The organism is Sinorhizobium sp. BJ1 (assembly GCF_002531555.1).
Taxonomy (GTDB): Bacteria; Pseudomonadota; Alphaproteobacteria; order Rhizobiales; family Rhizobiaceae; genus Sinorhizobium; species Sinorhizobium fredii_B.
This window is the reverse complement of the sequence record NZ_NWTH01000004.1, coordinates 1-56154: the sequence shown is the minus strand read 5'-3', so window position 1 is coordinate 56154 and position 56154 is coordinate 1. Positions and strand designations below refer to the sequence as shown.

Genomic DNA, 56154 nt, shown 5'->3' with positions numbered 1-56154 from the left:
GGTATCGAGGCCGAGTTCTGCGGCCGCGGTCGCCGTGAGATTCCCGACGGCGTGCTCCACCGGCAGCGTCTCCTCAGGCAAACCGCCGCGCTCGAGAAGGTCCTGAAGCCCGATCCGTTCCAGATAGTCCTGCTGCCAGCCGCGCTCCTTGTGGGCGAGATAGTTCCATTTCGCCGTCAGCGTGCAGCGCGACCGCGCCGCGCTCCCCGTCGCCCGCCAGGACATAAAGTCCGCAAGATCGAAGAAATAGCCTGCCTTCTCCCATTGACGCGGCAGGTTTCGCTTCAGCCACATCAGCTTCGGCATCTCCATCTCCGGCGACATCACCCGGCCGGAATGATCGAGGACCGGATGGTCGGTAGCCGTACAGAAGTCCGCCTCCGCCAGCGCCCGGTGGTCGAGCCAGACGATCGTATCCCAGCGCGGCTCGCCCCGGCGGTTGATCGAGAGCGGCGCGCCGTTACGGTCGCGCACCACCAGCGAACAGGTGGCATCGAAGCCGATTGCCGCGATGCTCTGAGCGCCTATTTCCGCCTTCTCGCGCGCCGCCCGCACCGCTTCGCAGACGGCCGCCCAGATATCCTCCGAATCGTGCTCGGCGTGGTTCTCCTCGGGCCGATTCATGGCAATGGACTGGTCCGCCCGAGCCAGAAGCGCACCCTTCCGGTCGAAGATGCCGGCACGGGCGCTGCCGGTTCCGATATCGACCGCGACGACATATTCGCGCATCAGTGGATGACCTTGTCCCGAGATGATAATTGGATTTCAGCGTGCCAGAGCAGCAGCGGCCGGGCCGCTCCACCCTGCTCTCCCTATTGACGGACAAACTGTATCAATTCGTCCATGTCGTCAAACAGCACGTCGGGCCCGAGACTGGCGAGCACCTGCCGGTGCCGCTCGTTCCGGGCATGGCTGGCGCCCGCGAAGGCAAAGACCCGCATGCCCGCCGCCTTGGCCGCCTCGATACCGGCCGGACTGTCCTCGACCACGATGCAGTCGGCCGGGACATAGCCCATTTCAGCACTCGCATGCAGGAAGAGATCGGGCGCCGGCTTGCCGCGCGCCACCATGGTGGCGCTGAAGATATGCGGCTCGAAGAGATCGATGAGACCTGTCACCGTCAGCGACAGACGAATACGCTCCGGCTGGCTTGAAGAAGCGACGCAGCTGGCCCCATCAAGCTGCTCGACCGCCTGGCGTATGCCGGGAACCGCCCTCAGCTCCTGTCGGAACCGCGCATAGAGCCGCATCCTCATCGCTTCGAGAAATGCGTTGTCGGTCGCAAGCCCGTATTCGTCATGCAGGATTGCCGACATGCTCTGGAGGCTGCGGCCGAGGAAGCGCTCGCTCGCCTCCTCCGTCGTCATCGAAACGCCGGCCGCATTCAGAGACTCGACCAGCACGCCGAGCGAGATCGGTTCGCTATCCACAAGCACGCCGTCGCAGTCGAAAATGACCAGTCTGGAGGCGTGCTCCGCCATCGCTCTATTCCTCGAGTTTGCCGTCCAGATAAAGTTGCAGCGTGGCGCGCGTACCCTTTTCCCACAGTGTTTTCAAGGCATGGGCGAAGCGACGGCGGAATAGATCGGACTGCGCAACCTCCCCGAAAATGTCGGAAAGCGCGAGGAAGGCCATCGGATCGTCCTTGGCCGCAAGTGCCGCCGCATGCAGTCGGTCGGCGCTCGCATCGTTGAACACGATATCCTTGCCGCTGTCGGAATTGCCGGCGAAGTAGCGGCACCAGAGCGCCGAGACCAGCGATAGTCCGGTGACGTCCTCGCCGCGACGCAGGCGATCGGCCGCCGACGGCAGGATGAATTTCGGCTGCCGGTTCGAACCGTCCTGCGCCAGCCGCGCGATCGTATCGCCGATCTTCGGATTGGCGAAGCGCGTCTCGATGAGCTTGTAGTAGTCCTTGAGGTCCGTATTCGGCACCGGCGGAATGACCGGGATGATTTCCTCGTGCTCGAGCTTTGCCAGGAAGGCGCGGAGCAGCGGCTCCTCCATCGCCTCGTGCACGAAATGGATGTCGAGCAGTGCCGCCGGATAGGCGATCGCCGCATGGCCGCCGTTGAGGATGCGGATCTTCATGTGTTCGTAGGGTGCGACATCGGGTACGAACTGCACGCCGACTTCCTCAAGCGCGGGGCGACCTTGAGGGAAATTGTCCTCCAGCACCCATTGCTTGAACTCCTCGCAAAAGACCGGCCATGCGTCCTCGATGCCGTAGTCCGAAGCGACGATACCGATCTCGCGGGGCCCCGTCGCCGGCGTGATGCGATCGACCATGCCGTTCGGAAAGGCGACATTGGCATCGATCCAGTCGGCGAAAGCCGGGTCCGACAGCCGTGCCAGGCCAGAAACGGCCGCATGGGTCACTTCGCCATTGCCGGGAATATTGTCGCAGGACATGACGGTGAAGGGCGGTATGCCCCGCGCCCTGCGCTCGGCGAGGCCCGCCAGGATGAGACCGAAGACCGTCTTCGGCGATGTGGGGTTCCGGGCATCCTCGACAATCGCCGGGTGGGCCGGATTGAACTCGCCCGAGGCCGGGTCGATGAAATAGCCGCCCTCGGTAATGGTCAGCGAAACGATCCGAATATGCTGGCTCGCCAGTTGCGCCACGATGGCCGGAACATCGCCCGGCTTGAGATAGGCGATCATCGCACCGGTGACATGCGCGCCGGTGCGGTTGTTGTCTTGCTCGACCACGGTGGTCAGGAAGTCCTGCGCCTCGAGCTTGGCGCGCATCGCCTCGTCCGATGGAAGGACGCCTGCGCCGATGATCGCCCAATCATGATCGCGTCCCAGATTGAAGAGATCGTCGAGATAGACGGCCTGATGGGCGCGATGAAAGTTGCCGACGCCGAAATGGACGATGCCGGCGCGCAGGCCGTGCCGATCATACTTCGGAACGCCAGCCTTGGCCTTGATGGCGTCGAGTGTGGCAAGCGAGAGTTTGGTCGTCATCCTATCGTTCCTTTCGAGAACGTCCTTCGACGTATCTCAGCTCATCCATTGGCCGCCGTCGACGTTATAGGTCTGCGCCACGACGTAGTCGCTTTCCGACGAGGCGAGGAAGATCGCCATGCCGGTCAAATCCTCGGCAGTGCCCATACGGCCATAGGGAACGGCCTCGCCGACGAGCCGCTTCTTTTCGCCGAGCGGTCGGTTTTCGTACTTTGCGAAGAGCGCATCTACGCCGTCCCAGTGCTCGCCCTCGACGACGCCGGGAGCGATCGCGTTCACGTTGATGCGGTGCTTGATAAGGTCGAGCCCGGCGGACTGGGTGAGGCTGATGACCGCCGCCTTGGTGGCGCAGTAAACGGCAACCAGGGCCTCACCACGCCGACCCGCCTGGCTTGCCATATTGATGATCTTGCCGCCCCTGCCCTGTGCGATCATCTGCTTGGCTGCCGCCTGCAGCGTGAAGAGCGCGCCGGATACATTGATCGAGAAGAGCCGCTCATAACTCGCACGCGTGATCTCGACGATCGGCGCGAGGTCGAAGAGCGCGGCATTGTTGACGAGGATGTCGAGGCCCCCGGCTTGCTGGACGGCGGCGGCGATCGCCGCATCGATCGACTCCTGCCGGGTGACATCCATCTCGACCGCATAGGCTGCCGACCCGATTTCCGAGGCCGTCTGCCTTGCCCTTTCCATATTGATGTCGGCTATCGCCACGGTGGCGCCTTCGCGCACGTAGGCTTCCGCAAAGGCGCGGCCGATTCCCCGCGCCGACCCGGTGATCAGCGCGCTCTTTCCTTCAAGACGTTTCATCGAATTGCCAGCCCCTTTTCGTCAAACTTGTGCAGCCGCTGCGGGTCCGGCGTCAGGAAGACCCGGTCGCCATGCGTGACGGCGAAGTCGCCGCTGACGCGCGCCGTCAGCGTGCCGATGCCATCGGCGTTCACATGCAGGAAGGTGTCGGAGCCGAGATGCTCTGCCACACCCACGGTGCCCTGCCAGGTGCCGTGGTCCTTCGAAAGCACCAGGTGTTCCGGCCGGATGCCGATCGTGTGGGCCTGATGGCCGGCCGCCTGGCCGCCGGAAATGAAGTTCATCTTCGGCGAGCCTATGAAGCCGGCGACGAAGAGATTGTCCGGCCGGTGATAAAGATCGAGCGGTGATCCCACCTGCTCGATGCGACCGCGGTTCAGGACGACGATCTTGTCAGCCATGGTCATCGCCTCCACCTGGTCGTGGGTGACGTAGACCATCGTCGTCTTTAGTTGCTGGTGAAGCTGGCTGATCTCGAGGCGCATGTTGACGCGCAGCGCCGCGTCAAGGTTCGAAAGCGGCTCGTCGAACAGGAAGGCCTCCGGCTGGCGGACGATCGCCCGGCCGATCGCGACGCGCTGGCGCTGGCCGCCGGAAAGCTGGCGCGGCTTGCGGTCGAGATAGTCGGTGAGGTTCAGCACACGGGCCGCATCCGTCACCTTCTTGTCGATCACCGCCTTGTCCTCGCCCGCCATCTTCAGCGGAAAGGCGATGTTGGCGCGCACGCTCATATGCGGATAGAGCGCGTAGGACTGGAACACCATGGAAAGGCCGCGCTTTGCCGGCGGCAGCTCCGTGGCGTTCTTGCCGTCGATGACGATCGCGCCGTCGCTGACGTCCTCGAGTCCGGCAATCAGTCTCAGCAGCGTTGACTTGCCGCAGCCGGAGGGGCCGACGAAGACGACGAACTCGCCGTCGTTGATATCGAGGTCGATCGATGGGATCACCGCGTGGGCGCCAAAGACCTTCGAGACGTTCTTGAGTGTAATGCTTCCCATGATCTTGCCCTTATTTGACCGCGCCGAAGGTGAGGCCGCGCACGAGCTGCTTCTGCGAGAACCAGCCGAGAATGAGGATGGGGGCGATCGCCATCGTCGAGGCAGCCGACAGCTTCGCGTAGAAGAGGCCTTCCGGGCTCGAATAGGAGGCGATGAAGGCAGTGAGCGGTGCCGCCTTTGCCGCGCTGAGATTCAAGGTCCAGAACGCCTCGTTCCAGGCCAGGATGATGTTGAGGAGCAGCGTCGAGGCGATGCCGGGGATCGCCATCGGCGTCAGCACATAGATGATCTCCTTGGAGAGCGAGGCGCCATCCATGCGCGCCGCTTCGAGGATCTCCCCCGGGATTTCCTTGAAATAGGTGTAGAGCATCCAGATGATGATCGGCAGGTTGATGAGCGTCAGCACGATCACCAATCCGGTGCGCGTGTCGAGCAGCCCCGTATTGCGGAATATCAGATACATCGGCACCAGCACGCCGACCGGCGGCATCATCTTGGTGGAGAGCATCCACATCAGCACGTCCTTGGTGCGCTTCGTCGGCGCGAAGGCCATCGCCCAGGCGGACGGAATGGCGATCACGAGGCCGAGCAGAGTCGAACCGAAGGAGACGACGACCGAATTCATGAAGTGCTTGAAGTAGTCCGAGCGGCTTTGAACTTCGTAGTAATTCTCCGTGGTCCAATCGAAGAACAGGAAGGCCGGCGGCGATGCGATCGCCTGCGCCTCCGTCTTGAAGCTCGTCAGGAATGTCCAGAGGATCGGAAAGAAGATCAGAATGCCGATCGTCCAGGCCACGACCGTGGTGACCAATTTGCGCTGGGTCGAGACATTGCGTGCCATGATTATCAAGCCTCCAGCGTCTTGCCGATCATGCGCATCAGGAAGAATGCGACGATGTTTGCGAGGATGACCGCGATGATGCCGCCGGCCGAGGCACCGCCCACGTCGAACTGCAGGAGCGCCTGGGCATAGACCAGGAAGGTGAGGTTCGTGCTCTGCGTGCCGGGGCCGCCATTGGTGGTGACGAGGATTTCCGCGAAGACCGAAAGCAGGAAGATCGTCTGGATGAGGATGACGACGGTGATCGCCCGCGAAAGATGCGGCAGGACAAGATAGATGAACCGGCTCAAGGCGCCGGCACCGTCCATCTGGGCCGCCTCCTTCTGCTCCTCGTCGAGCGACTGCAGTGCCGTCAGCAGGATGAGCGTTGCAAAGGGGAGCCACTGCCAGGCGACGATGAGGATGATCGAGAAGAGCGGCGCATTGGCGAGGAAGTCGAAGGGCTGCAGGCCGACGAGCTTGGCGAGCCAGGCGAAGAGCCCGTTGACCGGGTTCATGAACATGTTCTTCCAGACGAGCGCCGCGACCGTCGGCATGATCAGGAACGGCGCAATCACCAGAATCCGAACGATCCCCTGCCCGAACATCGGCTGGTCGAGCAGCAACGCAAGCCCGATGCCGCCGACGACCGTGATTAAGAGCACGCCAAGCACGATCGCCAGCGTGTTGAAGACGGCCTGGAAGAAGGCCGGATCGGTCAGAAAATAGGTGTAGTTGGTGAGGCCCGCGAACTCCTCCATTCCCGGCATCAGTAGATTGTAGCGCAGGAGCGAGAAATAGATCGTCAGCGCCAGCGGCACGATCATCCAGGCCAGAAGCAGAAGCACCGACGGTGCGATCATCAGCCGCGCGGCGGAGCGGGTATGCAAGGTCGCCATGGCGTCCCCCATGTGGTGTTGACGCTGTTCCAAGAAGAGGCACGCGCATCGTGCGTGCCGAGCGGGCCCAAGGCTAAAAAGTCAGAGCGGGACGCGGGCTGGGGCGGGGTTCGTCCCTACCCCGTCCCGCTCTGGAGGTGGCCGAGATGCCGGCCGTTTCCGGACGACATCCCGGCCCTTGGGAGCCTCACTTGATATAGCCGGCCTTGGTCATCTCGCGTGTCGCCAGCTGCTGCGCGCTGGCGAGCGCCTGATCGACGCTCATCTGACCGGCGAGCGCGGCCGAGAACACCTGGCCGACCGCCGTGCCCAGTCCCTGGAATTCCGGAATAGCCACGAACTGCACGCCGACATAGGGCACCGGCTTGACCGCCGGGTTCTTCGGGTCGGCCGCGTTGATCGAGTCGAGCGTCATCTTCGCAAACGGCGCCGCCTTCTGGTATTCCGGGTTCTCATAGAGCGAGGTGCGGGTGCCGGGAGGCACGTTCGCCCAGCCTTCCTTCTCGGCAACGAGCTTCAGATAGTCCTTGCCGGTCGCCCAGCCGATGAACTTCTGGGCCGCATCCGCCTTCTGCGAGCCGGCCGGGACCGCGAGGTTCCAGGCCCAGAGCCAGTTGCCGCGCTTGCCGAGGCCCGTGTCGGGGGCGAGCGCAAAGCCGACCTTGTCGGCAACCGTCGATTCATGCGGATTGGTGACGAAGGATGCCGCCACCGTCGCGTCGATCCACATGCCGCACTTGCCGGTCTGGAAGAGCGACAGGTTTTCGTTGAAGCCGTTCGACGAGGCGCCGGGCGGACCGGCATCGTTCATCAGCTTGACGTAGAAATCGAGCGCATTCTTCCATTCCGGCTGGTCGAACTGCGGCTTCCAGTTCTCATCGAACCAGCGCGCCCCGAAGGCGTTGGCGGTTGCCGTGAGGAAGGCCATGTTCTCGCCCCAGCCGGCCTTACCGCGCAGGCAGATGCCATAGATCTCATTGCTCTTGTCGGTGATCTTGCGCGCCGCATCCGCAATGAAATCCCAGGTCGGGGCGTCGGGCATGGTGAGCCCGGCCTTTTCGAACAGGTCCTTGCGATACATGACCATGGAGCTTTCGCCGTAGAACGGCGCAGCATAGAGCTTATCGTCGATCGTCAGACCGCTGCGGATCGCCGGCAAGAGGTCGTCGACATCGTAGTCGGGACCGAGCTTGTCGAGCGGCAGCAGCCAGCCCTGCTTGGCCCAGATCGGCACTTCATAGGTGCCGATCGTCATGATGTCGTACTGGCCACCCTTTGTCGCAATGTCGGTCGTGACGCGCTGGCGCAGCACGTTTTCCTCGAGCGTCACCCATTCGAGCTCAATGTCCGGATTCTTGGACGTAAAATCCTCCGCCAGCTTCTGCATCCGGATCATGTCGCCGTTGTTCACGGTCGCAATGGTCAGGGTCTCTGCTTGGGCCAGGCCTGCCAGAGCGACTGCCGAGCATGTGCCCAGCAGGAAAGTTCTCAAATTCATCGACTTCCTCCCAGAAGAAATTGAGCATTTGCCTTGCTCGTGAGCAATTACTCACCGTTCCGCGAAAAATGTCAATGCGCATTCGTCGCTGCGACGCAGCGGATGCGCTAACGCGCGGTTTTCACTTGCATTTTTTTGCTTAGGAAAAGGTCGCCAAAAGGCGGCGATCATGCGGGACGCGGCGCTCGTCCGGGCCGGCACGCCGCAATTCAGACGCTCAGGAGGTACTCGGCTGTGGTTTCGTCGGTGATGAGACCGTTGATGATCCGGCCCTTCAAGGCGGCGCGCAGGGCCTCGTATTTGCGGCTGCCCTTAGCGATGCCGATCACCGACGCCCGATCGCGAGGCGGCAGCGGTACGGAGGCCACGCGCTCATTGATACTGCCGGAGAGCAGCGCACCGTCATGATCGAACATCCAGCCGCAGATCTCGCCGGCCGCGCCCGCCGCCATCAGACGGGCCATTTCCTCCCGGGCCAGGAAGCCATCCTCGCAGAGGGGCGCGTCCGGCCCGAGCTCGCCCACGCCTACGAAGGCGGCATTGGCCTGCGCACCGAGCTCGAGGGCGATTTTTACCAGGCTTTGATTGTGCAGTACTTCCCGCTCCTCGGCCGAGGAGACGAGAACCGGCAGGGGCATCGGAAAATGGCGCGCGTTGATCGTGTCGGCCATGCTGAAGATCACGTTGTAATAAGCAGCCGAACCGTCGAGCCGGATATTGCCGGTGAGCGAGACGATACGATGCTGCGGGCAGTCCATGACCGGTAGCTGATCGATGGTCGCTTTCAGCGTCCGCCCCGTGCCGATCGCCAGCACGACCGGATCGGGCGATTTCAGCCAGCGCTCGATCTCGGCCGCACCGGCCTCGGCGATGCCGACCGTTGCAGAGCTCGCCCCCGGATCGCTCGGCACGACGTCAATGTAGGTCAGCTCGTATTTATTCTTCAGCCGCGCCGCCGTCTCTAGGCATGCGGCGATCGGGTGGTCGAGGCGCACCTTGATCAGCCGCTCGGCCATGGCGAGAGACACGAGGCGCTGCGCCGACTGCCGCGAAATCCCCATGATCGACGCAATCTCGTCCTGCGTCCGGCCGGCAACATAATAGAGCCAGCCCGCGCGGGCTGCATCGTCCAGCCTATTGTTGCTTTCCGCCTTGCGTGCCATCGATCGCCTCCTACGCTTTGATTTGCTGCCACTATTTGCCGTGCGCTGTCAAACGAGAGCGCGATAGAGTCGAGGTGCCTGCGGCAAGGTCCGGTCTTCCGGGCATTTGCGCCGGACGCGAAGGAAATTTTACCGTTTGATAAAAAAATAAAGCGTGTTACCGTTTTCTGATCCTGAGAAAACATTGGGAGCCAAAAATGGGAACGACGCAATCTGGGATACTCGGCGGGCGGTTGCCGCTTGCCGAGTATGAAACCAATTTCTCCGACCTTCATCCGCCGCTCGACAAGCACGAGGCGCTCGTCGCCGCGGATCGCTGTTATTTCTGTCACGACGCGCCCTGCATGACGGCCTGTCCCACCTCCATCGACATCCCGTTGTTCATCCGCCAGATTGCCACCGGCAATCCGATCGGCTCGGCGAAGACCATCTTCGACCAGAACATCCTCGGCGGCATGTGCGCCCGCGTCTGTCCCACCGAAACGCTCTGCGAACAGGCCTGCGTGCGCAACACCGCGGAGGAGCGGCCGGTCGAGATCGGCCGGCTGCAGCGTTACGCGACCGACATCGCGATGAGGGAGAACAAGCAGTTCTACGCGCGCTCCGCCCGATCCGGCCAAAAAGTGGCCGTCGTCGGCGCCGGTCCCGCGGGTCTTGCCTGCGCCCATCGCCTCGCCGTCAAAGGCCACGACGTGGTGATCTACGACGCACGCGAAAAATCCGGCGGCCTCAACGAATACGGCATCGCGGCCTATAAGACCGTAGATGATTTCGCGCAGAAGGAAGTCGACTATGTCCTCTCGATTGGCGGTATCGAGGTGCGGCATGGCCAGGTACTCGGCCGCGACTTCTCGCTCGCCGATCTGACCGAGCAATATGATGCCGTCTTCCTCGGCCTCGGCCTCGCCGGCGTCAATGCGCTCAGGATCGAAGGCGAGAATGCCGAAGGGGTCGAGGACGCGGTCGATTTCATCGCGGCCCTTCGCCAGTCGAAAACCAAGGCCGACATTCCGGTCGGCCGCCGCGTGGTGGTGCTCGGCGGCGGAATGACCGCGATCGACGCCGCCGTTCAGGCGAAGCTGCTCGGCGCAGAAGAAGTGACGATCTGCTATCGCCGCGGCAAGGAGCACATGAACGCCTCCGAGTTCGAGCAGGACCTCGCGGCATCGAAGGGCGTCACCATCCGCCACTGGCTGCAGCCGAAGCGCATTGCGGTGAAGGACGGCAAGGTCGCCGGCATCGAGCTCGAATACACCACCCTCGATGACGGCAAGCTGACGACGACCGGGGAAACCGGTATCATTTCCGCCGAGCAGATCTTCAAGGCGATCGGCCAGACTTTCCAGGCGTCCGGCCTCGGTGCCTTGCAGATGGAAAGCGGACGCATCGTCGTCGATCAAGAAGGCCGCACCTCGCTTGCCAATGTTTGGGCCGGCGGCGACTGCGTGCTCGGCGGAGAGGACCTGACGGTTTCCGCTGTCGCGATGGGACGCGATTCCGCCGAATCGATCAACCGGGCCTTCGCCGCGGACGCGCCGCTGGCGAGCGCCGTTGCTTGAAAGCAGATCGAGAGGACGAGAACAATGGCTGATCTTCGCAACAATTTTGTCGGCATCAAATCCCCGAACCCGTTCTGGCTCGCCTCGGCACCGCCGACGGACAAGGCCTACAACGTGGAGCGCGCCTTCAAGGCGGGCTGGGGCGGCGTCGTCTGGAAGACGCTCGGCGAGGAAGGACCGCCGGTCGTCAACGTCAATGGCCCGCGCTATGGCGCGATCTGGGGTGCGGACCGGCGCTTGCTCGGCTTGAACAATATCGAGCTCATCACCGACCGCGATCTCTATGTGAACCTGCGCGAGATGAAGCAGGTGAAGATGAACTGGCCGGACCGGGCACTGATCACCTCGATCATGGTGCCCTGCGAGGAAAACGCCTGGAAGGCGATCCTGCCGCTCGTAGAGGAAACCGGGGCCGACGGCATCGAGCTCAACTTCGGCTGTCCGCACGGCATGTCCGAGCGCGGCATGGGTTCCGCGGTCGGTCAGGTGCCGGAATATATCGAGATGGTGGTGCGCTGGTGCAAACAGTACACGCGCATGCCGGTGATCACCAAGCTGACGCCGAACATTACCGACATCCGCAAGCCGGCGCGTGCCGCCAAGGCCGGCGGCACCGACGCGGTGTCGCTGATCAACACGATCAACTCGATCACCGCGGTCAATCTCGACACCTTCTCGCCGGAGCCGTCGATCGATGGCCGCGGCAGCCACGGAGGCTATTGCGGACCGGCGGTCAAGCCGATCGCGCTCAACATGGTCGCCGAGATCGCCCGCGATCCGGAAACCTACGGCCTGCCGATCTCCGGTATCGGCGGCATCACCACCTGGCGCGATGCGGCCGAATTCCTGGCGCTCGGCGCCGGCAACGTGCAGGTCTGCACCGCAGCGATGACCTATGGCTTCAAGATCGTTCAGGAAATGATCTCCGGCCTCTCGGACTGGATGGACGCCAAGGGCCACAGGACGCTCGACGACATCTGCGGCCGCGCCGTGCCGAACGTTACCGACTGGCAGTATTTGAACCTCAACTACGTCGCCAAGGCCAAGATCGACCAGGATGCCTGCATCAAGTGCGGCCGCTGTCACATCGCCTGCGAGGACACCTCGCACCAGGCGATCACCCAGTTCGTCAACGGCGTGCGCCATTTCGAGGTGATCGAGGAGGAATGCGTCGGCTGCAACCTCTGCGTCAACGTCTGTCCGGTCGAAAACTGCATCACTCTGGAGCCGCTCGCCGCCGGCACGCTCGACAAGCGCACCGGCAAGCCGGTCGATCCGGACTACGCCAACTGGACGACCCATCCCAACAACCCGATGGCGCGCCAAGCCGCCGAGTAAAGCAAGGTCGACAGAACAGGAAGGCCGCCGGAATCCACCGGCGGCCTTCTGCTTCTTTCATGGCATCAGAACTCGATCACCACCTTGCCGAACGGACCGCGATCGAGATGCGCGAGAGCCTCGCGGAACTCGGTGAACGTGTAGCGCTTGTCGATGACCGGCTTCAGGCGCAAGCGATCGACGGCACCGACCAGGTCTTCGAGCGCCCGGCGGTGCCCGACGCTGATGCCCTGCAGCACCGGCGACTTGAGCAGCAACGGAGCAACCGCCCCGGAGACCTCGAAGCCTTCGAGTACGCCGATCACCGAAATTCGTCCGTCCGGGGCCACCGCCTTCAAGGACTGGCCGAGGCCGGCGCCACCGGCGATCTCGAGGATGTGGTCCGCGCCGTGGTCCTCGGTGAGCTCATAGACGCGTTCCACCCAATCTTCGCTCAGCCGGTTGATGCCGTGGTCGGCGCCAAGCGCGCGCGCCTTCTCGAGCTTTTCCGGGCTGCTCGAGGTTACGAGCACCTCGGCACCGACTGCCTTGGCAATCTGCAGGCCGAAGAGTGCGACGCCGCCAGTTCCCTGGACCACGACGCGGTCGCCGGGCTTCAGATGGCCCTTCTCGATCAGCGCGAACCAGGCAGTGAGGCCGGCGCAAGGCAGTGTGCTTGCCTCTGCAGCGTCAAGGCTCTTTGGCGCGACAACGAACCAGTCTTCCGGAAAGGCGACATATTCCGACAGGACACCGGGATGCACGCCGCCGAGCGTGGCATAGCCAGGTGTCCTGCCGCTTCCCGGCCGCAAGCCATCGAGCCAACCGGGCGCGAACGTCGAGATCACCCGGTCGCCGGGCCGAAAACGAGTCACACCCTTGCCAACCGCTTCGACGACGCCGCTCATGTCCGACGTCGGAACGAAGGGGAAAGTGAGTTCCAGACCCATGCCGGATTCAAGCACCAGCTTGTCGCGATAGTTGAGCGACACCGCCGTCGTGCGGACGAGTACGTCAAACTCACCGACGTCCGGCACCCTGCGCTCCGCGATCTTCAGATTGTGCGGGCCGATCGCCTCGGTGCTCCATTCCTGCATCCATTTCGACATGCTCGTTCCTTTCGGTTTGTTGAGGTTTGGACAAGCATAGTGTTGAACCAGGATCGCCAGTTGCGATAAGATTTCCCATCATTGGTTCCAGGGCGGATACAATTTGATGGAGCACCTGAATGGCATCTCAGTGTTCGTCGAGGCTGCGGAAGCTGGCGGCTTCTCCACAGCGGCGGAGCGGCTGAACCTGTCGCGCTCCGCCGTCGGCAAGGCGATCGCCCGCCTCGAACAGCGGCTCGGCGTCCGTCTCTTCCATCGCACCACACGGGCGCAGAGCCTGACCGAAGAGGGCCAGCTCTTCTATGAGAGCTGCCAGAAGGCGCTCGGCGAGATCCGTACAGCCGAGGCCCTTCTCGAATCCGGAAGACAGGAAATTCGTGGCCGGTTGCGGATCTCGATGCCGGTTCTCTTTGGCCGGCAATGCGTGGCGCCGCTCTTTCGCGACCTGTTGCGCAGGCATCCGCATCTCGAGCTCGATCTGTCCTTTAACGACCGCGTTATCGATCTCCTCGACGAAGGCTTCGATCTCGCCATCCGCAACGGCTCATTGGGTAACGATGCCGGGCTGATGACGCGCGCCGTCGCCGAGCAGCGCATGACAGTCTGTGCCTCTCCCGCCTACCTCGCGGCACGCGGCGGGCCGCAAACCGTAGCGGAGCTCGCGGCCCACGATGCGGTCGTCTACTGCCGCGGCGGCCAACAGCGATCATGGTCCTTTCCTGTCGAAGGCAGGACCGCCGAGACGATTTTGCCAAAAACCCGGCTACGGCTCGACGATCTTTCGGCGATTGCGGACGCGGCGGCCGAGGGCCTCGGACTTGCCTGGCTGCCATGCTGGCTGGTACGCGAACGCGTGCAGCGCGGCGAACTCATACGGGTGCTGACCGATCGGCCGGGTCTCGTTTTCAAGGTCTATGCCGTATGGCCGCGAACGCGGCTGCCGCTGCCGAAACTGCGCCTGGCGATCGACACGCTCTCCACCGGACTGCCGCGCATCATGGAATAGAGGAAGGTGCCGGCGTAGCGTCTTCTCCGCGTAAGTGCGCACTGGTAACAAAAAGCAAAACAGATTGTGTAGAAAACGTAAGTTGTCCGAACTGGCGATCTGATCAATAAGGGACGGAATCAGAAGCGGCCAGCTGGCCGGCAGACCCGGGCAGACTGTTTGACGATCCTTTCCGCCAGTACACGCAAGAAGACGCACCTGATTTCCGGGGCCGTGCTCGGCACCTTCGTTCTCTTGCATTTCTTCAATCATTCGCTCGGCCTAATCTCCATCGAAGCGATGGAAGCCGGGCGGCGGGCATTCATTCTTGTCTGGCACAGCGTACCCGGCACAATCCTGCTTTATGGCGCCCTGCTGCTGCACTTCCTGATGGCGCTCGACAGTCTCTATCGCCGCCAGACGCTCAGGATGCCGGTCGGTGAAGCGCTGAAGATCCTCTTCGGCCTGAGCCTGCCCTTCCTGCTGATACCCCATGTGGTCGCCACCCGGGTTGAGCCGTTCCTGACCGGGATCAATGCCGACTATCCTCGCATCCTGCGCGCGCTGTGGTCGAGTTCGATCGGCACGACCCGCCAGACCGTCGCTCTGCTCTTTGTATGGAGCCACGCCTGCCTTGGCGCCTGGTTCTGGATGCGCGGCCGAGACTGGTTTCCGCGCTACGAATTCCTGCTCTACACCGTTGCCCTGCTCGTGCCGATCTTCGCGCTGCTTGGCTTCGTCAACGGCGCCCGTTCTCTTGCTCGCGATTATGCGGAACACGGTGCTTACGGCGACAGGGCCTATGTCAGCCAGATGCGGCCGCGGGTCGATCCTGGCCTGCCCGAGAACATCCGGCTCGCCTTCTATGCGGGCTTTGCCGGTCTGATCGGCGGAACCTTGGCGCTGCGCGCCGTGCCGGCACGCGGACGCGTCCGCGTGCGCTATCCGGATGGGCGCGTGGCGGCGGTGAGCCTCGGTTTCAGCGTGCTCGAGGCAAGCCGCGCCGCCGGGATTTCGCATGTGTCGGTCTGTGGCGGCCGCGGCCGGTGCTCGACCTGCCGGGTGCGCGTCATTGAGGGTCTCGACGGCCAGCCGGCGCCGGAGGCCGCGGAACTTGCGACCCTCAGCCGGATCGGCGCCCCAGACAACGTTCGTCTGGCTTGCCAGTTCCGGCCCACCAACAATGTCACCGTCGTACCCCTTCTCGATACTGACAGCCTCGGGATCAAGACGCAGCTTGCCCGGCAGAACGGCGGCGGCCGCGAGCGGCGGGTGGCCGTGCTCTTCTGCGACCTGCGCGACTTCACCCGCATTGCCGAACACAAGCTGCCCTACGACACGGTGTTCCTGCTCAACCGCTACTTCGAAATGATCGGCGAGGCGGTGGAGGACTCCGGCGGTGTCATCGACAAGTTCATCGGCGACGGGGCGCTGGCGATCTTCGGGCTGAAGACGCCTCTCCCGGAAGCCTGTCGCCAGGCGCTTGCCGCGGCCGCCCGGCTATCGGCCGGCATTCGCGCGCTCAACCAGACATTCGAGGGCGAACTCGAGCAGCCGCTCAGGCTCGCGATCGGCCTGCATGCCGGACCAGCAATCGTCGGCGAGATGGGCTACGGTCAGGCGACCTCGCTGACCGCCGTCGGCGACACGATCAACACCGCCAGCCGGCTGGAGGGCCTTGCCAAGGAGCATGACGCCGAGCTTGCCGTTTCCGTCGATCTCGTCCAACGCGCCGGTTTCAGCATCGAAGGCTACAGGCGATTGGATATAACCCTGCGCGGCCGTCAGGCGACGCTCGAGACCTGGATCGTCGAAGATGCCGCGCGGCTTCCGGAGATCATGCCGGCGCCGGTCTAACTACTCGCGCACCTGCAGGCCATCGACAAACAAGCGCTCGAGAAAGCGCGCCGCATCCTCGAAGCGCCCGTCACCCGCCTGCTCCTGGCCGAGCACGGCGCGCACCTGAACGTCGAAGTCGGCATAGTGCTGCGTCGTCGACCAGATCGCGAAAATCAAATGATAGGGATCGCAATTCGCGATCTTGCCGGCCTTCGCCCAGGCGCGGATGACCTCGGCCTTTTCGTCGACCAGCTGCTTCAGCGGCCCTTTCAGCTCGTCCTCGATATGAGGAGCGCCCTGCAACACCTCATTGGCGAACAATCGGCTTTCGCGCGGGAAATCCCGCGCCATTTCCAGCTTGCGCCGGATGTAGCTGCGGATCTCGGCGACGGGATTGCCGTTGGCATTGAATTCGCGCAGCGGATCGAGCCAGGTGTCAAGAACGCGGTCGATCAAGGCGCGATGCATCGCCTCCTTCGTACGGAAGTAATAGAGCAGGTTCGGCTTCGACATGCCCGCCACTTCGGCGATCTGATCGATGGTCGATCCGCGGAAGCCGCTCGCCGAAAAGACCTCGAGCGCGGCTTCGAGGATGCGCTCCTCCTTTTCCTCCTGGATGCGCGTGCGCCTCTGTGTTTTCGCCGCTCTTGGAAGTACCATCTCGCCCCCTGCCGATGCCCACACGCTAGCTGGTGGAGCCCGCTTTGCCCAAAAATCGGACGCGCCATTTATTTGGGCAACAAACTGGTTTTTTTCGTTTTCCCGCTTGAGTGCCGCTACGGAAGTTGTAATGTTTACCAACCGGTCAAATTATCAGTCAGATTGTCGGCAAACGCAACGGCTGATCGAAGGGCACCAAAGCAAGGCCCCGATCTGGCCGACGGGAACATGAGGCTATCCCCGGGGAGGGTCTAGCCGGAAAAAGAGGAGAGCGCCATGGCTGCACCTGGCGAGAATAGGCGCGTCAATTCCGACCGCCTGTGGGATTCGTTGATGGAAATGGCGAAGATCGGCCCTGGCGTTGCCGGCGGCAACAACCGCCAGACCTTGACGGACGCCGATGGCGAGGGTCGCCGGCTCTTTCAGTCCTGGTGCGAGAAGGCCGGGCTCTCCATGGGTGTCGACAAGATGGGCACCATGTTCATGACCCGCCCCGGCACCGACCCCGATGCGCTCCCCGTCCATATCGGTTCCCATCTCGACACGCAGCCGACCGGCGGCAAGTACGACGGCGTGCTTGGTGTCTTGAGCGGCCTCGAGGTCGTTCGCACGATGAATGACCTCGGCATCAAGACGAAGCATCCGATCGTGGTCACCAACTGGACCAATGAGGAAGGCGCCCGCTTTGCGCCGGCCATGATTGCCTCCGGAGTCTTTGCCGGCGTCCACACGCTCGAATACGCCTATGCCCGCAAGGATCCGGAGGGCAAGAGCTTCGGCGACGAATTGAAGCGCATTGGCTGGGTTGGCGACGAGGAAGTCGGCGCCCGCAAGATGCACGCCTATTTCGAATATCACATCGAGCAGGGACCGATCCTCGAGGCCGAAAACAAGCGGATCGGCGTCGTCACCCACTGTCAGGGCCTATGGTGGCTGGAGTTCACGCTGACCGGCAAGGAAGCGCATACCGGCTCGACACCGATGAACATGCGCGTCAATGCCGGTCTCGCCATGGCCCGCATCCTCGAGATGGTGCAGACCGTTGCGATGGAAAGCCAGCCGGGCGCCGTCGGCGGCGTCGGGCAGATGTTCTTCTCGCCCAATTCACGCAATGTATTGCCGGGCAAGGTCGTCTTCACCGTCGATATCCGCTCGCCGGATCAAGCCAAGCTCGACGGCATGCGCGCCCGGATCGAAGCCGAAGCGCCGAAGATCGCCGAAGCGCTTGGCGTCGGCTGTTCGATCGAGGCGGTCGGCCATTTCGACCCCGTGACCTTCGATCCGAAGCTGGTCGCAACCGTGCGGGGTGCGGCAGAAAAGCTCGGCTACAGCCACATGAATCTCATCTCCGGCGCCGGGCACGACGCCTGCTGGGCGGCGAAGGTCGCGCCGACGACGATGATCATGTGCCCCTGCGTCGATGGGCTCAGCCATAACGAGGCGGAGGACATTTCCAAGGAATGGGCCGCCGCAGGTGCCGACGTCCTCTTCCACGCTGTTCTCGAAACGGCCGAGGTCGTCGAATGAGATTTCACGGGCGGAACGAAAGTTCCGCCTTTTTCGTGGGCGGCCGCGTCCGTCGAAGGCACCATTGCGAGGGAACGAAACCATGAGCACTGTCATCAAGGGTGGAACCGTCGTTACCGCCGACCTGACCTACAAGGCCGATGTGAAAGCCGAAGGTGGCAAGATCGTCGAAATCGGCCCCAATCTTTCCGGCACCGAGACGCTCGACGCGACCGGCTGCTACATCATGCCGGGCGGCATCGATCCCCACACCCATCTCGAAATGCCCTTCATGGGCACCTATTCCTCCGACGATTTCGAGAGCGGCACGCGCGCAGCACTTGCCGGCGGCACGACCATGGTCGTGGATTTCGCGCTCCCCTCGCCCGGCCAGTCGCTGCTCGAGGCGCTGACCATGTGGGACAACAAGTCGACCCGCGCCAATTGCGACTATTCCTTCCACATGGCGATCACCTGGTGGAGCGAGCAGGTCTTCAACGAGATGGAGACCATCGTCAAGGACAAGGGCATCAACACCTTCAAGCACTTCATGGCCTACAAGGGCGCGCTGATGGTGGACGACGATGAGATGTTCTCCTCGTTCCAGCGCTGCGCCGCGCTCGGCGCCCTGCCGCTTGTCCACGCCGAGAACGGCGACGTGGTGGCGCAACTGCAGGCGAAGCTGCTCGCCGAAGGCAACAATGGTCCCGAGGCGCATGCCTTTTCGCGCCCGGCCGAGGTCGAGGGTGAAGCCACCAACCGCGCTATCATGATCGCCGACATGGCCGGCTGTCCCGTCTACATCGTCCACACCTCCTGTGAGCAGGCCCACGAGGCGATCCGGCGCGCCCGCGCCAAGGGCATGCGCGTCTTCGGCGAGCCGCTGATCCAGCATCTGACGCTCGACGAAACGGAATATTTCAACAAGGACTGGGATCACGCGGCCCGGCGGGTGATGTCGCCGCCCTTCCGCAACAAGCTGCACCAGGACAGCCTCTGGGCCGGTCTCGCCTCCGGTTCCCTGCAGGTGGTGGCAACCGATCACTGTGCCTTCACGACGACGCAGAAGCGTTCTGGAGTCGGCGACTTCACCAAGATCCCGAACGGCACTGGCGGGCTTGAGGACCGCATGCCGATGCTCTGGACCTATGGCGTCAGCACCGGCCGTATCACCATGAACGAATTCGTGGCGGTGACGTCCACAAATATCGCCAAGATCCTCAACATCTATCCGAAGAAGGGCGCGATCCTGGTAGGTAGCGATGCGGACCTCGTCGTCTGGGATCCGAAGCGCTCGAAGACGATCTCGGCGAATACCCAGCAATCGGCGATCGATTACAACGTCTTCGAGGGCAAGACCGTCACCGGCCTCCCCCGCTTCACGCTGACGCGCGGCGTCGCGGCGATCGAGGAAGGGGCGGTGAAAACCCGGGAGGGCCATGGTGAATTCGTCCGGCGCGATCCCTTCCCGGCAGTCAGCGCGGCGCTCTCGACCTGGAAGGAAGTGACGGCACCGCGCGCCGTGCAGCGGACCGGCATTCCGGCGACCGGCGTTTGAGGAGATGCTGCCGTGGTCATCCGCCATGTTCGAGAGGATCGGCCGGCACCAGTCCGTCCAGTTCCGGCAGCAGCACGACGCTCTCCTGTTCCTTCGGATCTGTCCGCGCGATGATCGCCGTGCAGGGAGCGTCCGAGAGGTTGGCGGGCAGGTGCGGCACGCCGGCCGGGATGTAGAGCATCTCGCCGGCCTTGACGATCACGCGCTCTTCGAGCCGGTCGCCGAACCAGGTGTACGCCTCGCCGTCAAGCACGTAGATCGCCGTCTCATGGCTCTCGTGGAGATGCGCCTTGGCGCGCGCTCCCGGCGGCATGGTCAAGAGATGCATGCAGATGCCGGTGGAGCCCACCGTCTCCGCGGCAATGCCTTCGAAATAGTTGAGTCCCTGCTTGCCGGCATAGCTGCTGCCCGGCCGCACGACGCGACAGCCAGGATTGGATGATCGAGACATGACCGTTCTCCAGAATTCGCTGAAAAACCTTGAACCGGGGCCTTCTGCGGCAAATCCGCGATTGCATGTTGCGGGCCCGAATAGCAGTCTGGCACAGACAAGCGACAATGAGAATCCATCCATGACATCCAATTCCGCCTCCGTCGTCTCGGCCCGAGATCTCGGCCTGACGTTTCAGACCAGCGACGGGCCGGTCAACGCGCTGACTGGCGTCAATCTCGACGTGGCCAAGGGCGACTTCGTTTCCTTCATCGGCCCTTCCGGCTGCGGCAAGACGACGTTTCTGCGCATCATCGCCGATCTCGAGAAGCCGACCGCCGGCACGATCGCCGTCAACGGCATGACGCCCGAGGAGGCCCGCCACAATCGCGCCTATGGCTACGTGTTCCAGGCTGCAGCGCTCTATCCCTGGCGAACGATCGAGAAGAACATCGCGCTACCGCTGGAAATCATGGGCCACGCCAAGGACGAGCGGAAGGCCCGCATCGAACGGACGCTGGAACTCGTCAACCTCACCGGCTTCGGCAAGAAATACCCTTGGCAGCTTTCCGGCGGCATGCAGCAGCGGGCGTCAATCGCCCGAGCGCTTGCCTTCGACGCCGATCTTCTCTTGATGGACGAACCCTTCGGCGCCCTCGACGAGATCGTCCGCGATCACTTGAACGAACAGCTCCTGAAGCTCTGGGCCCAGACGAACAAGACGATCTGTTTCGTCACCCACTCGATCCCCGAGGCCGTCTACCTCTCGACCAAGATCGTGGTCATGAGCCCCCGCCCCGGCCGGGTGACCGACATTATCGAATCCACCCTGCCGAGGGAACGGCCGCTCGGCATCCGCGAGACGCCGGAATTCCTGGAAATCGCCCACCGGGTGCGCGAGGGTTTGAGAGCGGGGCACAGCTATGATGAATAGCTGTCGGCGAGCGCGCATGAGCTTTACTTCAACTCTCCCAAACGGTGGAAGGGCCTGATATTTGCGCCAGGAAACCTTCCTTCGAGACAAGATGCTGCCGATCAGCACCGTCGTCGCGCTTCTGATCGCCATCTGGTATGTCGCGGTCGTCTTCCTGAACGCGCCCTTCGAGCGCGACACGGCGGCACGCGCCGGCACCGAGATCGCATTTACCGACCTCGTCAAAAACACGATGGCGCAGGAAAGGCCCGTGCTGCCTGCCCCTCATCAGGTGGTTGCCGAGATCTGGGACACCACCTTCAACAAGGCGATCACCTCGAAGCGCAGCCTCGTCTACCACGCCTGGATCACGCTCTCCGCCACGCTGCTCGGCTTCGGCATAGGCGCCGCACTTGGCGTGCTTCTCGCCGTCGGCATTGTCCATAACCGCGCCATGGACCGCTCGCTAATGCCATGGGTGATCGCCAGCCAAACGATACCGATCCTGGCAATCGCGCCGATGATCATCGTCGTCTTGAACGCCATCGGCGTTGCCGGCCTGCTGCCGAAGGCGCTGATCTCCACCTATTTATCGTTCTTCCCGGTGGTGGTCGGCATGGTCAAGGGATTGCGGAGCCCCGAAACGATCCAACTCGACCTGATGCACACCTATAACGCCTCGTCGGCGCAGACCTTCTGGAAACTGCGCTGGCCCTCCTCCATGCCGTATCTGTTCACCTCGCTGAAGGTCGCCGTCGCCATCTCGCTCGTCGGCGCCATTGTCGGCGAACTGCCGACCGGTGCGGTGGCCGGGCTCGGCGCGCGGCTCCTCGCCGGCTCGTATTACGGCCAGACGGTACAGATCTGGGCCGCCCTGTTCATGGCCGCGGCGCTCGCCGCCGTGCTGGTCATGATTGTCGGCGTCGCGCACTCCGCGGTCCTGAAGCGCATGGGAGCCAAGCCATGAACCTTCCTGCTCTCGCCGGCGCCATCCTTTTCTGGCTGATCGCCTGGGCCTTCAACGAATGGCTGGTCCGTCAGCATTTTTCGAACCGCACGATGAGCAACGCCGCACGCTTCGCCGTGCCGCTCATCTTCGGCATCACGATCCTGGTTCTGTGGGAGGGCATCGTCCGCGGTTTCGCCGTTCCTTCCGTGCTCTTGCCGGCACCGTCGATGATTTGGGGGCGGCTCGTCAATTCGCTGCCGACGCTTGGCGCCGACTTCCGCCAGACCTTCCTGAAATCCGTGCTGACCGGCTATGCGCTCGGCTGCGGCCTCGGTTTCCTGATGGCGATCCTCATCGACCGCTCTCCCTTTCTCCAGAAGGGACTGCTGCCGCTCGGCAACTTCGTCTCCGCCCTCCCCGTCATCGGCGTCGCTCCGATCATGGTCATGTGGTTCGGCTTCGACTGGCAATCGAAGGTTGCCGTCGTCGTTATCATGACCTTCTTCCCGATGCTGGTGAACACGGTGTCGGGCCTTGCAGCCGCGAGCCACATGGAGCGCGACCTGATGCGCACCTATGCCGCCACCTGGTGGCAGACGCTCGTCAAGCTGCGGCTGCCCGCGGCTTGGCCTTTCATTTTCAACGCTCTCAAGATTAACTCGACGCTGGCGCTGATCGGCGCGATCGTGGCCGAGTTTTTCGGAACGCCCATTGTCGGCATGGGTTTTCGGATCTCCACGGAAGTGGGGCGCATGAACGTCGACATGGTCTGGGCCGAGATCGCCGTTGCGGCGGTGGCTGGCTCCGCCTTTTACGGGGTGGTGGCGCTCGTCGAGCGAGCCGTCACGTTCTGGCATCCGTCCATTCGCAGTGGCCGGGGCTGATAATGGAACAATGATAAGAGGGAACTGACATGAACAAGAAACTTGCATCTCTGCTGGCAGCTGGCGTCTTTTCGCTTGCCGCCTTTCATGCCAATGCCGCCGACAAGGTCACGCTGCAGCTGAAATGGGTCACGCAAGCCCAGTTCGCCGGCTATTTTGTCGCCAAGGACAAGGGCTTCTACGAGGAAGAGGGTCTCGACGTCGATATCAAGCCGGGCGGGCCGGATATCGCTCCGCCGCAGGTCATCGCCGGTGGTGGCGCCGACGTCATCGTCGACTGGATGCCGTCCGCCCTCGCCACGCGCGAAAAGGGCGTGCCGCTCGTCAACATCGCCCAGCCCTTCAAGAAGTCCGGCATGATGCTCACCTGTCTCAAGGAGTCTGGGGTCAAGACTCCCGAGGACTTCAAGGGCAAGACGCTTGGCGTCTGGTTCTTCGGCAACGAGTACCCGTTCCTCTCCTGGATGTCGCAGTTGAAAATTCCGACGGATGGCGGAACGAACGGCGTGACCGTCCTGAAGCAGGGCTTCAACGTCGACCCGCTGATCCAGAAGCAGGCCGCCTGCATCTCGACGATGACCTACAATGAATATTGGCAGGTCATCGACGCCGGCATCAAGCCCGAGGATCTCGTCACCTTCAAATATGAAGACCAAGGCGTTGCGACGCTCGAGGACGGCCTCTACGTACTCGAGGACAAGCTCAAGGACGCGGCCTTCAAGGAAAAGATGGTGAAGTTCGTTCGCGCCTCGATGAAGGGCTGGAAATATGCCGAGGAGAACCCCGACGAGGCGGCTGATATCGTACTCGAAAACGACTCGACCGGCGCGCAGACGGAAAAGCACCAGAAGCGCATGATGGGCGAGATCGCCAAACTGACGGCGGGTTCGAACGGCGCGCTCGACGAGGCCGACTACAAGCGTACGGTCCAGTCGCTGCTCTCCGGCGGCTCGGATCCGGTCATCTCCAAGGAGCCGGAAGGCGCCTGGACCCACGAAATCACGGACGAAGCGCTGAAATAAGTCGCGGCATCACGACCGATTGCGGAGCGCGCGGCAGTATGCCGCGCGCTTTTTGCCGCGCGCTCCGGTTGTTAAGCTTGCATTTAGGTTGCGCCAATATAGCCTCGATGAAGCGACAGAAAGAAACAATGAGGCACCATCGCTTCTACGCTCTTGTAAGCATTTGCTACCACGCTTACATAGGCCGGAACATTTGACTGGGGAGCAGACGCAGGGAGGAACTGGTTTCTCTTGAACTCGGCCTCGCGAGCAAAATTCTCCTACAGCGCCACGTGTCTTATCAGACGCGCAAAAGGTTCGCTGTAGCACTTTGAATCTCTGCATGTGCTTATCCGTAAATCGACTAGGATTTAAGCAAACATGCAGCAGGCCGGCACCTTGGTTTGAGACCGTGGGCCGGACAATTCGAATGCGTGGACTGCGAGCGGGGCATAACCGAGCGGAATGCGCGGGAACAGCATGATTGCAGCCGGATATCCGCCCTTGAAGAATGGCGATGCGGCATGATTTATTTGTGTCAGGACCTTAGGCCGATGGCTCAGAAACTTCTCCTTCTTCTCGGCGCATGCGCAGCGATGACGCTCGGCGCAATTTCCGGCGTTTCGGCCGAGGAAGCCGCAAAGCCGCAACCCTCGCAGGCATTGCCCTCGATCGTCGTGACCGAAGCGACACAACGCAAGATCAGCGACCGCATTCTTGCCACCGGTTCGATCGAGGCCGTCGAGGAAATCTATGTCGCACCACTCGTCGACGGGCTTTCCATACGCTCGTTGAATGTCGATGTCGGTGACCGGGTCGAACAAGGCAGCACGCTCGCTGTTCTCAACGACGACGCGCTGCTCCTGCAGAAAAGCCAGCTCGAGGCCAACCTCGCCAAGGCGGAGGCGTCGCTCGCGCAACTGAACGCCCAACTCGCAGAGTCCACCGCAAACTCCGAAGAGGCGACGCGCGTCGCCGATCGCGCCGTGCGGCTTTCGGAAAACGGCACAATCTCGACGGCCGAGGCGGACCGCCTCAAGGCGCTCGCCGCCGCCACCCGCGCCCGCCGCCGTTCGGCCGAGCAATCGGTCGGTGTTGCCAGAGCGGACATCAAGGTTGTCCAGGCGCAGATCGACGATATCGACCTCAGGCTTGCCCGTACCGCGGTCAAGGCGCCGGTCAGCGGCGTGATCTCCGCCAAGAACGCCAAGATCGGCGCGATCGCCAGCGGCACGGGCGAGCCGCTCTTTGCGATGATCCGCGACGGCGCGATCGAAATGACGGCCGATGTCGCCGAGGCGGACATCATCAAGCTTGCCATCGGGCAACCCGCCACGGTCAAGCTCGCTGGCAGCAACGCGACGGTCGAGGGCAAGATCCGCCTGATCGCACCGACGGTCGATGTCCAGACGCGTCTCGGCAAGGTTCACATCAGCCTTACCGACACGACCGAGGCACGCGCCGGCATGTATGCGAGCGCAATCGTCACGGTCGAAGAAAAGCAGACAGTCGTTCTGCCGCAAACCGCTGTTACATCGGAAGACGGGAAAACCATCGTCCGTAAAGTCGAAGGCGGCGTCGTGCGCCTGGTACCGGTCGAGACAGGCATCCAGGACGGGCAATTCGTCGAGATCCTTTCCGGCCTCAAGGCAGGCGAACAGGCGGTGGCAAAGGCTGGCGCCTATGTGCGCGACGGAGACCGGATCAATCCGGTCAAATCCGACCAGCCGATAACCAATTGACGGGAACAGAGACCATGAACTTCTCCGCCTGGTCCATCCGCAATCCGGTCGCGCCGATCCTGGCGTTTTTCGTGCTGCTCGTGCTCGGCTGGCAGTCCTTCAATTCGCTGCCGATCACCCGCTTCCCGAACATCGACGTGCCGATCGTCTCGATCAACGTAACGCAGAGCGGAGCCGCTCCTGCCGAGCTGGAAACCCAGGTCACCAAGGAAATCGAGGACGCGGTCGCCGGCATCTCCGGGGTCGACCACATCGAGTCGACGATCACCGACGGCACATCCACGACGGCCGTCATCTTCCGCATGGAAGTGCCGACCACACAGGCCGTGCAGGACGTGAAGGATGCGATCGACCGCATCCGCGGCGACCTGCCGACTTCGATCGACGAGCCAATCGTTTCGAAGGTCGATGTCGAGGGCCAGGCGATCCAGACCTTCTCCGTCTCCTCGCCCGGCATGACGCTCGAAGAACTCTCCTGGTTCGTCGACGACACGATCAAGCGGGCTATCCAGGGCCAGAGCGGCATCGGCCGCGTCGACCGCTATGGCGGGTCCGATCGCGAGGTCCGTATCGAGCTTGATGAAGATCGCCTGAATTCCTTCGGAATCACCGCTGCCGACGTCAACGGCCAGCTCCGCCGCATGAACATGGATCTGGGTTCCGGTCGCGGACAGGTCGGCGGCAGCGAACAGGCGATCCGCACGCTCGGTGATGCCCGCGATGTTTCCCAGCTCGCGAACACGATGATCTCGCTGCCGAACGGACGCTTCCTTCGTCTGTCGGAGCTCGGCAAGGTGACAGATACCTACGAGGAGCCGAAGTCGTTCTCGCGCTTCAACGGCCATCCGGGCGTCACCTTTGCAGTATTCCGCGCCAAGGGCGCCAGCGAAGTCAGTGTCGCCGAAACGGTTGCCAAGACGCTCGACGAAATCCGCGCCAAGCATCCGGAAGTCACCATCGAGATGGTCGACGATTCGGTTTACTTCACCTATGGCAACTACGAGGCGGCAATTCACACGCTGATCGAGGGCGCGCTTCTCGCCGTCGTCGTCGTGCTGCTGTTCCTGCGCAACTGGCGCGCCACGCTGATCTCGGCCGTCGCCCTGCCGCTCTCGGCCATTCCGACCTTCTGGGTGATGGAACTCCTCGGTTTCTCGCTGAACCTCGTCAGCTTCCTGGCGATGACGCTTGCGACCGGCATCCTCGTCGACGACGCAATCGTCGAGATCGAGAATATCGAGCGGCATATCCGCATGGGCAAGTCGCCCTACCGGGCCGCGATCGAAGCCGCGGACGAGATCGGCCTCGCGGTGATCGCCACCACCTTCACCATCATCGCCGTCTTCGTGCCCGTCTCCTTCATGCCGGGCATCCCTGGCCAATACTTCATCCAGTTCGGCCTGACGGTCGCCGTGTCGGTGTTCTTTTCGCTTCTGGTCGCCCGCCTGATCACGCCCGTGATGGCGGCCTATCTGATGCAGCCGACGGATGTCGGCGGTGGCCACCATGGTGACGACGACAGCGGCATCATGAAGCTCTATACGGGTATCATCCGCGTGACGACCCGTTGGCGCTATACGACGCTGCTCGCCGCCATCGGTTGCCTCGCCATTTCCGTCTATTTCCTGTTGCAGGTGCCCGGCAGCTTCCTGCCGCCGGAAGACAATTCGCGCGTCAGCCTGTCGATCGAATTGCCGCCGGACGCGATGCTCGAGGATACGGACCGGACGACGACTGAGATCTACAACCGCATCAAGGATATCGAGGGCGTCGAGAACGTCTTCGTGCTCGGCGGCGCCTCGCCGAAGGGCGATCTCGAGCTGCGTCGCGCCGCCGTCACCGTGCTGCTCCAGAAGCTCGATCACTCTCTCGTCAACAAGGTCGTCAACGACGTGATCGGCCGCACACCGCTGATCGGTGAGTATCTGCCGAAGCTGCCGCCGGCCGGCCGTATTAAGCCGCAGTCGCAGATCGAAAAGGAGATCCTCGCAAAGCTTCGGTCGATCCCGGATGTTCGCGTCACCAAACTCAACGACCGCGGCGAGCGCGACCTGTCCTTCAACCTGCTTTCCAACAACGAGGCGGATCTGGACCAGGCCGTGGCCACTCTCGAAGCAAAGCTGCGCAAGGACCCGCTGCTTGCCAATGTCAGTCCCGATGGGGCGCTGCCGCGGCCGGAACTGCAGATCCGCCCGCGTGACGAGCAGATGTCGCGTCTCGGCATCACGACGGCGCAGATTTCCGAGGTGATCCGCGTCGCCACCATCGGCGATATCGATGCGCTGCTCACCAAGATTGCCCTTGACGGGCGGCTGATCCCGATCCGTGTCCAGCTCAATCGCGATTTCCGCACCGATTTGGCGGCCATCCGCAACCTCAAGGTCCAGACCGCATCCGGCGCCACCGTTCCGCTCTCAAGTGTCGCGGACATCAACTATGCGGAGGGGCCGAGCTCCATCAAGCGCTACGACCGCTATCGCGTCGTCAAGCTCGGCGCCGACCTCCCCGTGGGCGTAGCACTCGACACGGCCTCCGCCCGCTTCAAGCAGATCGCCGGCGAGGCGAAGCTACCGGGAACCGTCGAGTTTCTCGAGAGCGGCGATGCCGAAGTGCAGGCCGAAATGCAGCAGAGCTTCGGCAACGCGATGCTGCTCGGCCTGATGATGGTGCTGGTCGTGCTCATCCTTCTCTTCAAGGACGTGATCCAGCCTTTCACCATCCTGTTCTCGCTGCCGCTTGCGATCGGCGGCGTGGCGGCAGCGCTGATCCTGACGCAGAACGCACTCTCCATGCCCGTTCTTATCGGCATCCTGATGCTGATGGGCATCGTCACCAAGAACGCCATCCTGCTCGTCGACTTCGGCATCGAAATGATGCACCACGGCATGGATCGTACGCTGGCGATGGTCGAAGCGGGCCGCAAACGTGCCCGCCCGATCGTCATGACGTCGATCGCCATGTCGGCTGGCATGCTGCCTTCAGCCCTCGGCGTCGGCGAAGGCGGCTCGTTCCGCGCTCCGATGGCGATCGCCGTCATCGGCGGCATCATCGTCTCGACGGTTCTGAGCCTCGTCGTCGTTCCCTCGTTCTTCCTCATCATGGATGATCTGTCGCGTCTTCTCGCCTGGATCTTCAGCCGTTTCATCGGCAAGAAGGAAGAGGAAGATCTGCCGCTCGACCGCGAGGAACTGAGCAAACTCGCCGCCGAACAGGGCAGCACGATCGAAAGCCTGGAAGACCGCGTCAAGGCACTCGAGGCGGAGCGGCGCGGCAAGTCCGACCGCAAGGTCATCAGCCATCCGGCGCTCGCCGCCGAATAGGCGTTTTCCACGAAACAGCGCTGCTGCACCGTTCCAAATCACGGACAGGCAGCAGCGTCTCCTTTCGCGAAGTTATTTGATACGGGTCAAATCATGAGCGGCGAGGAAGCGCTAGGTTCGTCACGATCTATTCGGGACGAGCGGTATGAAGACTTTGCGATTGAACTCGAGCGGCCGGGCCATCCTCCTCAATTCGCGCTTCTTTTCGCGGCTACCACGCCTCGCCCCCGAGGCGCTGTCGCGGGCCTTTTCCACGCTCCGTCAGTCAGGCGTTGTTGTGAAGGGCGGATGATCGAAATTCGCGATCGTCAGGCGCTGGAACAGTTTCGAATGGCTCTAGAGACCGCCCTGCACGGTGAGGAACTCGACGATCCGGGCGACGCCCTCGCCGCGCTTCATGTCGGAAAACACGAAGGGCTTTTCGGCGCGCATTCGCGTCGCGTCGTGCTCCATCACCTCAAGATCGGCGCCCACATAGGGGGCCAGATCCTTCTTGTTGATCACCAGCAGATCGGACTTGGTGATCCCGGGGCCGCCCTTGCGCGGGATTTCCTCGCCCTGGCAGACGGAAATCACATAGATGGTCAGGTCCGCCAGATCGGGCGAAAAGGTTGCCGCGAGATTGTCTCCGCCCGATTCGATGAAGACCACGTCGAGATCGGGAATACGGCGGTTGAGCTCGGCGATCGCCTGGAGATTGATCGAAGCGTCCTCACGGATCGCCGTATGCGGGCAGCCGCCGGTCTCGACGCCGACGATCCGCTCCGACGGCAGCGCCTGCATGCGCACCAGCGCCTCGGCATCCTCCTTGGTGTAGATATCGTTGGTGACGACGGCGACCGAATAGTTCTCGCGCATCGCCTTGCACAGCTTGTCGGTCAGCGCCGTCTTGCCTGACCCGACCGGGCCACCGATGCCGACGCGAAGGGGACCGTTTTTCGATGGCATTTCCAATGTCCTTTCTATTGCATGAGGCGCGCGGCGTTCGCGGTTCCTCCCGCTAGGAGCGGAACAGGCGCGAATGCAGGGTCTCATGTCTCAGAGATGCAATGTCGGCGATGATGGTCGCCGAGCCAAGATCGTCCAGCGAGCCGCGCGCGGCACGGCAGGCAACCGCCGCAATCTCGGCCTCCAGGCCGGCAAGCAAGCCGACCCCGTCGCGCTGGCCGGTGACGCCGCAACGGATGGCAACCGATACGGCACTCGATGTCGTTGCGTTGAGATAGGCGGCAAGTGTCGGCTCGAGCCCGGTCCGATGTGCACCGGCGACGGCGCCGACCGCCACCGGATAGGCGGCCCTTGATCCGAGCATCTCCAACACCGGATGCGGCCAGTGGCTGGCGGCGGCAAGAAACGCCTCGCCAAGAAGCATGGTCTCCATGTGCCGTTCACGCGAACCGGCGAGCGCCTCGGCCAGTTCGCCGACCGCCTGCAGCCGTGCCGGATCTGCGTGGCTGCAGTAGCTTTCGGCCAGTAACAGCGCGTCGTTCCAGACCGTGCCGTGATTCAACAGCGTTTCAAGCCACAGCCGCAGATCGCCTGCATTCGCCACGAGGCCGTCGTGAACCGCCTGTTCCAAGCCGCCGGAATAGGAAAAGGCGCCGACGGGAAAGGCGGGCGAAAGCCAGGTGACGAGACGCAGCAGAGCCTGCATGGCCGCCTCTTCAGCCATGGTGGTGGTCGCGATCATGCCCATGGTGATGGCCGCCGGTGCCGTGATAGGCGCCGCGGAGGGGGTGGAATGGTTCGACAACTTCGCTCACCGTTGCTCCGAGGCCTTCGAGCATGGCGCGGATGACGGGATCGCGGGCAATCAATATCCGCCCCTCCTCGATCGCCGCCGGCAAGTGTCGGTTGCCGAGATGCCAGGCGAGTTCGATCAGGTGCAGCCTATCGCGCGGACGGATGTCGTAGAGCACCTCCTCAGCCGCCTTCACTTCGATGTAGCCGCCGCCCTCCAGCACCAAAAGGTCGCCGTCGGCGAGCATCACCGGCTCCTTGAGGTCGAGCATCACGACGTCGTCGTTTTCGAGATGCAAGAGCTTGCGGCGCAGATGCCGCTGGTCATGGGTGAGCGTCACGCGGTGAAGCGGCGTCTTGTCGGCAGAACCGGGGGAAAGAATTTCGGTCGAACGGTAGGGCACGTCAGAGGACCTCGATCTTTTCGGGATATACGACCTCGACGCGAACCTCCGCAAGATGGTCGGCCATTGCCGCCTGGAATGCCTTCAGATGCGGTTCGGCGAAATGGGCATCGAGGGCCGCGCGGCTCTTCCAGGTCTCGACGAAGACCACCGTGTCCGGCTCGGCGACCTTGCGATAGAGATCATCGCTGACGCAGCCCTCCTCCTTGCGGGTGGCATCGATCAGCGGCGCCGCAAGTGCTGCGACCTCGTCGCCGTTGTCCGCATGCGCCTTAAGATATGCGATGACGTAAACCATTGAATTCCCTGTCTCCAACGGACTCCACTTTAACAAGAAAAAGCCCCGGCGCCAGCAAGAAGGCGAAAATCCGAACGACTTTCAAACCTGCTTGCGGCGGCCGGGGCCTTCATGATCACAATGCCGGATCAGGCAGCGATCTTCTGCGACTTCAGCGCGTCGAGAATGTTCTGCGGCGAGGAAACGCCGTACGGATCACTGTCGCAATTGTCCGAATAGCCTTCCTCCTCGAACCACTGCTCAACCGTGCCGTCGCTGACGACGGCGGCGTAGCGCCAGGAACGCATGCCAAAACCGAGATTGTCCTTGGCGACCAGCATGCCCATCTTGCGGGTGAACTCGCCCGAACCGTCCGGAATGAGCTTGACGTTTTCGAGCCCCTGCGACTTGCCCCAGGCGTTCATGACGAAGGCGTCGTTGACCGAGATGCAATAGATTTCATCGATCCCGAGCGCGCGGAACTCGGGCGTCAGCTTCTCGAAATCCGGCAGCTGATACGTCGAGCAGGTCGGGGTGAAGGCGCCCGGCAGCGAGAACAGAACGACGCGTTTGCCGGCGAAATAGTCGTTCGACGAAACATCGTGCCAGCGGAACGGATTGGAACCGCCGACCGATTCGTCGCGGACGCGGGTACGGAAGGTTACAACGGGAACTTTTCTGCCGAGCATCATCATCTCCTTCGACTGGGCATCCGGCCGCGAAGTCTTGGGAGGAAACCACAGCCGGCGAAAAGGGAGGCCTCTTCTACCGAAGATTCCGCTGCAGCGCAGCATCAAAGCACCGATTCAGTCGGCACCGCATGGCAGCCATGCGATCGCTGCATGGCTGCCGCTTACGTCGTTTGGAGCGGAACCGTCTAGAACAGGAAATACCGCTGCGCCATCGGCAGCACGGTCGCAGGCTCACAGGTCAGCAGTACGCCATCGGCACGCACCTCGTAGGTTTCCGGATCGACCTCCACATGCGGCGTGAGGCTGTTGTGAACCATCGACGCCTTACCGATACCGCCGCGGGTGTTCTGGACGGCAACGAGCTGCTTGGCAACGCCGAGCCTTCCCGCAAGCCCGGCATCGAGCGATGCCTGCGAGACGAAGGTGACGGAGGAATTGGTGCGGTTCCGCCCATAGGCTCCGAACATCGGCCGGTAATGAACCGGCTGCGGCGTCGGGATCGAGGCATTCGGATCGCCCATCGGTGCCGCGGCGATCGAGCCGCCAAGCAGCACCATATCCGGCTTCACGCCGAAGAAGGCCGGATTCCAGATCACGAGATCGGCGCGCTTGCCGACTTCGAGCGAGCCGATCTCATGGCTAAGGCCATGGGCGATCGCCGGGTTGATCGTGTATTTGGCGACATAGCGCTTGACGCGGAAATTGTCGTTGTCGCCCGTTTCTTCCTTCAGCCGGCCGCGCTGGCGCTTCATCTTATCGGCGGTCTGCCAGGTGCGGATCGCCACCTCGCCGACGCGGCCCATGGCCTGACTGTCCGATGAGATGATCGAGAAGGCGCCAATGTCGTGAAGGATGTCCTCGGCGGCGATCGTCTCCTTGCGAATCCGGCTTTCAGCAAAGGCGATATCCTCGGGAATCGAGGGCGACAGGTGATGGCAGACCATCAGCATGTCGAGATGTTCTGCCAGCGTGTTCAGCGTATAGGGCCGGGTCGGGTTGGTCGAAGACGGGATGACGTTCGGCTGGCCGCAGATCTTGATGATGTCCGGCGCATGGCCGCCGCCTGCCCCTTCGGTGTGGAAGGCGTGAATGGTCCGGCCCTTGATCGCTGCGATCGTGTCCTCGACGAAGCCGCTCTCGTTCAGCGTGTCGGTGTGGATCATCACCTGAACGTCGTATTCGTCGGCGACCGACAGGCAGCAATCGATCGCCCCGGGCGTCGTGCCCCAGTCCTCGTGCAGCTTCAGCGAGGTGGCGCCGCCGAGCACCATTTCGACGAGCGCGCCCGGCAGCGAGGCGTTGCCCTTGCCGGCAAAGGCAAGGTTCATCGGAAAGGCATCGGCCGCCTCGATCATCCGGGCGATATGCCACGGTCCCGGCGTGCAGGTGGTGGCGAGCGTGCCGTGCGCAGGACCTGTGCCGCCGCCGAGCATGCAGGTCAGCCCGCTCATCAGCGCCTCTTCGATCTGCTGCGGGCAGATGAAGTGGATATGGCTGTCCATGCCGCCGGCGGTAACGATCTTGCCCTCGCCGGCGATCGCCTCCGTGCCCGGGCCGACGATGATGTTCACGCCCGGCTGCGTGTCCGGGTTGCCCGCCTTGCCGATCGCGGTGATCCGCCCATCCTTGAGACCGATATCCGCTTTGACGATGCCCCAATGGTCAACGATCAGCGCATTGGTGATGACGGTGTCGACAGCGCCGCCCTCGCGCGTGACCTGGCTCTGGCCCATGCCGTCGCGGATGACCTTGCCGCCGCCGAACTTCACCTCCTCGCCATAGGTCGTGAAGTCCTTCTCGACCTCGATGAACAGTTCGGTATCGGCAAGCCGCACCCTGTCGCCGACGGTCGGACCGAACATGTTGGCATAGGCCGCACGCGACATCTTGTAGGACATGGGTTCAGGCTCCTTGGGGCAAGTCTGACGAAGGTAATGGTTTGAGGCGACGAAGCCGCCCCTCGGCGGCAATCGCATCGACATAGCGTCGCTCGGCGGCAAAGGGATGCCACTCCCAGCCGCTGTGGCCGAAGCCGGCAAGCACGATATCGTCTCCGGCAGAGGCGACGCTGGCGAGGACTTCGGCGATCACCACCAGGCCGCTCGACGGTGCGACGTAAGGTGCCGGCGCGAAACGGGCGAGATCCCGCTCCAGCCGCTCGTGCGTCCCCTCCGGCACGACCCGGTGCTGCCGCCCGGTCGCCTGTGCGAAACTTTCGAAGCCAGTGGAGTAGTCGTCACAGAAATCGCCGAGGTCCGGATGGTTCTTGGCAAGTGCTGCCCGCATCGCCGCGAATTTGGCACCGGAGCGCACACTCCAGATTTCGCGCGCCTGCCGCACCGGCTCGCTCGTCTTCCAGCGTCCGCCGCCGAGCATCGACAAGGCCGGGCGACCAGTGTTGCAGACGGCGACCACGTCCGTCCTGGTTCCGCCGCGGCCGGCCGAGCGGCAGTCATTGAAGCGGATCACCAGGTCGGCGGCATCGATTGTCGCGGCAGCGCCTTCCGGCACCTCGCCATTGCCAACGACCATGATGACGCGCCGGCTCTGCAAAGGTCAGCTCCCTCGAGCTTCGAGGAGCTCTTTCAATTCGGCGGTTCGCTTGCGCGTCAGCTCGGCGAGGCAGCCGGAAACTAGCATCGGTTCCATCGAGCCGCCCCGCGCCTCGAATCCGGCGAGCTCGCACTGGCCGTCGCGATAGCCGATCCAGGCCCGTTGCGCCTCTTTCAATGCTTCGACCGCACCGACATAGGCCGCATCGATATCACCGAGCTCCCTGTCGGTTTCCTGCATCACGGCGATCGCCTCGCGGTAGGTCTTGTTGAGTTCCGCGTCCGCTGCCCCGTACTCCTGACCGGCGCAAATGTTCAAATCCATCTGCGTCACCGCCTTTTGGCAGTCCACCTCAGGCTGTTCCTGAGCGAACGCAGACGTCGCAACAATGAGAAGCAGGCCGATAGCGGGCGCGACCGCTCTCATAGCTTGCCCATCACCTGCTGGCGGAAGCCGAAAACCTCGCGCTTGCCGGAAAGCGGGATCAGCGTGACCTGCCGGGTCTGGCCCGGCTCGAACCGGACGGCCGTGCCGGCCGGAATATCGAGCCGCTTGCCGCGCGCCGCGTCGCGGTCGAAGATCAGGCCCGGATTTGTTTCCGCGAAATGATAGTGACTGCCGACCTGGACCGGCCGGTCGCCGGAATTGGAGACTTCGATCGTGACGGTCGGAAGACCGGCATTGAGTTCGATGTCTCCAGCGGCTGCGACAATCTCGCCTGGAATCATGCTCCTGTCCCCCTTACGCGACCGTCGCTGGCGCGCAGCCTTGCGGCTTCAGCACGCGCTCCGCCGAGCCCGGATATTTCTTCAGCATCGCAGCCGGGCGCACCGGACGGCGTACCAGTTCGCCGCTGCAGTTCGGGCAGATCCCGCCAAGCTTCGCCTCGGCGCAATCGGCGCAAAAGGTGCATTCGAAGGTGCAGATCATCGCCTCCCGGCTTTCGGGTGGCAGGTCACGGTCGCAGCATTCGCAGTTCGGACGCAGGCTCAGCATCGATCTCTCCTTACCGGATGGGTTCGTGAACGGTGACGAGCTTCGTCCCATCCGGAAAAGTCGCCTCGACCTGGATGTCGTGGATCATCTCGGGGATGCCCACCATCACCTGGTCGCGGGTCAGCACATGCGCGCCGGCCTCCATCAATTCCGCAACGGACCGGCCGTCGCGCGCACCCTCGACGACGAAGTCGGTGATGAGGGCAACCGCCTCAGGGTGATTGAGCTTGACGCCTCGCTCCAGGCGCCGGCGGGCCACCATTGCCGCCATGGAAATCAATAGCTTGTCTTTTTCGCGCGGAGTGAGATTCATGCGTCGCTATCCGGATTGACTGCGGGATCAGAGAGTCCAGACTTTCGGCACAGACGCGTCTTTACGCAAGTGCGAAATGAGCGGGACGAGGATTTTTCTAAGCTCGAATCCGTCGAGAGCGGCGACCCGGGCGACGAGCTTGTCGCGACCGCCGACCCGGTAGTGGCTGACGCCCGCCTGTACTACCGGAGCGAGCACTCCGCGCAGCTTCGAAAACGTCGCTTCGCAATCCGGCGCTATATAGAGGAGCGTCGCGAAGGCGGCCGCGCCGCCGAGCGTTGCGGGCCTGGCGGTCAGCCTCGCAATGTCGTCGGCAAGCGTCAGGTTTTCTGCATGAACCAGCCCGCCGCCGCTCCGCACCCGCCAGCGATCGCGACACAAGCCGGCATGCACCGCCTCACCCATCGCCTTGCGGCCGATGAGCACCGCCTCCACCGCGAGAAAACTTGCATCCGGCGCCAGGTCGACCTCGAGCGAACGCGACAGCGAGGCCCGGTCGAAGAGGATCGTCTCCTGCGGCAGCCAATCGACGCGGCTTCCGGCGGCGGCGGCTATATGTGTCGTGATTGCAGCCGTGCCGGCGCTCGCCTTGCAGATCTTCTCGCAGGCCTGCGTGGTCAGCGTCAGGCTCGTCCCCTCGCCGGCCGCAAAACCCCACTCGAGCTGGTCGCCACCGGTGACGCCGCCGGAAGAGTTGATGAGCACCGCTTCCATCGAACCGTCGAAGGTCTTCGGCAAACGGATCTTGGCGCAGCCTTCCTGGTAGAGCTCGGCGATGCGCGTGCGCCCTCTTTCGGACTTGGCAACAAGCCGCCCTTTTCCCCACGCCCTTTGCGGAGCGATGATCGCCGCGTCACTCAACGTCTTCAGATGTCCTTGCCGGCACGCCATTTCGACGTGCATCGTGATGCGGCATCGTCTGAAATGGCATGATTAAAGTCAAGTCTCTGTTTCGCAAGCACAATCTGTCCTGCCGAAAGAAACCAAACTCGGGCGGGCGGGCGGCTGAAAGCAGGAGCGAAACCGCGCGGCTTCCCCAAACGAGGAATGGCGCCGGCTTGCGGCGCCCTTCCAATGGCCACTCTGGCACGCATTACCCTAGGATCGCGCGAACTCCAGCAGGTCCTTGTTCAACTGCTCCTTGTGGGTATCCGTGATGCCATGCGGCGCGCCCGGATAGACCTTCAGTTCCGCATGCGGAATGAGCTTCTTCGAGGCCCGGGCGGCGGCGTCGATCGGAACGATCTGGTCGTCGTCGCCGTGAATGATGAGCGTCGGCACGTCGAACTTCTTCAGGTCCTCGGTGAAGTCGGTCTGCGAGAAGGCGACGATCGAATCATAGGTATTCTTGTGGCCGCCGGTCATGCCCTGCAGCCAGAAGCTGTCGATCATCCCCTGCGACGGCTTCGCGCCTGGCCGGTTGAAGCCGAAGAACGGACCAGAAGCGATGTCCTTGTAGAGTTGCGAGCGGTAGGTGAGGCTTGCGGCCTGCAAGCCATCGAACACATCCTTGGGTAAGCCGCCGGGGTTCTTGTCGGTCTTGACCATCAGCGGCGGCACTGCCGAGATCAGCCCGGCCTTGGCGACGCGACGAGTGCCGTGGCGACCGATATAGCGGGCGATCTCGCCACCGCCGGTCGAGAAGCCGGCCAGGAAGATACCCTTCAGATCCAGTTGCTCGATCAGATCGGCAAGATCGTCGGCATAGTGATCCATGTCGTTGCCGTCCCAGGGCTGGCTGGACCGGCCGTGGCCGCGGCGATCATGGGTGACGACGCGGAAACCATCCTTGGCCAGATGGAAGGCCTGGGCTTCCCAGCTATCGGATGACAGCGGCCAGCCGTGGCTGAGGATGACGACCGGCCCATCCTTTGGGCCCCAGTCCTTGTAGTAGATTTCAACGCCGTCGCGAGTGGTGATCCTGCTTCCCATGGTCCTTGCTCCTTCGGTGGTTGATGGCTTCACTGTATCCGCCGCGGCGCCTGGCTGCGAGACGGCAAGCGCGGCGACCGCGCTGGCGGCGCCGAGTGCTCCCGTCAGCATCTCCCTCCTGGAAACGGTGGCTGTACTGTCCTGAACCTTCGTCATCGAATTGTCGCTCCTTCGTGAGGCGGCTAATTAAATCGCGCACGATATAAATCGAACTTTAGTCGTTATCGATTAAATCGTGCACGATCCTTACGGCGCGCTAGTTCTCCTGTCAATACCTTGCGATTATATCGCGAACGATTTATTGTACCTTTGCGGAAAACTCGGAAGAAGACCATGACGAAGGCAGACATTCCCTCGCCCCAAGAGTTGATGAAGCTCGATAATTTCCTGTGCTTTGCGATCTATTCCGCGAACCACGCGTTCACGCGCGTCTACAAGCCGCTGCTCGATGAATTGGACCTCACCTACCCGCAATATCTCGTGATGGTTGTCCTGTGGGAAAAGGACGATCAGACCGTTGGCAGTCTCGGCGAGAAGCTCTTTCTTGAGTCGAGCACCCTCACTCCCATGCTGAAGCGTCTCGAGGCGATCGGCTATATATCGAGGATTCGCGACCGGGCCGATGAGCGGCAGGTCCGCGTGCGCTTGACCGAAACTGGCCGGGCGCTGAAGGCAAAGGCCAGCACCGTTCCATGTGGCATCCTCGATGCGACAGGAATGCAGCCCGCCGAGATCGGCCGGCTCAAGCAGGAAATCGTCGCACTCCGCGCCTCGCTGTTGCGGTAGCGATTACAGCACTCTCACGTCCCGCTTCAGATACTGACGAGCACCGCCCCTCCGGTCAGCCCCGCGCCGGCCGCCGTCAGCAACAGCTTTTCACCGGCGATGAAGGGCTTGGCCTTGTGCGCCAGCGATAGCGACAGCGGGATCGTCGCAGCCGACGAGTTGCCGTGCTCCTGGATCGTCCGGACGGTCTTCGACGGGTCGATGCCGAGATTGTTGCAAACCGCATCGAAGATCCGGACATTCGCCTGGTGCGGCACGAAGCGGCTGACATCCGCCGGGCCAAGTCCCCCAGCGGCGAGCGCGCGGGTTGCGCAAGCCGACATCATCTCGACGGCGCGGACAAACACCTCCCGCCCGTCCCGCATCGTCATCAATGCATCCTCCGCCGCCATCCCTGAAGCAAAGGGCTGGCTGCTGCCGCCGGCGGGAATCGTAATCAGATCGTAGCCGCTCCCATCCGAGGCCACATCGACGCCAAGCACCCCCTTTTGTGGATCGTCCGACGGCATGATGACGACGGCGCCGGCCGCGTCGGCAAAGAGCACGGCGCTTGCCCTTTCCGCTTGGTTGATGCGACGGCTCAGGATATTGGCGGCAACGACAAGGACCGGCTCTCCCTGCGCGCGAACGAACCCATCTGCAAGCGTCAGCGCGTAGAGGAAGCCCGAACAGGCGCCGGCGAGGTCGATCGCGCCGGAATTGGCAAGCCCGAGGCGATGGGCAAGCAGCGGCGCAGTGGGCGGCAGCAGGTGATCGGGCGTCGAGGTCGCAAGCAGCGTCAAGGCGATTTCCCCGCGCGAAACCCCCGCATCCTGAAGCGCGGCTTCGCCGGCCCTGGTCGCAAGGCCGCTCAGCGTATCGCCCGCCTCGACCCAGCGCCGCGCCCGGATGCCGGTGCGGCGTTCGATCCAGCCCGGCTCGAGGCCGAGTTGCGTTTCGATCTCGGCATTGTCGACGCGCCGCGCCGGCACAGAGTGGCCAAAGCCGGCAAGGTGGGATGAGCGGACGATGCTCATAGCCGCCCCGATACAAAGGCCGAGGCCGCCGCGTCGATCGCCTCATAGGCCCGGTCGAGATCGGCATCGACGACGCAATAGGGCGGCATCAGATAGATGACGTTGCCAAGCGGGCGGATGAGCACCCGGCGCTCTCGAAAGAAGGCCCTGAGCCGTGGCCCGACATCTGCAAGATAGCCCCCCGTCGGTACGGCAAGGTCGAGCGCGGCGATCGTGCCTGCCTGGCGAACATAGCGGAAGCGCGGATCGGCGCCGAAGCGCTGCAGATGCCGCCGCTGCTTCGCGGCAAGCGCTTCGATGCGTTCGCCGACCGGCTCCGACTTCCACACGGAGAGATTGGCGACGGCCGCCGCGCAGGCGATCGGATTGGCCGTATAGGAGCTGGAATGAAAGAAGGTCCGGCGCCGGTCCGCCGACAGATGCGCGTCGAATATCTCGACCGTGCACAGGGTCGCCGCCAGCGGCAGCGCGCCGCCGGTCAAGCCCTTCGACGTGCACAGGATGTCGGGCGCAATGCCCGCCTGTTCACAGGCGAAAAGTGTGCCGGTGCGGCCCCAGCCGGTCATCACCTCATCGGCAATCAGGAGAGTGCCATGCCGTTCCGCGATCCGCTTCAGTTCGGCAAGGACGAAGGGTGGATAGACCTTCATTCCGCCGGCGCCGAGGACCAATGGTTCGATGAGCAGCGCCGCCACCTGGCCGGAAGCGCAATAAACCTCGAACGCGTCGAGCGTCTCCTGTTCGCGACCGGCTTCGGGAAATGGCAACCGGTCGACGGCGAAGAGAAGCGGCTCGTAAGCCACATTGAAGACGCCGCGCTCGCCGGCCGACATCGTGCCGATCGTGTCGCCATGGTAGCTGTGCTCCATCACGCAGACGCGGCTGCGCGGCGCGCCGATATTGTGGAAGTAGCCAAGCGCCATCTTCAGCGCCACCTCCACCGCGGTCGAGCCGCTGTCGGAATAGAAGACGTGCTTCAATCCGGCGGGCGCGATCCCGATCAGGCCCTTGGCCAGTTCCTCCGCTGGCGCGTGGGTGTATTCGGCAAAGATCACCTGGTCATGGGTTTCCGCGGCACGCCGGATCGCCTCCATGATCGCCGGATGCCGGTGGCCGTGGGTGATTACCCACCAGGACGAGATCGCATCGAGAATATGCGAGCCATCCTCGTCGATGAGATAGGCGCCCTCGGTGCGGACGACATGCTTCATCGCCGGCTCCAGCGCGTGCTGGGTGAAGGGGTGCCACACCGGCGAGACGCTCATGCCAGCACCTCTCCGAAATCGTCCACCTTGAACTGTTCGCGAAAGGCCTGGCGGAGACGGTCGGGCGTCAATAGTTCGAGCCGCGGCAGCCGCCCAAGCACTCTGACATGACCAAGTTCCGCGATAATGCTTTCCGTGTCTGGCTGCTCATCGCCGATGAAGGCGACGCCGAGAACCGGAATCGACCGGGCGCGCAGCGCTTCGAGCGACAGCAGCGTGTGATTGATCGTGCCTAGTCCAGTGCGGGTGCAGAGGACAACGGGAATTCGCCAGCGCGCAAAAACATCGGCAAAGACCATCCGCTTCGTCAGCGGCACCAGCAACCCACCCGCCCCTTCGATGACGAGCGGCGCGTTGGTCTTAGGCGGGGAGAGGCTTTCTGGCCGGATCGTCACGCCGTCGAGCCTGGCAGAGAGATGCGGCGAGGCGGGTGTGGCGAGCCTGTAGGCCTCCGGCAGGATTCGGCGAGCGTCTATCCGGCCGAGCCGCTGGACGGCTTCGCTGTCCGTTTCGCCGTCGAGCCCGGACTGCACCGGCTTCCAGTAGCAGCCGGCAAGGGCATCGGTGAGTGCGGCGGCGAAGACGGTCTTGCCGATGCCGGTATCCGTGCCGGTGATCACGATGCGCGATGTCATCATCTCTCCTCCGCAATCGCGACCTTCAGCCGTTCCAGCATCTGCACGATCGCGGGCCTGTCGACATTCAGGGTGATTGCGATTCGGAGTCGCGCCGTGCCCTCAGGAATCGTCGGCGGGCGGATCGCGCGGATGTCGAACCCCTCCTCGCGCAGGCGATCGGCGATCTTCACAGCGCGCCCATTGTCGCCGATCATCACCGGAAGAATCTGCGATCCGCTGCCTTCGACCCCGAGCGTAGCGGCAAGAGCTGCATTGGCAAAGGCGCTGAGCGCGTCGAAGTCCGCCCGACGCTGCGGTTCGTCCGCGACGATCCGCAACGCCTCGCGAACCGCGGCGGCCGTCAAGGGCGACGGTGCGGTCGAATATATGAAGCCGCGAGCGCGGTTGACGAGATAGTCGCAAAGGAGCCCATTCGCACCGAGCAATGCGCCGGAAACGCCGAGCGCCTTGCCGCAGGTGTGCAGCACCACGAGCTTTTCCCGACCCTTGAGCGCCGCCGAAAACCCGCGGCCACCGGGACCGAAAACACCCGTGGCATGGGCCTCGTCGATGACCAGGAAGCCGTCGTGCTCTTCTGCGAGCGCCGCAAGGTCCACGAGCGGCGCTCTATCACCGTCCATCGAATAGAGGCTTTCGACGGCAATCCACGGATGCCCGGTTCCGCCGGCGCTGCGCCACTTCCGGATGACGTCGGCAAAGGCATCGACATCGTTGTGTCTTACGGCAACCGCCTGCGCCTTGCTTGCGGCAATGCCCTCATGGGCGCTCGCATGGATCAGCGCGTCGTGAACGATGATGTCGTCGCGCTGCGGCAGGATCGAAAACAGTGCAACATTGGCGGCATAGCCGCTGCCGAAAAAAAGCACCCGATCCGCGCCGAAGAATTCAGCCGCCTCGCACTCCAGCGCCTCATGCTCCGGATGATTGCCGCGCAACAGCCGCGATCCGCTGGCGCCGACCGGCACGCCTCGATCGAGCGCCGCGGCGATCGCCGCCTTCAGGCGCGGCGCGTTGGCAAGGCCCAAATAGTCATTCGAGGTGAAATCAATTCCCGCTCGGGCGACAAGCGCGCGGTGCCGGCCCTTTCGCTCGAGTTCAGCCAGGGTTTTCGCGTAGCGGCCCAGACCATCGGCGATCATTCGGCCGGCTCCATCTCCGCCGGCTGCAATTCCATCGGCTTCAGTCCGAGGCGGCGGAAGAGTGCCGCGTCGTGGTCCTCGCCGGGATTGTCGGCCGTCAACAGCGTCTCGCCGACGAAGATCGAATTCGCCCCGGCGAAGAAACAGAGCGCCTGCATCTCGTCGCTCATGTCCGTGCGACCGGCCGATAGGCGGACATGGGACTGCGGCATCAGGATGCGGGCAAGCGCGATCGTCCGGACGAAGTCGATCGGATCGACCGGCGCCGCATCGGCAAGCTTCGACCCGGGAATGGGTATCAGCATGTTGATCGGCACGCTTTCCGGCGCCGCCGGAAGATTGGCGAGCGTCACCAGCATCGAGATCCGATCATCGATTGTCTCGCCCATGCCCAATATGCCGCCGGCGCAGACCTTGATGCCCGCGTCGCGGACGTTGGCAAGCGTTTCCAGCCGGTCGGCGAAGGTCCGGGTGGTGATGATCTCGCCGTAGAAGCGCTCTGAAGTATCGACATTGTGGTTGTAGTAGTCGAGCCCGGCCTCTGCGAGCCGCTCCGATTGGGCCGGCGACAGCATGCCGAGGGTCATGCAGGTTTCCAGCCCGAGCGCCTTGACGCCGCGCACCATCGCGGCGATCGCCTCCATATCGCGCTCTTTCGGCCCGCGCCAGGCGGCCCCCATGCAGTAGCGCGTCGCGCCGCCGTCCTTGGCCCTGCGTGCCTCGGCGATGACCCGTTCGACCTCCATCAGCTTCGACGCCTTGAGGCCGGTTGGGTAATGCGCCGACTGGCTGCAATAGCCGCAATCCTCCGCACATCCGCCGGTCTTGATCGACAACAGCCGGCTCATCTGCACCGCGTTCGGATCGAAATGGATGCGGTGGACGGACTGGGCCCGGAACAGAAGATCGTTGAAGGACCAATTATAGATAGTTTGCGCCTCAGCGAAACTCCAACGCGTTTCATCGGCGCCGGAGCTGACCGATTCTGCTCCGTTCGTTACGATCGCATCCCGCATTCCTGGCTATCTCCCTCTGCTCACCGCAACTAGTATAGATAGAATCACATTTTATCTATAATTCGTCGGTGGAGAGGGACGCAACCGCCTATCGGAATTCTTCCACGCCGATCGAACCCGCGGCGGACCCGGCCGCGGCGTTCACAAGCTCCTCGCAATGTCTCGCCGACAGCGGTTCGGGCCTTTGCGAAAAGCAAAGGCCCGGCGCTTGCACGCCGGGCCTCGCTCGCTGTTAAGCGTCGGAACGAAACTATTCGTTCTGGAAGTAGCTGAACTTGCCGTCTTCACCCTTCTTCCAGGTATACATGACGTAGTCCGGGCGGGTGATGTCGCCCTTTTCGTCATAGCCGAGTTCGCCGATTGCGGTCTTGAACGGACCCTTGGCCTTGATCGCTTCGGCAACGGCCTGCGGATCGTTGCCTCCGGCGGCCTTGGCAGCATCGGCGATCACCTGCATGGCGGCATAGGAATAGAGCGTGTAAGCTTCCGGTTCGAAGCCGGCAGCGCGGAACTTCTCGACGAGTTCCTTGGAGGCCGGGTTCTTGCGCGGATCCGGAGCGAAGGTCATCAGCGTCCCATCGACGGCGTCACCGGCGATCGAAGCCAACTCGTTCGAAACAATGCCGTCGCCCGACATGAACGTTGCCTTCAGGCCCTGGTCCTTCATCTGACGCATGATGAGGCCGGCTTCCGTGTGCAGGCCGCCGTAATAGACGACCGAGACGCCGCCTTCCTTCATCTTGGCAATGAGAGCCGAGAAGTCCTTGTCGCCGATGTTGATACCTTCGTAGAGAGCCTCGGTGAGGCCGGCTTCGTTCATTGACTTCTTGGTTTCGTCGGCAAGGCCCTGACCATAAGGAGTCTTGTCGTGAATGACGGCGATCTTGGCGTCCTTGAAGTTGGCCGCGAGGTAAGCGCCGGCAACTGCACCCTGCTGGTCATCACGGCCGCAGGTGCGGAACGTGTTCCACATGCCGCGTTCGGTGAACTGCGGGTTGGTCGCAGACGGAGTGATTTCAAGGATGCCGTTCTCGGCATAGACTTCCGATGCGGGGATCGAAACGCCCGAGTTGAAGTGGCCGACCACGAACTTCACGCCGTCGGCAACGAACTTGTTGGCGACCGAAATGCCCTGCTTCGGGTCCGAAACGTCGTCGCCGAGCACAAGCTTGATCTGTTCCCCGTTGATGCCGCCTGCAGCGTTGATGTCGGCGGCTGCCTGCTCCGCACCTTTCTGGAGCTGGGCGCCGAATGCGGCGTTCGGGCCGGTCAGCGGACCAGCGACGCCGATCAGGAGATCGGCCCATGCGGTGCCGCTGAAGGCGACCATTGCCGTCAGCGCCACAGCCGACAGAAGAGACTTTTTCATTTTGTTACTCCCAAATATTCGAGCGGGTCTCGTTTCATAAGCCTGCGCAATGCCCACCATAATCGCGCCGGTGTTCCTTCGCACCGGCCGCACCCGACCGGCACGCGCTGTTCCCTTATTTGGCCTTCCAGGAGAAAGGTGAGGTCTTCTCGTAGAGCCAGTAGTACATGTTCGACATCTGCTTGGTCCGGTAGTACCGGTAACCGGCGGTAGCAAACAACAAAAGCACGAGCGTGTCTACGATATAGTACTGCGGGCTGAACATCGTGCCGCCGAAAAGCGCATGGTGCACGAAGCGGATAGCAAGCCCCAAAAGGGCCACGTAGACGAGCAGCCGCGGAACCTCTCCCCAGCTTTCCGCGACGCTCTTGCCGGTCCGCCATGCAGTCCAGCCGCCGAGGACGCAGGTGATGAACAGAAACTGCCAGATGGAGGCTTCTTCGTAGAGAATTCCTTGCATGTCACTTAACTCCAGCGTGCATCAATGCCGGCCGCCTTCGAGATAGGCTGCGCGGACCTCCGGATTAGCGAGCAGCTCCTTGCCCGTTCCGCTCATCGTCACTCGGCCGTTGACGAGGACGTAGCCGCGGTCGGAAAGCTTGAGCGCCCCGAAGGCGTTCTGCTCGACCAGGAACACGGTGAGGCCCTCCTGCTTGTTGAGCTTCTTGATCGCCTCGAAAATGCCCTTGACGATCAGCGGCGCGAGGCCGAGCGACGGCTCGTCGAGCAGCAGGAGCTTCGGTCGGGCCATCAGCGCCCGGCCGATCGACAGCATCTGCTGTTCACCGCCGGAGAGCGTCCCGCCGCGCTGAGCCTGCCGCTCCTTGAGCCGCGGGAAGAGCGTGAAGACCTTTTCCACGTCGTCCTTGAAATGCTTCAGATTGTCGAGGCTCGCGCCCATCTGGAGGTTTTCAAGCACGGTCATGCGCGGGAAGATGCGGCGGCCTTCCGGCGACTGGGCGATCCTGAGACGGGCAATCTCGTGGGTCGGCATGCGCGTGATGTCCTGCCCTTCGAAGAAGACCGAACCCGTGCGCGCCTGCGGCTTGCCGCAGATCGTCATCATCAGCGTGGACTTGCCGGCGCCGTTGGCGCCGATCAGCGCAACGATTTCTCCACGATGGACTTCGACATCGACGCCGTTCAGCGCCCGGATATTTCCATAATAGGTCTCGACGCTTCTTACATTCAGCAGCGGAGCAGTCATGGCTGGGTGCCTCCCTGCTCGCTTTCGATTTCTTCGATCTGTTCGATCACCTCTTCAACCTCTTCGTCCTCGACGCCCAGATAGGCCGCGATGACCCTCGGATCATTCTTCACGAAATCCGGATTGCCGTCGGAAATCTTCTGTCCGTATTCGAGCACCACCACGTGGTCGGAGATTTCCATGACCACGGACATGTCGTGCTCGATCAACAGGATGGATGTGCCGGTGTCGCGGCGAATGGTCTGCAGCAGGTTGTTGAGAGCGGCCGATTCGCGCGGATTGAGGCCCGCTGCCGGTTCGTCGAGGCAAAGCAGCTCCGGTCCGGTACACATGGCGCGAGCGATTTCGAGCCGCCGCTGGGCACCATACGGCAGGTCACCAGCCGGATCGTCGGCACGATCGATGAGCGACGCCATCTCGAGCCAGTGGCGGGCGAGGTCGATCGAGTCCTTGGAAGCCTGGCGGTAGGCCGGGAAGCCGAGCAGGCCGAGGATGGTGTAGCCGGAAGCCAGCATCAACTTGTTATGCTGCGCCACCAGCAGATTTTCCAGAACCGTCAGGCCCGAGAACATCCGGATGTTCTGGAACGTGCGCGCCACCTTGGCGCGCTTGGTGATTTCGAAATCGGGTAGACGCTCCAGCAGGAACTCATCGCCGGACTTCTGCCGCATGGTGATCATGCCCATCGTCGGCTTGTAGAACCCGGTGATGCAGTTGAACACCGTCGTCTTGCCCGCCCCATTCGGGCCGATCAGCGCGGTGATCTCGCCGCGCTCCGCCTCGAAGGAGAAGTCGTTGATGGCCATGAGACCGCCGAAGCGCATAGACAGGCGCTCAACCTTGAGAATGGGGTCTTTTGTCATTGTGCTCGTCTCGAAGGTCATCAGCCATGCCCTTCCTTGGTGAAGCTGCCGGAGACCGCCCTGCGTTCGCGCAGGAAGGCGGTCGGTTCGCGCGATCCGACGAAGCCACGCGGCTTCCAGACCATGACCACCACCATGGCAAGCCCGAAGATCAGCATGCGATAGAGTTCAGGCGTGAAGTTGGGCCCGAAGATCATCTTCAGGAAGGTGAGTTCGCGTAGGATCTCCGTACCGCCGATCATCACGACCGCAGCGACGAAGATACCGGTCAAAGACCCCATGCCGCCGAGCACGACGATGGCAAGGATGACGGCCGACTCGAGGAAGACGAAGGATTCCGGTGATACGAAGCCCTGGCGCACCGCGAAGAACGAGCCTGCAAACCCGCCGAACATGGCGCCCGTGGCAAATGCAGTCAGCTTCGTGGTCGTCGTGTTGATGCCGAGCGAACGGCAGGCGATCTCGTCCTCGCGAAGCGCTTCCCAGGCCCGACCGACTGGCATGCGGCGCAGCCGGATGGTGACGAAGGCCGTCAACAGCGCCAGGCCAAGGATCAGGTAGAAGAGGAAGATCTTGTAGTAGGCCGAAGAGATCGGAAGCCCCATCAGCGCCGCGAAGCCGTCCTTCGAGGCATCGAACTTGATGCCGAACAGTGTCGCCTTGGCGATGCCCGACACGCCGAACGTGCCCTTGGTAACCTCGGTCCAGTTGATCAGCACGAGGCGGATGATCTCACCGAAAGCGAGCGTCACGATCGCCAGATAGTCGCCACGCAATCGTAGTACCGGGAAGCCGAGGACCACGCCCCAGCAGGCGGCGAGAAGGCCCGCGACCGGCAGCAGCACCCAGAAGGACAGGCCTAAATAGCTGGAGAGCAGCGCATAGGAATAGGCACCGACCGCATAGAAGGCCACATAGCCGAGGTCGAGCAGACCGGCGAGGCCCACCACGATGTTGAGACCCCAGGCGAGCATCACATAGATCAGGATCTGTACGCCGAAATTGTCGACCCATTTGAGCGAACCCTGGATGCCAAAAAGCGCGACGATGACTGGCGGATAGAGCACAAGCGCGAGGATCGCGATCTTCGAGAAGTTGCGGCTGAAGAAGCTCTCCTCCTTCGCCACCTCTGGAGCAGCGGCCTTGACCGCCTTGCGTTGAGCGAGCCATGGCTGCACGTAGGCAACCATGAGGAAGCGGCCGACCATGGCGGTGATCACGAAGATCGCCAGCAGGCCCCAGCGCTGGTTGAGGATTAGCTCGTTGCGGATGTTCTGATCGGTCTTGAGACCGACGAACAGCACGAACAGCCCAAGCGTGATGAGCCCCGAGAAGACAGCCTCGCGCAGGGCCCGCGCCGTCAGCTCACTGCCGGCGCTTGCAGTCGTAGATGCAACATTTGCCATGGAACTATACCTTCTCGACTTCCGGTCGTCCGAGAATACCCGACGGCTTGAAGATCAGGACGATCGCGAGAATGGAGAAGGTCGCGACATCCTTGTAGTCGATTGTGAAATAGGCCGACCACAGCGACTCGATGAGGCCGATCAGCAGTCCGCCGAGAACGGCGCCCGGCAGCGAGCCGATGCCTCCGAGAACGGCGGCCGTAAACGCCTTGACCCCCGGAGCGAAACCGTCGGTGAAGACGACAACGCCGTAATACATGAGATACATGGTCCCGGCGACGGCAGCGAGCGCCGCACCCATGATGAAGGTCACCGAGATGGTCCGGTCGACGTCGACGCCGAGCAGCGCCGCCATCTTGCTGTCCTGTTCGGTGGCGCGTTGTGCCCGGCCGAGCGGCGTCCGGTTGACGATGTACCAGAAAACCGAAAGCAGGATCGCAGTAATGACGACGATGACGATCTGCTTCAGGGAGACTGTGATCCCGAACAGCTCATAGACCGACGAGACGAGCGGCGGGATCGGCTTGTTGCGCGGACCCTGCGTCACCTGGATGAAGTTCGACAGGACGATCGACATGCCGATCGCAGTAATCAGCGGCGCCAGACGGAAGGAACCACGCAGCGGACGGTAAGCCACCCGCTCGATGGTCCAGTTCCAAAGTGCCGCCGTCAGCATGCCGACGATCATCATAAGCAAAAGCGCCAGTACAACTGGTATGCCTGCCATGAATGTTGTGAGAAGCAAGAAGACAATCAATGCGGCAAAGCCGCCTAGCATGAATATATCGCCGTGGGCGAAGTTAATCATGCCGATGATGCCGTAGACCATGGTATAACCGATCGCGATCATACCATAAATAGACCCAAGCGTCAGCCCATTGACGAGCTGCTGGATGAAATACTCCATCAATCTTCCCCTGGACCGGATCCTGATGGTCCGATCTCTTTTTATTAGTTTTCGTTCACAAGCGTACTCTGAGCCGATTTCATACCTCTTTCAAACGAAAATGAAAGTCAAAAATCGCGCGACCCGCAGATTCTTCCGAGATAAAATCGATTTGACGCTTTTCGTGCCAAGAAAATCAAAAATTTTGCAGCCTTCGCACCAAAAATGATCAATTTTCGGCGCGGAAATCAGAAAAGCGCGGCGTCTGCGTCATCAACCTATGAGAAAAAAATATGACTCTCCTGGTACTAATATCCAGTTGATTTGGCCCGAAATCATCGTGATCTAGGATCTACGGCTATACGTCCGAATCGAGCCGCGGCACCTCAGAGAACAGGGACGATGTTGGAAGCATTAGAAAGATCGGCGCTTGCGGCCGGGCGGGCGATCATGGAAATCTACAATACCGGCCCAGCCGTGACCTACAAGGCGGACACCTCGCCGGTCACCGACGCCGATTATCGTGCCGAGCGCATCATCCTTGACGATCTGGCCACCGCCTTTCCCGACATACCGGTCATCGCCGAGGAAGCCGTTGCCGCCGGGCATGCCCCGCACATCGCCGGCAAGCCATTCTTCCTCGTCGATCCTCTCGACGGCACCAAGGAATTCGTCGAGCGTAACAGCCACTTCACGGTCAACATTGCGCTTATCGAAAACGGCGCTCCGGTCGCAGGCGTCGTCCATGCGCCGGCACTCGGAGTGATCTATGCGACAAGCGGCGGAGTGGCCTTCAAGGCAACAGTAGAAGACAACCGGATATGTGGCTCATGGCAGCCTATCGGCTGCCGCAAATGCGGCGATCGGCCACTCGCTCTGACGAGCCGCTGGCACAACAGCGCCGAAACGCTCGTCTATCTCGCCGAACACCGCATCACCGACCATGAGGCCGTCGGCTCGTCGCTGAAGTTCTGCCTGCTGGCCGAAGGCTACGCCGACATCTATCCGCGCTTCAGTCGCACGATGGAATGGGATACCGCCGCCGGCGATGCGATCCTGCGGGCGGCGGGCGGGGAAACGTTGGCGATCGACGGCGGGCCGCTTGCCTATGGCAAGCGCAACCAGCCAAACGACAGCGACTTCGCCAATCCCTGGTTCATCTCGCGCGGCACGGCGTGAATCGCCGCTCGACTTCAAGGATTTCCCGGACGGAAAGCCGCCGCGATGAGACTGCTGAGACTGCCTTCGCTGAAAGGCTTTTCGATCCGCGGAATATCGCGGAGATGACCGGGCAGGGCCAGCAAATCGCCGTAGCCGCTGGTGAACCCGAAATTGATGCCCCGTGCGATCAGCGATTCGGCAACGGCGAAGCTCGTCTCGTCGCCGAGATTGATATCGAGAATGGCGAAGTCGATCGGATGAGCGCCGACAATTTCCATCGCCTTCTCAGTTGTGGTGGCGATGTGCACGCTCGTGACGCCGAGCGCCCCGAGGATTTCCTCCATATCCATGGCGATGAGAAAGTTGTCCTCGACAACGAGCACCGATCTGATGGTCGGCGAAATCTGATTCATCATCTATTTGCATCCTCGGTCCCCTCGTTCTACCGCGACCGGACCACATTGCGCACCCTAGGCCAGACGGAGAAGTATGGCATTTAAGAAAGACATGTCTCGCTCCTTTGAAACAGCCAGTTCCGGAAATCAAATCAGCGGCCTTTTCGTTTCCTTGAACCCCTCCCATCCGGCCAGCGCCAACAAGCCGCCGATGTCGAGGACATTGCACCCTCCTTCGGCCCAGCGAATGAGCTTGAGCGCGGCCAGCTTCCTCAGTGTCTTGTTGGTGTGGACGATCGACAGGCCGAGCGTGTCGGCAAGATGTTGCTGGGTGATTGGAATGGCGACGCGGCCGCCACGGAACAGTTCCAGCACCTCCGCCCTCTGATAGAGAAAGGCGAGGAGATAGGCCGCCCGTTCGAGCGCCGAGCGCCGGCCGATGCTCAAGAGGTTTTCGTCCAATATGCGCTCCTCGCGGGCGGCAATCCAGGTCAGGTCAAAGGCAAGTTCGGGATGGCGCCCGTAGAGCTGACCAAGCCTGCTTCGCTTGAAGACGCACAGGGTAACCGGCGAGAGCGCTTCGATCGAGTGCTGCATCTCGCCCATGAGGCTACCCTGCAGCCCGACGATATCGCCGGGCATCACATAGTTCAGTATCTGCCGGCGTCCGTCGTCCAGCATCTTGTAGCGAAATCCCCAACCGGAGAGCACAGTGAAAAGATGCTCGCTTGTCTCGCCTTCGGCAAGGATGGTCGCGCCGCTTTCGACGGTCTGCTCTCCGATTTTGAAGTCCGATACAAAGGCGAGTTCCTCTGGCGTGAACGGACGGAACACGTCGAGCGGCCGCAGGGGACAGTCCTGACAGGGTGTGCCTTTGCCGAACTTGCCTTCAACAGCCATGGAATGTCTCGCGGCGGGGGGAACGCACTCACTCAGCGACCGAACAACAGGATCGTGCCTCGGAGAACCATCGGCGCCCATCCCTCATGGACTTGTGCGCCACCGGGCCCTATGTCTCCTCGATCGTCCGTCGCAAGCAGGATTGTGAACCATGTTGTCCTATTCCGCCATCGCCAAAAACAATGTCGCCGTCGTCACCGGCGCCGCCTCCGGCATCGGACTTGCCGCAGCAATGCGTTTCGCCGATCGCGGCATGAAGGTCGTGCTTGCCGATCTTGCCGGCGAGCGGCTGCAGGCGGCGGCGGCGAAAGTGGCGAAGTTTGCTCCGGGCGGGGCCGCCGATGTCGCTGCGATCGCGACGGACGTCTCCCGGGCCGACGAGCTTGTCGCGCTGGCGCGCGCCACGCGCGAGCGATTCGGCCATGTGCATGTGCTGATGAACAATGCCGGCATTCAGCCCGGCAGTTCGACGTTCGGGCCACTGGAGAACTGGGAAGCGGTGATCGGCGTCAATCTCTGGGGCGTGATCAACGGCTCGCGCATTTTCGCGCCTGCCATGATCGCGCATGGCGAGCCCGCGCTGATCATCAATACCGGTTCCAAGCAGGGTATCACTACGCCGCCCGGAGATCCGGCCTACAACGTCTCGAAAGCCGGCGTGAAAGTTTTCACCGAGGCGCTGCAGCACGAGTTGCGCAATAGCGAGAACTGCAAGGTCAATGCGCATCTCTTGATACCCGGCTTCGTCTACACGGCGCTGACCGCGCATGGCCGCACGGAAAAGCCGGCCGGTGCCTGGACGCCGGAGCAGACGGTCGATTTCATGCTGGAGAGCCTCGCCAGTGGCGATTTCTACATCCTCTGCCCCGACAATGAGGTCGAAAGGCCCACGGACGAAAAGCGCATCCTGTGGGCCGCCGGCGATATCGTCGAGAACCGCCCTCCCCTTTCGCGCTGGCACCCGGAGCATGGCGAGGCTTTCCGCGCCTTCCTCGCCGGAAAACGGGATTGAACGACGTTCCGACTTGATCGATCTTCAAGCATGAACCGCCACGGACGGCGGCAGGAGGCTAAGACCGTGCCCAGCGGCATCCACCACATCACGCTGATCAGCCACAAGGTCCAAGCGAATGTCGACTTCTATGTCGGATTCCTCGGCCTGCACCTCGTCAAGCGAACCGGCGGCTTCGAAGATCCCAATCAATTGCATCTCTTCTATGGGGATGCGTCGGGATCGCCCGGCTCGCTCGTTTCCTTCCTGATCTGGGAGGATGGTTCGCCGGGGCGCGTCGGCTCCGGCCAGCCGAGCGAGATCGCCTTCGCCATCCCGGCGGAAAGCATCGGCTTCTGGCTGACGCGCGCGCTGCAGTTCAACGTTCAGATAACCGGACCGGCGCAGGAGTTCGGCGAACCCGTGCTGCGGCTCAAGGATCCGGATGGGGTGATCGTCAAGCTGGTCGGCACCGATGCGCTCGCCGAGCCGGCGCCCTGGGCAAGCCGGGACATTCCGGAAGCGGACTCGATCCGGCGCTTGCGCGGAGCGACCGTGCTGACCGAAAAGCCCAAGGAGACGGCGCACTTTCTTCGCAGTCATTTCGGCTATCGCGAGGCTGCCGCGACGGATACGATCCATCGCCTCGTCTCGTCATCCGGCGATGTCGTCGACGTGCGCGACGCGAGTGGCTTCTGGGCCGCCGCGCCCGGCACCGGCACGATCGATCATATCGCTTTCCGCGCCCTGGACGAGGCGACGGTTCTTGCCGTGCGCGCCGATCTTGAGCAGGAACACGCCGGCGCCACCAACGCGCATGACCGGAAGTATTTCTTCTCGCTTTATGTGCGCGAGCCGGGGGGCTCGCTGTACGAGCTTGCCACGGACGGCCCCGGCTTTGCGATCGATGAACTTCCGGACGCGCTCGGTTCGAAGCTCTTCCTGCCGCCGCATCTCAGCAGCGATCCCGCCGCGACAGTGGTGCGGCTGCCGCAATTCGCGCTGCCGGGTGAACCGCGGCTGACGCTTCGCGAGCTGCCCTTCGTCCACCGCTTCCATCACCCGGAGCGGATGAACGAACGGACCTTCGTGCTGCTGCACGGCAGCGGCGGCAACGAGACCGATATGCTTCCCTTCGGCCACCAGCTCGATCCGCGCGCGACGCTCATGGGCGTGCGCGGCCGCAGCACCGAGGAGGGATTTCCGCGCTGGTTTCGCCGCTTGTCGATGACCAGCTTCGACCAGCGCGACATCCGCTCGGAAGCGGAAGCCTTCGCCGCCTTCGTCGAAGAGGCGCGCGAGGGCTACGGGCTCGACCTCGCGAGGACCGTGTTCATCGGCTATTCGAACGGCGCAAATTTGCTGGCGGCCGTCATGCTCCTTCACCCGGGCGTCATCAGGAATGCGGTGCTGATGCGGGCGATGGCGGCTCTCGAGGATGCGCCGAAGGCCGATCTGGCGGGCACGAACGTCTTGATGCTGACCGGCAAGGACGACCTCTATGGCAAACATGCGCCGCAGTTGAAGGCGGAATTGCAGGAAAGCGGCGCGAATTTCGAGGCGGTCGATCTGGACACGGGACACGGCATCGGCCCGGAAGACGTCGCTGTCATTCGGCCGTGGCTCACGGAAACCGGGCTTTGACCATGGCGATGCGCACTCCTCGTTCGCAACAGCGTCGCGACCGCGTGCGGCGCCGAATTAGCGGAATGAATATGGCGGGCTCGGGGACCGAACGAGGCAAAGGTGAGAGGGACATATCACGCTCGCTGGTAGCAAGAATGTACGCGGCGATAAATTTCTGGATGCAGTGTTAACGACAGGCCGAAAGCTCTCCAGTATAGATAAATGCTCGATGGATGAGCATGCGACGATCATAAGAGACCAGGCTAGGCTTACTCCGTTTTGCATTAAAGTAGTAATCAGAAAGATTAGTTTTCTAATTTATCAAAAATGTTAAGAAGTTAACAAAGTATAGGGATTGCCCAAGCCGCTGACACGTTTAAGAAGCGGTTGACGGGATTCAAAATAAATTTGGCAAAGTATTACCGGACCGCTGCTTGAACGCTGTCCGGGGAGGAGCAGGCGTGTGTAGAGTAATTTCGCCCGATGAGGGCGCGCCGGCTTTGAACACGGGGAAGCCGGCCTGGGCTGGCCGGTTTTCAACACCCTTCCTAAACGCGATCTGCATCGCGACGAATTTCTCCAATCCCCGACGGTACAGCCACTCTGGACGCCCTTGCCCGGAATTCTCCGGGAGTCACCTGGGTTTGCGAATACGGAATTCAGACGCCTTTTGCGCGTGCGCGCGAAATCTTGAAACAGCAGCATATCAGGTCGACGGCCGGACCGTGGAGGGAAAGGCCGCCGCTATCTATCAAACTTGAAATCACACGACCCGAGCAGGGCACCCAAAGTAATGGAGAGGGCTTATGGCGACGCAGACCACAGGTGGTGGGAGCACTACATCCTTCAACAACGCTCCGCAGGCGCAGGGCGACACCTATGGATGGACTGAAGAGCAGCTGCTGGCGTCCGGAATCTACGATGCGGCTACCTGCACCATCGCGCTGAACGTGATGTCCAACGATCTCGGCGGCAAGGCGAAGACTCTCTGGTCGATCGACGACGGCGGCTCGAATTTTATGAGTGAGCTGTTGCAGAGCAATATCACAACAGGCTGGGAGAAGACCGCCGAAGGAAACTGGATCCGAATCTACAGCGGAAAGATCGAATTCAGGATCGATAACGGTTCCAATTCGCCTGAGAATGCCCGGAGCGTGGATTCGCTGACCGAGGGCGAGTCTATTCAGGACTCTTTCTATTATTCCATCCGGCTATCCAATGGCACGCTCAGCTACGCCAAAGTGACGCTGGACATCGTCGGCCAGAACGACGCGGCAGCGATCGGCGGCACGTCCGCAGGGTCCGTGATCGAAGCAGGAGGCACGAGCAATGGCGACCCCGGTTCGGCGACTGCCGCCGGCACACTGAACGTCTATGATGTCGATACCGGCCAGAAACATTTCCAGGCGCCTCAAGAGAATGCGCTCGACGGCACCTACGGCCGCTTCAGCTTCGACGCGACGACGGGGGCGTGGACATACGTGCTCGACAACGCGTGCGCGGCGACGCAGGCACTGACCGCCGGCCAGGTGGTAACAGAGACGCTGACGGTGTGGTCGGCCGATGGTACGGTCAGTCGAGACGTCGTGGTGACCATCACCGGCAGCAACGACCAGCCGGCGGTGTCGGCGGCGGTCGCGGCGAGCCGCGGCG

At 62.5% G+C, this 56154-nt stretch carries 55 protein-coding genes and 1 pseudogene (1 of these 56 only partly in view); 18 read left to right on the top strand and 38 right to left on the bottom strand.

Annotation, left to right across the window (positions count from 1 at the left end):
* The 9 genes from CO676_RS06350 to CO676_RS06310 all read right to left on the bottom strand — a co-directional run.
* Positions 1-729, bottom strand: partial view of an FGGY-family carbohydrate kinase gene (locus CO676_RS06350; RefSeq protein WP_097519990.1) — the start only. Its footprint begins 855 nt before the window's first position; 729 of the gene's 1584 nt are visible here — the first part of the coding sequence; the start codon lies at positions 727-729; its stop codon lies off the left edge, out of view.
* An 83-nt stretch (positions 730-812) separates the two neighbouring features.
* Positions 813-1481 carry an HAD family hydrolase gene (locus CO676_RS06345; RefSeq protein ID WP_014765554.1) on the bottom strand — a complete coding sequence of 223 codons (669 nt, stop codon included), beginning with the start codon at positions 1479-1481 and terminating at the stop codon, positions 813-815.
* Positions 1482-1485: 4 nt separating this feature from the next.
* Entirely contained in the window at positions 1486-2970 is a 1485-nt protein-coding gene (locus CO676_RS06340; protein WP_097519989.1) for a mannitol dehydrogenase family protein, read from the bottom strand.
* Positions 2971-3006: 36 nt separating this feature from the next.
* Positions 3007-3780: an L-iditol 2-dehydrogenase gene (locus CO676_RS06335; RefSeq protein WP_014765556.1), complete on the bottom strand. Its 774-nt coding sequence runs from the start codon at positions 3778-3780 to the stop codon at positions 3007-3009.
* Positions 3777-4778: an ABC transporter ATP-binding protein gene (locus CO676_RS06330; protein ID WP_014765557.1), complete on the bottom strand. Its 1002-nt coding sequence runs from the start codon at positions 4776-4778 to the stop codon at positions 3777-3779. The genes CO676_RS06335 and CO676_RS06330 overlap by 4 nt, the downstream gene beginning before the upstream one ends.
* A 10-nt stretch (positions 4779-4788) precedes the next feature.
* A complete protein-coding gene (locus CO676_RS06325) occupies positions 4789-5619 on the bottom strand; it encodes a carbohydrate ABC transporter permease (protein ID WP_097519988.1) in 831 nt (276 codons plus the stop codon).
* A 5-nt stretch (positions 5620-5624) separates the two neighbouring features.
* On the bottom strand, positions 5625-6497 hold the full coding sequence (locus tag CO676_RS06320; protein WP_097519987.1) for a sugar ABC transporter permease: 873 nt from the start codon (positions 6495-6497) through the stop codon (positions 5625-5627).
* A gap of 187 nt (positions 6498-6684) precedes the next feature.
* Positions 6685-7995 carry a sugar ABC transporter substrate-binding protein gene (locus tag CO676_RS06315; RefSeq protein ID WP_014765560.1) on the bottom strand — a complete coding sequence of 437 codons (1311 nt, stop codon included), beginning with the start codon at positions 7993-7995 and terminating at the stop codon, positions 6685-6687.
* Positions 7996-8204: 209 nt separating this feature from the next.
* Positions 8205-9158 carry a sugar-binding transcriptional regulator gene (locus CO676_RS06310; protein WP_097519986.1) on the bottom strand — a complete coding sequence of 318 codons (954 nt, stop codon included), beginning with the start codon at positions 9156-9158 and terminating at the stop codon, positions 8205-8207.
* A gap of 197 nt (positions 9159-9355) precedes the next feature.
* Here CO676_RS06310 and CO676_RS06305 point away from each other — a divergent pair, with 197 nt between their 5' ends.
* Positions 9356-10717: an NAD(P)-dependent oxidoreductase gene (locus CO676_RS06305; RefSeq protein ID WP_097519985.1), complete on the top strand. Its 1362-nt coding sequence runs from the start codon at positions 9356-9358 to the stop codon at positions 10715-10717.
* A 24-nt stretch (positions 10718-10741) separates the two neighbouring features.
* Positions 10742-12055, top strand: a complete 1314-nt coding sequence (gene preA / locus CO676_RS06300; protein ID WP_097519984.1) for an NAD-dependent dihydropyrimidine dehydrogenase subunit PreA — start codon at positions 10742-10744, stop codon at positions 12053-12055.
* 65 nt (positions 12056-12120) lie between these two features.
* Here preA and CO676_RS06295 read toward each other — a convergent pair whose 3' ends face one another.
* Entirely contained in the window at positions 12121-13143 is a 1023-nt protein-coding gene (locus CO676_RS06295) for an NAD(P)-dependent alcohol dehydrogenase (RefSeq protein WP_097519983.1), read from the bottom strand.
* 106 nt (positions 13144-13249) lie between these two features.
* Between CO676_RS06295 and CO676_RS06290 the strand changes: the two genes are divergently transcribed.
* Together CO676_RS06290 and CO676_RS06285 are read left to right on the top strand one after the other, a co-directional pair.
* Positions 13250-14149 carry a LysR family transcriptional regulator gene (locus tag CO676_RS06290; protein WP_097519982.1) on the top strand — a complete coding sequence of 300 codons (900 nt, stop codon included), beginning with the start codon at positions 13250-13252 and terminating at the stop codon, positions 14147-14149.
* Positions 14150-14308: 159 nt separating this feature from the next.
* A complete protein-coding gene (locus CO676_RS06285; RefSeq protein WP_097519981.1) occupies positions 14309-15985 on the top strand; it encodes an adenylate/guanylate cyclase domain-containing protein in 1677 nt (558 codons plus the stop codon).
* Here CO676_RS06285 and CO676_RS06280 read toward each other — a convergent pair whose 3' ends face one another.
* On the bottom strand, positions 15986-16627 hold the full coding sequence (locus tag CO676_RS06280) for a TetR family transcriptional regulator C-terminal domain-containing protein (protein ID WP_097519980.1): 642 nt from the start codon (positions 16625-16627) through the stop codon (positions 15986-15988). It lies immediately after the preceding gene.
* Positions 16628-16903: 276 nt separating this feature from the next.
* Between CO676_RS06280 and CO676_RS06275 the strand changes: the two genes are divergently transcribed.
* The gene (locus CO676_RS06275; RefSeq protein ID WP_097519979.1) at positions 16904-18154 is read left to right on the top strand and encodes a Zn-dependent hydrolase; all 1251 of its coding nucleotides are present in this window, start codon (positions 16904-16906) and stop codon (positions 18152-18154) included.
* An 82-nt stretch (positions 18155-18236) separates the two neighbouring features.
* Positions 18237-19691, top strand: a complete 1455-nt coding sequence (gene hydA, locus CO676_RS06270) for a dihydropyrimidinase (protein ID WP_097519978.1) — start codon at positions 18237-18239, stop codon at positions 19689-19691.
* Between the two features lie 16 nt (positions 19692-19707).
* Here hydA and CO676_RS06265 read toward each other — a convergent pair whose 3' ends face one another.
* Positions 19708-20142 carry a cupin domain-containing protein gene (locus CO676_RS06265; RefSeq protein ID WP_179875418.1) on the bottom strand — a complete coding sequence of 145 codons (435 nt, stop codon included), beginning with the start codon at positions 20140-20142 and terminating at the stop codon, positions 19708-19710.
* A gap of 121 nt (positions 20143-20263) precedes the next feature.
* On the opposite strand from CO676_RS06265, the gene CO676_RS06260 reads away from it, so the two are divergent.
* The 7 genes and pseudogenes from CO676_RS06260 to CO676_RS35935 form a co-directional block, all read left to right on the top strand.
* A complete protein-coding gene (locus CO676_RS06260) occupies positions 20264-21055 on the top strand; it encodes an ABC transporter ATP-binding protein (RefSeq protein ID WP_097519977.1) in 792 nt (263 codons plus the stop codon).
* Positions 21056-21116: 61 nt separating this feature from the next.
* Complete coding sequence (locus CO676_RS06255; RefSeq protein ID WP_097519976.1) at positions 21117-22001, top strand: ABC transporter permease; 885 nt, start codon at positions 21117-21119, stop codon at positions 21999-22001.
* Positions 21998-22867 carry an ABC transporter permease gene (locus tag CO676_RS06250; protein WP_014765574.1) on the top strand — a complete coding sequence of 290 codons (870 nt, stop codon included), beginning with the start codon at positions 21998-22000 and terminating at the stop codon, positions 22865-22867. The genes CO676_RS06255 and CO676_RS06250 overlap by 4 nt, the downstream gene beginning before the upstream one ends.
* A gap of 29 nt (positions 22868-22896) precedes the next feature.
* Positions 22897-23889 (top strand): ABC transporter substrate-binding protein, encoded by a 993-nt coding sequence (locus tag CO676_RS06245; RefSeq protein WP_014765575.1) that lies wholly within the window; start codon positions 22897-22899, stop codon positions 23887-23889.
* A 533-nt stretch (positions 23890-24422) separates the two neighbouring features.
* Complete coding sequence (locus CO676_RS06240; protein WP_014765576.1) at positions 24423-25610, top strand: efflux RND transporter periplasmic adaptor subunit; 1188 nt, start codon at positions 24423-24425, stop codon at positions 25608-25610.
* A 14-nt stretch (positions 25611-25624) separates the two neighbouring features.
* Positions 25625-28930, top strand: coding sequence for an efflux RND transporter permease subunit (locus tag CO676_RS06235; RefSeq protein ID WP_014765577.1), 3306 nt, complete (start codon positions 25625-25627; stop codon positions 28928-28930).
* A 220-nt stretch (positions 28931-29150) separates the two neighbouring features.
* A pseudogene (locus CO676_RS35935) lies at positions 29151-29257 on the top strand (helix-turn-helix domain-containing protein); the annotation flags it as partial.
* Between the two features lie 9 nt (positions 29258-29266).
* Here CO676_RS35935 and ureG read toward each other — a convergent pair.
* From ureG to CO676_RS06165, 13 genes are all read right to left on the bottom strand, one after another.
* Positions 29267-29878, bottom strand: coding sequence for an urease accessory protein UreG (gene ureG / locus CO676_RS06225; protein WP_097519975.1), 612 nt, complete (start codon positions 29876-29878; stop codon positions 29267-29269).
* A 52-nt stretch (positions 29879-29930) separates the two neighbouring features.
* On the bottom strand, positions 29931-30602 hold the full coding sequence (locus CO676_RS06220; RefSeq protein ID WP_179875432.1) for an urease accessory protein UreF: 672 nt from the start codon (positions 30600-30602) through the stop codon (positions 29931-29933).
* A complete protein-coding gene (ureE, locus tag CO676_RS06215) occupies positions 30595-31074 on the bottom strand; it encodes an urease accessory protein UreE (RefSeq protein ID WP_014765581.1) in 480 nt (159 codons plus the stop codon). The genes CO676_RS06220 and ureE overlap by 8 nt, the downstream gene beginning before the upstream one ends.
* 1 nt (position 31075) lies before the next feature.
* Positions 31076-31372, bottom strand: a complete 297-nt coding sequence (locus tag CO676_RS06210; RefSeq protein WP_097519973.1) for a putative quinol monooxygenase — start codon at positions 31370-31372, stop codon at positions 31076-31078.
* 128 nt (positions 31373-31500) lie between these two features.
* A complete protein-coding gene (locus tag CO676_RS06205) occupies positions 31501-32040 on the bottom strand; it encodes a peroxiredoxin (protein ID WP_014765583.1) in 540 nt (179 codons plus the stop codon).
* A 188-nt stretch (positions 32041-32228) separates the two neighbouring features.
* Complete coding sequence (ureC, locus tag CO676_RS06200) at positions 32229-33941, bottom strand: urease subunit alpha (RefSeq protein ID WP_097519972.1); 1713 nt, start codon at positions 33939-33941, stop codon at positions 32229-32231.
* Positions 33942-33945: 4 nt separating this feature from the next.
* The gene (locus CO676_RS06195) at positions 33946-34596 is read right to left on the bottom strand and encodes a hypothetical protein (protein WP_014765585.1); all 651 of its coding nucleotides are present in this window, start codon (positions 34594-34596) and stop codon (positions 33946-33948) included.
* Between the two features lie 3 nt (positions 34597-34599).
* Positions 34600-35022 (bottom strand): lysozyme inhibitor LprI family protein, encoded by a 423-nt coding sequence (locus CO676_RS06190; protein WP_097519971.1) that lies wholly within the window; start codon positions 35020-35022, stop codon positions 34600-34602.
* Positions 35019-35324: an urease subunit beta gene (locus CO676_RS06185; protein ID WP_014765587.1), complete on the bottom strand. Its 306-nt coding sequence runs from the start codon at positions 35322-35324 to the stop codon at positions 35019-35021. Before CO676_RS06185 ends, CO676_RS06190 begins: the two co-directional genes overlap by 4 nt.
* Before the next feature lie 13 nt (positions 35325-35337).
* Complete coding sequence (locus tag CO676_RS06180) at positions 35338-35592, bottom strand: DUF1272 domain-containing protein (RefSeq protein ID WP_097519970.1); 255 nt, start codon at positions 35590-35592, stop codon at positions 35338-35340.
* A 10-nt stretch (positions 35593-35602) separates the two neighbouring features.
* Positions 35603-35905: an urease subunit gamma gene (locus CO676_RS06175; protein WP_097519969.1), complete on the bottom strand. Its 303-nt coding sequence runs from the start codon at positions 35903-35905 to the stop codon at positions 35603-35605.
* Between the two features lie 27 nt (positions 35906-35932).
* Positions 35933-36766: an urease accessory protein UreD gene (locus CO676_RS06170; RefSeq protein ID WP_097520313.1), complete on the bottom strand. Its 834-nt coding sequence runs from the start codon at positions 36764-36766 to the stop codon at positions 35933-35935.
* Between the two features lie 237 nt (positions 36767-37003).
* Positions 37004-37993 (bottom strand): alpha/beta hydrolase, encoded by a 990-nt coding sequence (locus CO676_RS06165; RefSeq protein ID WP_097519968.1) that lies wholly within the window; start codon positions 37991-37993, stop codon positions 37004-37006.
* Positions 37994-38170: 177 nt separating this feature from the next.
* On the opposite strand from CO676_RS06165, the gene CO676_RS06160 reads away from it, so the two are divergent.
* Positions 38171-38623 carry a MarR family transcriptional regulator gene (locus CO676_RS06160; RefSeq protein WP_179875417.1) on the top strand — a complete coding sequence of 151 codons (453 nt, stop codon included), beginning with the start codon at positions 38171-38173 and terminating at the stop codon, positions 38621-38623.
* 26 nt (positions 38624-38649) lie between these two features.
* Here the strand turns inward: CO676_RS06160 and CO676_RS06155 are convergent, their stop codons facing one another.
* From CO676_RS06155 to CO676_RS06105, 11 genes are all read right to left on the bottom strand, one after another.
* Positions 38650-39639, bottom strand: coding sequence for a beta-ketoacyl-ACP synthase III (locus CO676_RS06155; RefSeq protein WP_097519967.1), 990 nt, complete (start codon positions 39637-39639; stop codon positions 38650-38652).
* Positions 39636-40904, bottom strand: a complete 1269-nt coding sequence (locus CO676_RS06150) for an adenosylmethionine--8-amino-7-oxononanoate transaminase (protein WP_014765594.1) — start codon at positions 40902-40904, stop codon at positions 39636-39638. The genes CO676_RS06155 and CO676_RS06150 overlap by 4 nt, the downstream gene beginning before the upstream one ends.
* Complete coding sequence (gene bioD, locus CO676_RS06145; protein WP_179875416.1) at positions 40901-41539, bottom strand: dethiobiotin synthase; 639 nt, start codon at positions 41537-41539, stop codon at positions 40901-40903. The genes CO676_RS06150 and bioD overlap by 4 nt, the downstream gene beginning before the upstream one ends.
* On the bottom strand, positions 41539-42681 hold the full coding sequence (locus CO676_RS06140; protein WP_097519965.1) for an 8-amino-7-oxononanoate synthase: 1143 nt from the start codon (positions 42679-42681) through the stop codon (positions 41539-41541). The genes bioD and CO676_RS06140 overlap by 1 nt, the downstream gene beginning before the upstream one ends.
* Positions 42678-43697: a biotin synthase BioB gene (gene bioB, locus CO676_RS06135; RefSeq protein ID WP_097519964.1), complete on the bottom strand. Its 1020-nt coding sequence runs from the start codon at positions 43695-43697 to the stop codon at positions 42678-42680. Before bioB ends, CO676_RS06140 begins: the two co-directional genes overlap by 4 nt.
* 250 nt (positions 43698-43947) lie before the next feature.
* On the bottom strand, positions 43948-45066 hold the full coding sequence (locus tag CO676_RS06130; protein ID WP_014765598.1) for a branched-chain amino acid ABC transporter substrate-binding protein: 1119 nt from the start codon (positions 45064-45066) through the stop codon (positions 43948-43950).
* A 115-nt stretch (positions 45067-45181) separates the two neighbouring features.
* Positions 45182-45526, bottom strand: a complete 345-nt coding sequence (locus tag CO676_RS06125) for a DUF6867 family protein (RefSeq protein ID WP_014765599.1) — start codon at positions 45524-45526, stop codon at positions 45182-45184.
* 21 nt (positions 45527-45547) lie between these two features.
* Positions 45548-46273 (bottom strand): ABC transporter ATP-binding protein, encoded by a 726-nt coding sequence (locus tag CO676_RS06120; RefSeq protein WP_014765600.1) that lies wholly within the window; start codon positions 46271-46273, stop codon positions 45548-45550.
* A complete protein-coding gene (locus CO676_RS06115; protein ID WP_097519963.1) occupies positions 46270-47157 on the bottom strand; it encodes an ABC transporter ATP-binding protein in 888 nt (295 codons plus the stop codon). The genes CO676_RS06120 and CO676_RS06115 overlap by 4 nt, the downstream gene beginning before the upstream one ends.
* Entirely contained in the window at positions 47157-48542 is a 1386-nt protein-coding gene (livM, locus tag CO676_RS06110) for a high-affinity branched-chain amino acid ABC transporter permease LivM (protein WP_014765602.1), read from the bottom strand. The genes CO676_RS06115 and livM overlap by 1 nt, the downstream gene beginning before the upstream one ends.
* Before the next feature lie 4 nt (positions 48543-48546).
* Positions 48547-49449 carry a branched-chain amino acid ABC transporter permease gene (locus CO676_RS06105; RefSeq protein ID WP_014765603.1) on the bottom strand — a complete coding sequence of 301 codons (903 nt, stop codon included), beginning with the start codon at positions 49447-49449 and terminating at the stop codon, positions 48547-48549.
* 381 nt (positions 49450-49830) lie between these two features.
* On the opposite strand from CO676_RS06105, the gene cysQ reads away from it, so the two are divergent.
* Positions 49831-50607, top strand: coding sequence for a 3'(2'),5'-bisphosphate nucleotidase CysQ (gene cysQ, locus CO676_RS06100; RefSeq protein WP_097519962.1), 777 nt, complete (start codon positions 49831-49833; stop codon positions 50605-50607).
* A 14-nt stretch (positions 50608-50621) separates the two neighbouring features.
* Here cysQ and CO676_RS06095 read toward each other — a convergent pair whose 3' ends face one another.
* Both CO676_RS06095 and CO676_RS06090 read right to left on the bottom strand, forming a co-directional pair.
* Positions 50622-51005 carry a response regulator gene (locus CO676_RS06095; RefSeq protein WP_014765605.1) on the bottom strand — a complete coding sequence of 128 codons (384 nt, stop codon included), beginning with the start codon at positions 51003-51005 and terminating at the stop codon, positions 50622-50624.
* Positions 51006-51131: 126 nt separating this feature from the next.
* Positions 51132-51884 (bottom strand): Crp/Fnr family transcriptional regulator, encoded by a 753-nt coding sequence (locus tag CO676_RS06090; RefSeq protein ID WP_041414602.1) that lies wholly within the window; start codon positions 51882-51884, stop codon positions 51132-51134.
* 151 nt (positions 51885-52035) lie between these two features.
* On the opposite strand from CO676_RS06090, the gene CO676_RS06085 reads away from it, so the two are divergent.
* The 3 genes from CO676_RS06085 to CO676_RS06075 all read left to right on the top strand — a co-directional run.
* The gene (locus CO676_RS06085) at positions 52036-52896 is read left to right on the top strand and encodes an SDR family NAD(P)-dependent oxidoreductase (protein WP_014765607.1); all 861 of its coding nucleotides are present in this window, start codon (positions 52036-52038) and stop codon (positions 52894-52896) included.
* Positions 52897-52962: 66 nt separating this feature from the next.
* Complete coding sequence (locus CO676_RS06080) at positions 52963-54519, top strand: VOC family protein (RefSeq protein ID WP_097519961.1); 1557 nt, start codon at positions 52963-52965, stop codon at positions 54517-54519.
* Between the two features lie 788 nt (positions 54520-55307).
* Positions 55308-56154, top strand: an 847-nt coding sequence (locus CO676_RS06075; protein ID WP_210202617.1) for a VCBS domain-containing protein, incomplete at its 3' end; no start/stop codon positions are given.

Excerpts from the sequence above, each read along its gene's own strand:
- CO676_RS06175 (WP_097519969.1), bottom strand. The coding sequence starts at position 35,905 with ATGAATCTCACTCCGCGCGAAAAAGACAAGCTATTGATTTCCATGGCG.
- CO676_RS06260 (WP_097519977.1), top strand. The coding sequence starts at position 20,264 with ATGACATCCAATTCCGCCTCCGTCGTCTCGGCCCGAGATCTCGGCCTG.
- CO676_RS06190 (WP_097519971.1), bottom strand. The coding sequence starts at position 35,022 with ATGAGAGCGGTCGCGCCCGCTATCGGCCTGCTTCTCATTGTTGCGACG.
- ureC (WP_097519972.1), bottom strand. The coding sequence starts at position 33,941 with ATGTCCTACAAGATGTCGCGTGCGGCCTATGCCAACATGTTCGGTCCG.
- bioD (WP_179875416.1), bottom strand. The coding sequence starts at position 41,539 with ATGACATCGCGCATCGTGATCACCGGCACGGATACCGGCATCGGCAAG.
- CO676_RS06205 (WP_014765583.1), bottom strand. The coding sequence starts at position 32,040 with ATGCTCGGCAGAAAAGTTCCCGTTGTAACCTTCCGTACCCGCGTCCGC.
- CO676_RS06160 (WP_179875417.1), top strand. The coding sequence starts at position 38,171 with ATGACGAAGGCAGACATTCCCTCGCCCCAAGAGTTGATGAAGCTCGAT.
- CO676_RS06180 (WP_097519970.1), bottom strand. The coding sequence starts at position 35,592 with ATGCTGAGCCTGCGTCCGAACTGCGAATGCTGCGACCGTGACCTGCCA.
- bioB (WP_097519964.1), bottom strand. The coding sequence starts at position 43,697 with ATGCGGGATGCGATCGTAACGAACGGAGCAGAATCGGTCAGCTCCGGC.
- CO676_RS06150 (WP_014765594.1), bottom strand. The coding sequence starts at position 40,904 with ATGAGCGTCTCGCCGGTGTGGCACCCCTTCACCCAGCACGCGCTGGAG.
- CO676_RS06130 (WP_014765598.1), bottom strand. The coding sequence starts at position 45,066 with ATGAAAAAGTCTCTTCTGTCGGCTGTGGCGCTGACGGCAATGGTCGCC.
- CO676_RS06220 (WP_179875432.1), bottom strand. The coding sequence starts at position 30,602 with ATGGCTGAAGAGGCGGCCATGCAGGCTCTGCTGCGTCTCGTCACCTGG.
- CO676_RS06340 (WP_097519989.1), bottom strand. The coding sequence starts at position 2,970 with ATGACGACCAAACTCTCGCTTGCCACACTCGACGCCATCAAGGCCAAG.
- CO676_RS06115 (WP_097519963.1), bottom strand. The coding sequence starts at position 47,157 with ATGACCTTCGAGACGAGCACAATGACAAAAGACCCCATTCTCAAGGTT.
- CO676_RS06090 (WP_041414602.1), bottom strand. The coding sequence starts at position 51,884 with ATGGCTGTTGAAGGCAAGTTCGGCAAAGGCACACCCTGTCAGGACTGT.
- CO676_RS06320 (WP_097519987.1), bottom strand. The coding sequence starts at position 6,497 with ATGGCGACCTTGCATACCCGCTCCGCCGCGCGGCTGATGATCGCACCG.
- CO676_RS06140 (WP_097519965.1), bottom strand. The coding sequence starts at position 42,681 with ATGATCGCCGATGGTCTGGGCCGCTACGCGAAAACCCTGGCTGAACTC.
- CO676_RS06280 (WP_097519980.1), bottom strand. The coding sequence starts at position 16,627 with ATGGTACTTCCAAGAGCGGCGAAAACACAGAGGCGCACGCGCATCCAG.
- CO676_RS06155 (WP_097519967.1), bottom strand. The coding sequence starts at position 39,639 with ATGAGCATCGTCCGCTCATCCCACCTTGCCGGCTTTGGCCACTCTGTG.
- cysQ (WP_097519962.1), top strand. The coding sequence starts at position 49,831 with ATGTTGGAAGCATTAGAAAGATCGGCGCTTGCGGCCGGGCGGGCGATC.
- CO676_RS06330 (WP_014765557.1), bottom strand. The coding sequence starts at position 4,778 with ATGGGAAGCATTACACTCAAGAACGTCTCGAAGGTCTTTGGCGCCCAC.
- CO676_RS06235 (WP_014765577.1), top strand. The coding sequence starts at position 25,625 with ATGAACTTCTCCGCCTGGTCCATCCGCAATCCGGTCGCGCCGATCCTG.
- CO676_RS06185 (WP_014765587.1), bottom strand. The coding sequence starts at position 35,324 with ATGATTCCAGGCGAGATTGTCGCAGCCGCTGGAGACATCGAACTCAAT.
- CO676_RS06315 (WP_014765560.1), bottom strand. The coding sequence starts at position 7,995 with ATGAATTTGAGAACTTTCCTGCTGGGCACATGCTCGGCAGTCGCTCTG.
- CO676_RS06105 (WP_014765603.1), bottom strand. The coding sequence starts at position 49,449 with ATGGAGTATTTCATCCAGCAGCTCGTCAATGGGCTGACGCTTGGGTCT.
- CO676_RS06250 (WP_014765574.1), top strand. The coding sequence starts at position 21,998 with ATGAACCTTCCTGCTCTCGCCGGCGCCATCCTTTTCTGGCTGATCGCC.
- CO676_RS06210 (WP_097519973.1), bottom strand. The coding sequence starts at position 31,372 with ATGGTTTACGTCATCGCATATCTTAAGGCGCATGCGGACAACGGCGAC.
- CO676_RS06345 (WP_014765554.1), bottom strand. The coding sequence starts at position 1,481 with ATGGCGGAGCACGCCTCCAGACTGGTCATTTTCGACTGCGACGGCGTG.
- CO676_RS06095 (WP_014765605.1), bottom strand. The coding sequence starts at position 51,005 with ATGATGAATCAGATTTCGCCGACCATCAGATCGGTGCTCGTTGTCGAG.
- CO676_RS06275 (WP_097519979.1), top strand. The coding sequence starts at position 16,904 with ATGGCTGCACCTGGCGAGAATAGGCGCGTCAATTCCGACCGCCTGTGG.
- CO676_RS06240 (WP_014765576.1), top strand. The coding sequence starts at position 24,423 with ATGGCTCAGAAACTTCTCCTTCTTCTCGGCGCATGCGCAGCGATGACG.
- CO676_RS06290 (WP_097519982.1), top strand. The coding sequence starts at position 13,250 with ATGGAGCACCTGAATGGCATCTCAGTGTTCGTCGAGGCTGCGGAAGCT.
- livM (WP_014765602.1), bottom strand. The coding sequence starts at position 48,542 with ATGGCAAATGTTGCATCTACGACTGCAAGCGCCGGCAGTGAGCTGACG.
- CO676_RS06165 (WP_097519968.1), bottom strand. The coding sequence starts at position 37,993 with ATGACGAAGGTTCAGGACAGTACAGCCACCGTTTCCAGGAGGGAGATG.
- CO676_RS06310 (WP_097519986.1), bottom strand. The coding sequence starts at position 9,158 with ATGGCACGCAAGGCGGAAAGCAACAATAGGCTGGACGATGCAGCCCGC.
- CO676_RS06120 (WP_014765600.1), bottom strand. The coding sequence starts at position 46,273 with ATGACTGCTCCGCTGCTGAATGTAAGAAGCGTCGAGACCTATTATGGA.
- CO676_RS06325 (WP_097519988.1), bottom strand. The coding sequence starts at position 5,619 with ATGGCACGCAATGTCTCGACCCAGCGCAAATTGGTCACCACGGTCGTG.
- CO676_RS06245 (WP_014765575.1), top strand. The coding sequence starts at position 22,897 with ATGAACAAGAAACTTGCATCTCTGCTGGCAGCTGGCGTCTTTTCGCTT.
- CO676_RS06305 (WP_097519985.1), top strand. The coding sequence starts at position 9,356 with ATGGGAACGACGCAATCTGGGATACTCGGCGGGCGGTTGCCGCTTGCC.
- preA (WP_097519984.1), top strand. The coding sequence starts at position 10,742 with ATGGCTGATCTTCGCAACAATTTTGTCGGCATCAAATCCCCGAACCCG.
- CO676_RS06125 (WP_014765599.1), bottom strand. The coding sequence starts at position 45,526 with ATGCAAGGAATTCTCTACGAAGAAGCCTCCATCTGGCAGTTTCTGTTC.
- CO676_RS06335 (WP_014765556.1), bottom strand. The coding sequence starts at position 3,780 with ATGAAACGTCTTGAAGGAAAGAGCGCGCTGATCACCGGGTCGGCGCGG.
- CO676_RS06085 (WP_014765607.1), top strand. The coding sequence starts at position 52,036 with ATGTTGTCCTATTCCGCCATCGCCAAAAACAATGTCGCCGTCGTCACC.
- hydA (WP_097519978.1), top strand. The coding sequence starts at position 18,237 with ATGAGCACTGTCATCAAGGGTGGAACCGTCGTTACCGCCGACCTGACC.
- CO676_RS06265 (WP_179875418.1), bottom strand. The coding sequence starts at position 20,142 with ATGTCTCGATCATCCAATCCTGGCTGTCGCGTCGTGCGGCCGGGCAGC.
- ureG (WP_097519975.1), bottom strand. The coding sequence starts at position 29,878 with ATGCCATCGAAAAACGGTCCCCTTCGCGTCGGCATCGGTGGCCCGGTC.
- CO676_RS06295 (WP_097519983.1), bottom strand. The coding sequence starts at position 13,143 with ATGTCGAAATGGATGCAGGAATGGAGCACCGAGGCGATCGGCCCGCAC.